This window comes from Vibrio sp. B172a (assembly GCF_030248355.1).
Lineage (GTDB): Bacteria > Pseudomonadota > Gammaproteobacteria > Enterobacterales > Vibrionaceae > Vibrio > Vibrio owensii.
On record NZ_JAHGAC010000011.1, the window covers coordinates 57,672 to 115,342 of the forward strand.

Here is a 57,671-nt window from a genome sequence, read left to right on the forward strand (position 1 = left end):
TTGGCGTGAGCAACGTGGTGAGCTTTTTCAAGCAGTGAAAATGGAAAAGAACATGATGGGCTTGATGCTTGGCCTGATTGTTGGCGTTGCGGCGTTTAACATCATTTCTGCTTTGATCATGGTGGTGATGGAGAAGCAATCAGAAGTCGCGATTCTCAAAACCCAAGGGATGAAGCAATCTCAAGTGATGGCGATTTTCATGGTGCAAGGTGCAAGTAGCGGTGTGATTGGCGCGATTGTTGGCGGTGCTGTCGGTGTGGCTTTATCGCTCAACCTCAATGCGATTTTGGAAGCCGCAGGCGTTGCCTTGTTTAGCTTCGGTGGTCATCTGCCAATCGTGATTGATTCATTCCAAATCTTATTAGTGGTAGTGCTGGCGATTGCTCTGAGTCTAGCTGCAACTGTTTACCCGTCTTACCGAGCATCTTCTGTTAAACCTGCTGAGGCACTTCGCTATGAATAAACTATTAGAATGTCGTGATATTCGTAAAGTCTACCGAGAAGGCTCGCTAGATACTGAAGTGCTGAAAGGCGTGAGTTTTGATATCGACAAAGGGGAGTTGGTTTCAATTGTTGGCTCATCAGGCTCAGGTAAAAGTACGTTACTTCATATTCTTGGCGCATTGGATGATGCGACCGAAGGTGAGGTCGATTTTCTAGGTCAGGATTTGTCCGCGTTAAGCTCGAATAAGCAAGCCGCATTACGTAATAAACACCTTGGCTTTGTGTATCAGTTCCACCATTTGCTGGCTGACTTCACTGCGGTAGAGAACGTGGCAATGCCTTTGTTGATCGGCGGAACAAAGGTCTCTGAAGCGAAAGAAGCAGCACAAGCATTACTAGAAAAAGTGGGTTTAGGTCATCGCATGGATCACCGCCCATCCGAACTGTCTGGTGGTGAGCGCCAACGTGTTGCCATCGCAAGAGCACTGGTGAATAAACCTGATCTGGTATTAGCAGATGAACCAACGGGTAACCTCGACCACAACACGGCACTGGCAATTTATGATTTGATGCGTGAGTTAAACCAAGAGTCGAATATTGCCTTTTTGGTCGTGACTCATGATAACGAGTTAGCGGCGAAAATGGACCGTCAAATGCATATGCAAGATGGCTTGCTGGTGGATCGCTTTATCACTGAAACAGCGGTTGCGGAGGGCTAATTTTGTTTTCATCTTTAGCATTGATGATCGGCGGCCGTTTCAGTCGCGCTAAAAAGCGTAACAAGATGGTGTCGTTCATTTCACTTTCTTCAACCATCGGTATTGCTGTCGGCGTCGCAGTGATCATCATTGGCCTTTCTGCTATGAATGGTTTCGAGCGTGAGTTGCAATCGCGCGTGCTGTCGGTTATTCCGCACGGTGAATTGGAAGGGGTGAATGGCCCGCTGCACAATTACACCAAAACCATGAATCAAGCGCTAAACCACGAACACGTTGTTGCGGCAGCACCTTATGTTCGGTTTACGGGTTTGGCCGAAAAAGGCTCCAAGTTAAAAGCGATAGAGGTTCGCGGTGTCGACCCTGCTTTTGAACAGGCCGTCTCGAGCATGTCTGAATTCATTGACCCAGAAGCTTGGCAAAACTTCTATCCAGGTCAAAAACAAGTGATTTTGGGTCGTGGTGTTGCGAACGAACTGAACGTCGATGTAGGTGACTACATTACGTTGATGATTCCACAAACAGGCAGCACCAATAAAGTTCAAGCACCGAAGCGTGTTCGAGTTAAGGTCGCGGGCTTTTTAACACTAAATGGTCAAATCGATCATTCGCTCGCTTTGGTCCCACTGAAGGATGCTCAAGCGTATGCGCGCTTGGGTGATGGCGTTACCGGGATCTCTCTTAAAACCGATGATGTGCTGAACGCCCCTTCGATTGTGAGAGAAGTAGGTAATCTGATTGATGTGTATGTGTATCTAAAAAGCTGGCAACAACAGTTTGGCTTCTTGTATCGCGATATCCAGTTAGTCCGCACCATTATGTACTTGGTAATGGTACTAGTGATTGGTGTAGCGAGCTTTAATATTGTTTCGACACTAATGATGGCGGTAAAAGACCGCGCGGCAGAAATCGCGATTCTTCGAACCATGGGTGCGAAAGACGGGCTGATTAAGCGCATTTTCGTTTGGCAAGGTGTGTTCTCAGGGGTATTCGGCAGTATTGCTGGCAGTATTGTCGGTGTGTTTGTCGCATTAAACTTAACACCAATCATCAAAGCCTTAGAGAGCTTGATAGGGCACCAGTTCTTATCAGGGGACATTTACTTTGTCGACTTCCTGCCATCACAACTGCATTGGCCAGATGTTGCTTTGGTATCAAGCACGGCGATTATTTTGAGCTTGCTTGCGACTTGGTACCCAGCTTCTAGAGCTGCGAAGCTTAATCCCGCTGCAGTTTTGAGCTCGAAATAACAAGCCAAATAAACGAAACACAAAAAATAAAGGACCGAATTTCGGTCCTTTATTTTTAAGTCTGTACTGGCTCAGTATTTTTCATACCTAGGCTACATCTTCTTTCATTTCAAACGTTAACTCTTTTCCAATCAACGCGCTGTAACCTGCCATTTTTTCAATAAGTACTTATCGTATTTTGCGTTTTTGCCAGCTTCTCACTACTGAATATCGCCAGAGTCCACGAATACCGAAGTAGCCAATGATTGCCGAAGCAACACCACAAATCGCGCAGCCTAACAAGAACGGAGGCCCAATGGTGTTCATTTGCTGCATGATGAATTCCCACGACAACTCAAAGTGGAAAGGTTGTGGTGGTACATGCATCACGAGTGCGCCAAGTTTGTACGCAAAGTAGAACAACACTGGCATGGTGATTGGGTTACTGATCCAAACAAGGGCAACAGAGAGAGGCAAGTTTACGCCAAGCATGATGGCAAGACCTGCAGCCATGATCATCTGACTCGGAAGCGGAACAAACGCCATAAAAAGACCAACAGCAAAAGCACCAGACGCAGAGCGACGATTTAGACACCACAGGTTTGGGTTGTATAAAACGTTGCCGAAGACCTTCAGTGCTTTTTGGCGTTTGATCATTTCATGATCTGGCATGAAGCGTTTAATCAGCTTTCTAGGCATAGGACGACATGACTCTCTTAGAAAAAAGTTTGACCTTGGCGTTATTTGTAGCAAGCGTTATTTCGTCTGCGTGGTGGCCGACGATGCCAGATTGGCGATGGTTGCTGCTGGGAATAATTGCCATTGGCTCGATAATCAAATTACGGCGTGGCTTATTGAGCATAGGCGCAATTTGGGGCTTTATGGTTGTCATTATCCACGGCAATGTTATGGAGCATCAAAGACAAGCCCTGTTTCAAGCAGGGGTGAATATTACCATAAATGGTAAAGTTGACAGCCCTTTTACGCAAATAAGTCACGGATATGAAGGAATTGCGCGGATTGATCAGGTTAATTCTCAAAAGCTGTTACCTTTTCTTAAACCAAAAATCCGATTGATAACCGCATTCCCTCTGACTGTTAACAGCGAATTCACCACTCAAGTCACGATGAAACCCATTTTTGGTCTGAAGAATGAAGCTGGGTATGATGCAGAGAAACAAGCCGCTGGAAAAGGTATTGTTGCAAGAGCGGTAGTCATTTCTGATGCGACGTGGGTAATTCGCACACAAACTTCTATTCGTCAGCAAATCATCGCGACCACCAAAGAACATATCTCAGAGCTTGAACATTTTCCTTTGATCAGTGCGCTTGCTTTTAGTGACCGCTCATTGCTTACTCAATCAGATTGGGATGCTCTGAGAGATAGCGGCTTACTGCATTTGGTCTCGATATCGGGTTTGCACATAGGCATGGCTTTTGCGTTTGGAATGAGTGTCGGCTTTGCTGTTAGGTATGGGCTGCCCAGCTACGTCTTCCTCCCGCCATTATTTGGACTTATCACTGCTCTAACTTATGCGTGGTTAGCCAACTTCTCTTTACCTACCACTCGTGCGTTTTCTGTCTGCGCCATTTACTTGCTGTTGAAATTTAGCTTGGTTTATTGGAGCCCATGGCGTGTGCTTCTACTTGCGGTCTCAATACAGCTTTGCTTAGAGCCGTTTGCACCTCTAAATATAAGCTTCTGGTTGTCTTACCTTTCCGTTGTTGCGGTATTGTTTGCGGTTAATGTCGTACAACAGGCTCAAGGGCATTGGATTGCTAAGTTAACAGCACTACTGAAAGTACAGTTAGTACTTACTATGTTGATTGTTCCCATCAGTGGTGTGTTTTTCTCAGGAACCAGTTTGTCTTCCATCGTTTATAACCTCATTTTTATTCCTTGGTTTGGTTTCATTGTCGTTCCTTTGATGTTTATCGCGCTCATTGCTACTCCTTTGTTTGACGATATCGCTGCTCTGCTTTGGCAATGTTTAGATTGGGTGCTTTTGCCCCTTAGTTGGTCATTGCAGTTCGCTGAAGGCAGTTGGTATTCAATGAGTCTTGAGATGACGCTACTGGTTATTGCGATAACTTGCGCTTCCATCGGGACGAGATTTCTAACCGAAGGCGTGATGGCTATTTTGCTGCTTGTTATTGTTTCTGCTGCACTGTTTCATGAACGTCAATTTGGACGTTGGCGTATCGATGTGTTGGATGTAGGGCATGGTCTGGCCGTTTTGATAGAGAAGGAGGGGGAGGTTCTTCTTTATGATACTGGGAAAGCGTGGAACACGGGCAGTATCGCTCAACAGGTTGTTTCGCCCGTTTTGCATCGCAGAGGCTTTCGTTCCATCGATGTATTGATTGTGAGTCATGCAGACTCAGACCACGCTGGTGGTCGAGACTACATAGAGCAACATTTTTCGCCAAAAACAAAATTCAGCAGTCAGCAATACTTTAATTACCAGCGATGTATTGCAGGAGAGCAATGGACTTGGCAGGCGCTTAAATTTGAAGTGTTGTGGCCGCCTAAGCAGGTAAACCGTGCTTACAATCCTCATTCGTGTGTTATTCGAGTCGTCGATACAGAATCTGATTTTAAATTGCTTCTAACGGGAGACATCGAAGCCATCAGCGAGTGGATATTAGTTCGTGAACCCGAAAAGCTAGAGAGTGATGTGATGCTTGTGCCTCATCATGGCAGCAAAAGTTCATCCAACCCTAAGTTTGTGAAAGCAGTTTCTCCCCAACTTGCCATCGCGTCTTTAGCTAAAGCCAATCAGTGGGGAATGCCTGCAGACAAGGTCATTCATGCTTATGAGAATGCAAACGCACACTGGCTGGATACGGGAGCAAGCGGTCAAGTGTCGGTGTTCATAGATCAAGACAATTGGCATTTTGAAACCAAACGTAGTGAGACAATTGAGCCTTGGTATAGGCAGATGCTGCGTAAGGGAGTAGAATAAGAGTCTTAATGTAAGAAAATAAAGCACTTCTATGTCGATAAATACTGATGAAACGACCTGGCAGACGTTTAAGCGTCTATGGCAATTTATTCGCCTTTATAAGTCAGGCATTATCGTTGCCGTCATTGCGTTAGTCATTAATGCACTTTCAGATACCTATATGATTTCGTTGCTAAAACCGCTTCTTGATGAAGGTTTTGGTAATGCGGAATCTGATTTTCTACGCACGCTTCCACTGATTGTTTTCGCCATGATGTTTATTCGTGGTGTGAGCGGATTTGTTTCCACATACTGTTTAAGCTGGGTATCCGGCAACGTGGTAATGCAAATTCGTAGAATGGTGTTCAACCACTTTATGCACATGCCTGTGTCTTACTTTGACAAAGAAAAAACAGGTAACTTGCTATCCCGTATTACTTACGATTCAGAACAAGTCTCTGCAGCAACTAGCCAAGCGCTGGTGAGCATTGTACGTGAAGGTGCGAGCATCATCGGTCTCCTTGTGCTGATGTTCTACAACAGCTGGCAGCTCTCTCTAGTACTATTTGCTGTTGCACCAGTGGTGGCATGGGGCATTGGTATCGTTTCTAAGCGATTCCGTAAGATTTCGAAGAACATGCAGACCATGATGGGGAATGTGACGGCTTCTGCTGAGCAAATGCTGAAAGGTCACAAAGTCGTACTAAGCTACGGCGGTCAAGATATCGAAGGCAAACGCTTCGAAAAAGTCAGCAACCAAATGCGTCAACAAAGCATGAAGTTGGTGACAGCTCAAGCCGCAGCAAACCCAATCATTCAAATGATCGCGTCTATTGCGATTGTTGTTGTGCTTTACCTAGCAAGTATCGACTCAATCAAAGATCAATTAACGCCGGGTACATTTACCGTTGTGTTCTCTGCAATGTTTGGTTTGATGCGTCCGCTTAAAGCGCTGACCAACGTAACGTCACAATTCCAACGTGGTATGGCAGCAAGCCAAACCTTGTTCGCACTGGTAGATCTAGAGCCAGAGAAGAACGAAGGTAAGTTCACTGTAGAACGTGCAAATGGTGATGTTGCAGTGAAAGAAGTCAGCTTTACCTACGAAGGTGCAGAGAAACCAGCACTTGAGAACGTGAGCTTTGATATTCCAAAAGGCAAGACGGTTGCGTTGGTTGGGCGTTCAGGTTCAGGTAAGAGTACCATCGCGAACTTATTCAACCGCTTCTACGACGTGAGCAGCGGTTCGATTACGCTTGATGGTCACGATATTCGCGATTACGAGCTGAAAAACTTACGTGAGCAGTTCGCGCTTGTATCGCAAAACGTGCACTTGTTTAACGATACGATTGCAAACAACATTGCTTACGCGACAGAAGATCAATACACACGTGAAGACATCGAACGTGCCGCTAAACTTGCTCACGTCACTGAGTTCGTTAGCAAGATGGAAGACGGCCTTGATACGATGATTGGTGAGAATGGTGCGAGTCTATCTGGCGGTCAACGTCAACGTGTCGCCATTGCTCGTGCACTTCTTCGCGATGCCCCTGTTTTGGTCCTTGATGAAGCGACATCAGCTCTGGATACGGAATCTGAGCGTGCTATTCAATCGGCGCTGGATGAACTGCAAAAAGACAAGACGGTACTGGTGATTGCACACCGACTATCGACTATCGAGAATGCAGATGAAATTCTAGTGGTAGATGAGGGCTCGATCGTTGAACGTGGTAACCACGCGGAGCTGATTGCCAAGAAAGACGGTGCGTACGCTCAACTTCATCGAATTCAATTTGGTGCCTAAGAACTGTGGTTGAAAAAATCTGGTTCGAAAACCATCCTCTCAAATACCTGCTGTGGCCGCTTTTGTGGCCACTGAGCTTGTTGTTTGGTGCGATCAGTAAGTCTAAGCGTCAACAATATCAATCAGGTAAAAAACAAGCTTACAAAGCGCCAGTGCCTGTAGTTGTAGTGGGTAACATCACGGCTGGGGGAAATGGTAAAACACCTGTTGTTGTTTGGCTGGTGGAACAATTACAGCAGCTTGGCTACAAACCAGGCGTTGTGTCTCGTGGTTATGGGGCGAAAGCGCCGCAGTATCCGCTTGTTTTGGATGACAATACACCAGCGAAACACTGTGGTGACGAGCCGAAACTGATTTATCGTCGTACTGGTGCGCCTGTCGCTGTAGATCCGGTTCGTTCCAATGCGGTGAAAGCATTGCTTGAAACTGGCGTTGACATCATTATTACTGACGATGGCCTCCAGCATTACGCTCTAGAGCGAGATATCGAGTTTGTTATCGTTGATGGTAATCGCCGCTTTGGCAATGAAAGCCTTATTCCACTTGGCCCGCTACGTGAAGGGGTAGAGCGTCTTGCTGAAGTCGATTTTATCATCACTAATGGTGGTCAAGCTCAGCATGGCGAAATGCCAATGTCTTTAGCGCCATCAAAGGCGATAAACCTGAAGACTAAGCAACAGGTCGAGGTTGGTGAATTACGTGATCTCGTTGCGTTTGCGGGGATTGGGCATCCACCACGATTTTTTAATACACTTAACACAATGAATGCGGATGTCAAAGTGACGAAAGGCTTTGCCGATCATCAAGACTTTGACCAGCAAGAATTACACGCATTGGCTCAACAAGGGGCGAATGTGATTATGACAGAAAAGGATGCCGTCAAATGCGACAGTTATGCGCAAGACAATTGGTGGTATCTGCCCGTTTCTGCACAGTTTGAATCAAACGATGCAGAGCGAATTTTAAATCGAATAAAAGAGGTTAAAGCGACTTATGGATCACCGTCTGCTTGAGATTGTAGCTTGCCCTGTGTGCAAAGGTAAGCTGACGTACGATAAAGATAATCAAGAGTTGATCTGCAAACTGGATCGCCTTGCTTACCCAATCAAAGAGGGTATTCCTGTTCTGCTTGAGCCAGAAGCACGAACTATGAGCATGGACGAGGGACGCTAATGTCTTTTACGGTTGTCATTCCTGCGCGTTACGCGTCAAGCCGCTTACCGGGTAAACCGTTGGCAGACATTGGTGGTAAACCAATGATCCAATGGGTTTATGAGCAAGCGTTACAAGCGGGCGCTGAAGACGTGATTATCGCAACTGACGATGAGCGCGTATCGGCGGCGGCAGAGCAGTTTGGTGGCAAGGTTTGTATGACCTCGCCAAACCACGAGTCTGGCACTGAGCGACTAGCAGAAGTGGTAGAAAAAATGGCAATCCCTGCAGACCACATCGTGGTGAACGTTCAGGGTGATGAACCATTGATTCCGCCGTCTATTATTCGCCAAGTTGCTTACAACCTAGCAGGTTGCGATGCACCAATGGCAACGCTTGCGGTTGAGATTGAATCGGAAGAAGAAGTCTTCAACCCGAATGCGGTGAAAGTGGTTGCGGACGAGCGTGGTTACGCTATGTACTTTAGTCGTGCGACGATCCCTTGGGATCGTGACAACTTTGCCAAGCAAGGCAAAACCATTGCTCACCCATTGATGCGCCACATCGGTATCTACGCTTACCGTGCTGGCTTCATCAACACTTATGTGAATTGGCAGCCAAGCGCACTTGAGCAAATCGAGTGTCTGGAGCAACTTCGCGTGCTTTGGTACGGTGAAAAGATTCATGTTGAAGTGGCAAAAGAAGCGCCAGCAGCAGGTGTGGATACACCAGAAGATTTAGAAGCAGTACGAGCCATTGTCGCTAGCCAAGCACAATAAGTGAGCATTGATTTTAGAATTAGAAAGGCTCCTCATTGAGGAGCCTTTTTGTATTTGCGATAGGTTAGATGCTGTATCGGCTAGATATTGGTGTCGTACTGATTGCGTTTTGGACATGTTGAGAGAATCTCTCTGTGGCCGGTGTCTTTCACTTCTTCAAGAATCACATCAAAACCCCATAAGCGGTAAACGTGTTTCAAGACTTCTTCATAACTGTTATCCAAAGGAATGCGATTATGAGGAACATACTGAAGCGTTAGAGAGCGGTCGCCTCGTACATCCACGTTAAAGACTTGAATGTTCGGCTCTAGATTCGCCAAGTTATACTGCGCTGCTAACGTTTCACGAATGCGTCGGTAACCCATTTCATCATGAATGGCTGCAACTTCGACGAAGTTCTTACGATCATCATCGTTAATAGCAAACAACTTGAAATCACGCATGAGCTTCGGTGACAAGTATTGGCTTATAAAGCTCTCATCTTTGAAGTTATGCATGGCAAAGTGAACCGCATCTAGCCAGTCTGTTCCTGCTAACTCAGGGAACCACTCTTTGTCCTCATCGGTTGGCTCTTCACAGATGCGTTTGATGTCACGGAACATCGCAAAGCCAAGCGCATACGGGTTAATGCCGCTAAAGTAAGGGCTGTTGTAAGGCGGTTGTGCAACCACGCTTGTGTGACTGTGCAGAAACTCGAGAATGAATTTTTCAGACACTAAACCTTCATCGTAAAGGTGATTAAGGATGGTGTAGTGCCAGAAGGTTGCCCAACCTTCGTTCATGACTTGAGTTTGCTTCTGTGGATAGAAGTACTGGCTTACCTTACGCACGATACGCACAATCTCGCGCTGCCATGGCTCAAGCAGAGGAGCATGTTTTTCAAAGAAGTAGAGCAGGTTCTCTTGTGGTTCGCTCGGGAAGCGCACTTTGATGTCTTCTTCTTTGGTTTTCGATTGTGGAACGGTTCGCCAAAGCTCATTCACTTGCGATTGCAGATAAGCTTCACGCTCTTCCTGACGGGCTTTCTCCTCATTGATGGAAATCTTCTCAGGGCGCTTGTAACGGTCCACGCCGAAGTTCATTAAAGCATGGCAAGAGTCGAGTAGTTGTTCGACTTCATGTACGCCATAACGCTCCTCACACTCAGCAATGTAGTTCTTCGCAAACAAGAGGTAGTCAATGATCGAGCTGGCGTCGGTCCAAGTTTGGAACAGATAATTGCCCTTGAAGAACGAGTTATGTCCATAACAAGCGTGAGCAATAACCAGCGCTTGCATGGTGATGGTGTTCTCTTCCATCAGGTAAGCGATACATGGGTTTGAGTTGATCACGATTTCGTAAGCCAAGCCCATTTGACCATGCTTATAGTTCTGCTCCGTTTGGATGAACTTTTTACCAAATGACCAGTGATTGTAGTTGATGGGCATACCGATGCTTGAGTATGCATCCATCATTTGCTCTGAGGTGATGACCTCAATTTGGTTAGGGTAGGTGTCGAGACGATAATGCTCCGCCACACGCTTGATTTCTTTGTGGTAACGCTCCAGCAATTCGAATGTCCAATCTGGACCATCTGGAAGCATATTTTCTCTGCGCTTCTTCGAGGCTTCCCCCGAAAGGTTTGTCGTTGCGGTATTCATCGCTAGCCTCCTTTACGCCGTTTCTTTTTGGAATAGTTCACGGAAGACTGGGAAGATATCCTCCACGGAGCGGATGTTCTTCATGGCGAAGTTTGGAAACGATTCGCTCAGTTTCTCATACTCGTGCCACAGTGTTTGGTGTGAGCGACGCGTGATCTCAATGTATGAATAGTACTGGCAGTTAGGCAGTAACTTATTGACGAGTAACTCACGACAGCGAGGCGAGTCGTCAGCCCAGTTATCACCATCGGATGCCTGTGCAGCGTAGATGTTCCATTGACCCACAGGGTAACGGTCTTGGACTATTTCGTTCATCAACTTCAGCGCGCTCGAAACAATCGTGCCGCCCGTTTCTTGCGAATAGAAAAACTCATGTTCGTCGACTTCTTTCGCTTGGGTATGGTGACGAATGAAGACCACTTCCACGTTCTCGTAGGTACGCGTTAAGAACAGATAAAGCAGTACATAGAAGCGTTTTGCAATGTCTTTGGTGGCTTGGTCCATAGAACCAGAGACATCCATCAGACAAAACATGACTGCTTGGCTTGAAGGCACTGGGCGCTTCTCATAGTTCTTGAAACGTAAATCGAAAGTATCAATAAAGGGTACGCTTCCAATTTTCTTGCGTAGCTCTTCTATTTCCTTCTTCAGACGATTTTCTTCGAGCTGTTGAGCGGGCTCGATGTTTTTGATGCGAGTAAGTTCATCCTCTAACTCGTTTAGCAGACGTTTCTTACCTGCTGTCATTGCGGTGCGTCGTGCCAAAGATTGTTGTAGCGAACGAACGACAGCAATGTTGGATGGAATACCTGCGGTTTGATACCCCGCACGGTGAGTTTTCCACTCTGTGATTTTGGCAATTTGGTTCTTCTCAAGATTCGGTAACTCTAAATCTTCAAACAAGATATCGAGGTACTCATCTTTTGAAATTTGGAAAACGAACTCGTCTTGGCCTTCACCGTCAGGGCTCGCATTGCCTTCACCAGCACCTCCGCCTTGGCCGCCACCTTTCGGGCGTTCGATCTTATCACCAGTGATAAATTGGTCGTTGCCAGGATGCACGCGGTCACGCACGCCCCCTTTACCCTGATGAAACATAGGTTCGTTGATGTCTTTGTGCGGTATAGCGACGTCTTCGCCCGTTTCCGTGTTCGTGATCGAGCGTCGATTCACTGCGTCAGCTACCGACTCTTTAATCTGCTCTTTATGGCGTTTCAAGAAGCGCTGTCGATTAACAGCGCTCTTGTTCTTGCCATTGAGCCTTCGGTCTATAAATTGCGCCATGAAATAGCCCTCTTCATGTTTCACAAGCGACCTAACTCAAACTGGTTAGGATGACTTACGTACTCGTAGGTACCACTCAGAAAGTAGGCGAACCTGTTTCTCGGTATAGCCTTTTTCCATCATGCGAGCGACAAAGTCGTCGTGTTTCTTCTGATCTTCAGAAGAGGTTTTCGCATTGAACGAGATAACCGGAAGTAGCTCTTCGGTATTGGAGAACATTTTCTTCTCGATTACCGTGCGCAGTTTTTCGTAGCTGGTCCAAACTGGGTTCTGACCATTGTTATTGGCTTTCGCACGAAGCACAAAGTTGACGATTTCGTTTCGGAAATCTTTCGGGTTAGAGATGCCTGCTGTTTTCTCGATCTTCTCTAGCTCAGCGTTGAGAGAAGCGCGGTCGAACAGTTGGCCTGTTTCTGGGTCACGATACTCTTGGTCTTGAATCCAGAAGTCTGCGTATGTGACGTAGCGGTCGAAGATGTTTTGACCGTACTCAGAGTAAGACTCTAGGTAAGCAGTCTGAACTTCTTTACCAATGAACTCGACATAGCGAGGCACTAGGTAACCTTTCAAGAACTCAAGGTATTTTTCTGCCACTTCAGAAGGGAACTGTTCACGTTCCACTTGCTGTTCAATCACATAGAATAGGTGAACTGGGTTTGCAGCCACTTCGGTTTGGTCGAAGTTGAATACGCGAGACAGGATCTTGAACGCAAAACGTGTTGATAGGCCGTTCATGCCTTCATCAACGCCAGCGTAATCGCGGTACTCTTGGTAACTCTTCGCTTTCGGATCGGTGTCTTTCAGGGTTTCACCGTCATACACTCGCATCTTCGAGAAAATGGACGAGTTTTCAGGCTCTTTGAGTCGTGAAAGAATACTGAATTGAGCCAGAGTTTCGAGTGTGCTTGGTGAACAAGGCGCTTTAGACAGCTCACTGTTTTCAAGCAGTTTCTGGTAAATCTTCACTTCTTCCGATACGCGCAAACAGTATGGGACTTTCACGATGTATACACGGTCCAAGAACGCTTCGTTGTTCTTGTTGTTACGGAAGGTTTGCCACTCGGATTCGTTCGAGTGAGCTAAAATCATACCGTCAAATGGAATCGCCGATAGACCTTCAGTACCGTTAAAGTTACCTTCTTGAGTTGCCGTTAAGAGTGGGTGTAGCACCTTGATTGGCGCTTTAAACATCTCAACGAATTCCATCAAGCCTTGGTTAGCTTTACACAGTGCACCAGAGTAGCTGTAGGCATCTGGGTCGTCTTGTGAGAAATGCTCAAGTTGGCGGATATCGACTTTACCAACCAGCGATGAAATATCTTGGTTGTTTTCATCACCTGGTTCAGTTTTTGCGATACCTACTTGGTCGAGGATAGATGGGCGAACTTTCAGCACTTTAAATTTGGTAATATCACCACCAAACTCGTGCAGACGCTTCGCAGCCCAAGGTGACATGATCGAGCGTAAGTAACGATGTTCAATGCCGTACTCTTTCTTCAAGATCTCACCGTCTTCTGTCGGATTGAACAGACAGAATGGATGGTCGTTTACTGGGCTTCGTTCACCGTTTGCGCTCAATACATAAACGGGCATTTTTTCCATCAATGCTTTTAGCTTCTCGGCAAGCGATGATTTACCACCACCCACAGGGCCGAGTAAGTACAGAATTTGTTTGCGCTCTTCCAAACCTTGCGCAGCATGCTTGAGATAAGAAACAATCTGTTCGATCGCATCTTCCATGCCATAGAAGTCTTTGAAGGTTTCATATCGTGAGATAACTCGGTTTGAGAAGATGCGGCTCAATCTTGGGTCTTGAGCAGTATCAATGACTTCCGGCTCTCCGATAGCCATCAGTAGTCGTTCTGCCGCGTTGGCATAAGCGCTTTTGTCATCCTTACACAGGGCCAAAAACTCCTGTAACGACATCTCTTCATCTTTTGCAGCTTCATATCTTGATTGATAGTGGTCGAAAATACTCATGTCGCTTTCCCCTTTAACTAGTCAGTCTACCGACGAACGTTGACGCAGGCTTATCCATCCTTGATATGCCCTTCGTTGTATGAACTTATACGTCCTGTTATCTCGTTTGGTTTGTACTGAATGCAAGCTAGACAACACCAAAGACTTTGCTTTATGGACATTTTTTCACTGCAACGGAGAACGATGGATAGGTACCTTTCAATCACTCCCTTTCTCATTCTAAGCCTAGTCGGGGATTTCCAATTTTGCTTAACAATTATGAATTTATTGCAAAAGTGACATTTGAATCACTGTTTGAAGAGATAAAAATTTGTGCTGTGAATAGGAGGTTGAGAAATCAGATATTTGGCTTTGAATCACGGGAATGAGTGATTCGTACGTAAGTAGGGAGAAAGATAGGCAAAAGTGCGTTGGTAGGAATGAGGTTAATTGTGACAGGGCAAAAGAAAAAAGGAGAGCCTTTGCTCTCCTTTTCAAATACTTGCTGTGTTATGCACTAAAGATTTGCGCTAACTCGTTCGCACATAGATGGTACTGACGAGGGCAGTTGCGCCACGTTTTTAGCATGCGACGGTATTTCTCTAGCGTTGGCATTTGGCTGTTGAAGTGGTGGTCTGCTTTATCAAATTGAGGGTAAAGACCTTCTGAATCCACCAGGAAGCGCACGTAATGCACTTGCTGTGCTTCTGTTGCGATGTCGAAGCCAAGGAACTGAAGGCGACGCTGATCAACTTTACTACGCTCTTCATCATCCAGCATTTTGTTGGATTCTTGCATAGCATGGTACATCTCCATGATGTCGATAATTTCACGACATTCTGTTTCAGTGATGCAGCCAAAATCTTTGTTCAACTCGCGCATTTGCAGCTCGTAACCACGTTCTACAATGGTTTGTAGACGCTTGTATTTTGCCGAGTTGCTAGGGTCAAGTTGAGACATTAGGTTGTACTGGTTTGATAGGATCAAACGTTGAGCGTTTGACATTTCCATGATGACCTCACTAAATAATCTAATACATTTTTAATGTGCTTAGGTTAACGTTTCGGACGAAGGTGAAACATGATCTCAACACATATTTAATATGAAAAATGGCAAGAATTGTCGAATTTAGCCAGTTTACAAACACCGTGTTAATGGGTGATGACAGCTTATTTATGGTAGTGATTGTATATATAGTCTCGGTCTGAAAATACTCGCAGCCATTCTGGTTTGAATACGGTCAATACGGCTAGGGACATCCCATTAAGTAGGCCTTCAGGGAAGGCGAGTAGCGGAACGAAAACAAAGTAATTGTGTTGGATAGTTTGCCAGTCGTAGTGACCCACAGAAAGATGATAAAACGAGTTGATGAGTAAATGCAGGCTACCGGTGAGTGCTCCATTGAAGAACCCGGCCACAAAAATGAAAACAAAAATATTACGTGGAAGGTAACGGTAGCTGAGCAAAAAAATCAAATAGCTGATGAGTATTGGCACTAGTGCAGAAAGCACCCATGCTGAAGGCAACATAGACAGTGGAATACCATGCAGCAAATGGTTGACGAGCATGGCTGGGATACTAAGTAGAAACGCGATTCGCCAGCCATACATCATGGTCAGTGTTGTTAACGCAAGAAAGTGAATCTGAAGACCATCTTTCACACCAGCCTGCGCAGACCACAAAATACAGAGCAGAAAGAGTGTGGCGAAGACCAAATGTTGGAAAGGTTTCTCTTGTGCCATCTTTGGCCATACGACTTTGCGCCAATCTGGCAAGCAATAAGCGATAAAAACCCAACCAACAATGATGATCGAGACAAAATTAAACCAATCCATGTGTACTATCCCAACTCTGATTCCTGCGAGTTTACTTCTTGTTTCCTACCTTGATATACGTCCGATACGGCTTTAACAGGGCATCGAAAGTGGTAGTTTGTTTGGTGTAATTGGCAATGTGTAGACAAAAAAAATACCAACGAGCTGCTGGTATCTTCAAAATATTCAATAGCCTAGCGAGGCTTAGTATTTCACATTTGAGTGGTATTGAGAAAGGATCGATTGGATTTCGTCCATTGTCTCTTTTGACGGAGGGTTAACGCCATCAAGCGGGTACTCAAGACCCAGCGCTTCCCACTTGTGTGCACCAAGTTTGTGGTAAGGAAGAAGCTCTACCTTCTCGATGTTGTCCATATCTTTGATGAACTCACCAAGCATGTGTGCAGCTTCTGGTTCATCAGTGTAACCAGGTACTACCACGTAACGAATCCAAGTCTTTTGACCAATCTTATGCAGGTAACGAGCAAAGTCTAAAACACGGCGGTTAGACACACCAATGAAGTCTTGGTGAATTTCGTCTTTCATGTGTTTTAAGTCAAGCATGACTAGGTCAGTCGCATCCAACACTTCATCGATCACGTCAGTGTGTTTACGGATGTAGCCGTTGGTGTCTAGGCAAGTGTGAATGCCTTCCACTTGAGCAGCGCGGAAGAAGTCACGAACGAACTCAGGTTGAAGCATTGCTTCGCCGCCAGAACACGTTACACCGCCGCCAGATGCATTCATAAAGTGACGGTAAGTTTTTGCTTCTGCAATAATCTCTTCAACCGTAACTTCTTTGCCATCATGCGTGTCCCAAGTATCACGGTTATGGCAATACTTACAACGCATTAGGCAACCTTGCAAGAAGACGATAAAACGGATACCAGGTCCGTCTACGGTACCACATGACTCAAATGAGTGAATACGACCAGTTGTTGACATCTTTTGCTCTCATTTTTTAATAAATTCTGACCGTTATTTTATTACAAATTGCAGGGTTAAAACAGTCTAAGAGGGCTTTCGTTGGTGAGATAGTGAGCAAAGAAAGCGGCGAATGAAAACTCACACGCCGCATAGGGGCATTTAATTAGAAGAAGGCGAAGAAAGAAAGAGAGCCAGTGCCGTAAACATCGGTTTGTGCTTCTTTATAGTCCGGTGTTTTTACTGTGAAGGTTAAGCTTGCGCCATAATTTTGGTTGTACCAAGTCGCACCAGCAACCGCACTTGCTTGCCAGTTTTGTAGCGTCACATCGTATTGGTCTGATGGTTCAGGAAGACCAGAACGATCGCCTTCGATAGTGATGTCGTTAAAGCGGTAACGCCCCTCGAATCCGGTAAACAAGAACCAACTCGAAGTGCTTTTAGCCAGCATACTCGCGTGGAATGGACTCTCGACGCTGATGTTTGCCGCGCCAATACTGTTTGCTAAGTTGGTACCCCAACGGAACATCACGCCTTGTGAAACGTCACTACGGAAGTTACCTGCGTTGATGTCGTTTACGTTGGTGATTTCCCACTGTGTACTTTCGCCTTCGCTGCGCATCAGTTTGTTGAATGCACGGTAACCTACGCTGAATGCGATCTCATCATCAATTTGGTAGTCCCAGCCTTGAGGATCGGTTGAACCCGTAATGCTATGAACTAATTCCTGTGCTTTTTCTGACAGCGAGCTCTCACCAGTCGCACCGATGGTGAAGTTGTAACGTACTGCTTGGTCAGGCGTCAGTGAGATATAGTTGATTTCGGTATGAAGGTAGCCGGCATAAGGGCGGTCGTTAACAAGAGGGTAGTCGGCTTCAATGTCACTAGGTGTGTACATCTTGTGGCCCAGTACCAACTCAATTTTATCTACGTTGCTTTGGCCGTTACCGTTTAAGGTAAACCATTTCCACTCAGAGTCTTCACGCAATTTGTCGGTTGCGTAAGAAAGGAAAATACCGTTGGTGTAATCTTGGTCTACGCCGAAGATGCCATCGTTATCTAAAGTGAAAGAGACTGTGGATTTTGTGGTTGCAAGTGCCGCTGGAGACACCAAGGCAAGGACGATTAATTTACTAAGTTTCATATAGGATGTTTGCAAGCTTTTTGCGCATCATACGGAAGATCGAGAACAAAATCTTAGGCAATGTCACAACTTTAGTTCAAGACACAAAAAAAGGCCGACGCTTTACAGCATCGGCCTCTGTTCTATCACTCAAAGTGCTAATTCAATCAGTCTTATAGAGACTCAGTGAATGTGCGTGCGATTACGTCAGCTTGTTGCTCTGCAGTTAGAGAGTTGAAGCGTACAGCGTAACCAGATACACGGATTGTTAGCTGAGGGTATTTCTCTGGGTGCTTAACAGCGTCTTCTAGAGTTTCGCGGTTAAGAACGTTCACGTTTAGGTGTTGACCACCTTCAACGCCAGCTTCGTGGTGGAAGTAACCATCCATTAGACCAGCAAGGTTAGCACGTTGTGAACCTTCATCTTTACCTAGAGCGTTAGGTACGATAGAGAACGTGTAAGAGATACCATCTTTAGCGTGAGCAAACGGTAGTTTACCTACAGACGTTAGAGACGCTACAGCACCTTTTTCGTCACGGCCGTGCATTGGGTTAGCACCTGGTGCGAAAGGAGCACCTGCGCGACGACCGTCAGGTGTGTTACCAGTCTTCTTACCGTATACCACGTTTGAAGTGATAGTTAGGATAGACTGAGTAGGGATTGCGTCACGGTAAGTCTTAAGCTGACGAATCTTGTTCATGAATACTTCAACAAGTTCACAAGCGATGTCATCTACGCGAGCATCGTTGTTACCGAATTTAGGGTAGTCGCCTTCGATTTCGAAGTCGATTGCTACGCCATCTTCGTCACGAACTGGTTTAACTTTCGCGAATTTGATTGCAGATAGTGAGTCAGCTGCAACAGATAGACCAGCGATACCACAAGCCATAGTACGACGAACGTCACGGTCATGTAGAGCCATTAGTGCAGCTTCGTAGCTGTACTTGTCGTGCATGAAGTGGATGCTGTTTAGTGCAGTCACGTACTGCTTAGCTAGCCAATCCATGAAGTGGTCTAGTTTGCCCCATACATCGTCGAAGTCTAGAACTTCGTCAGTGATCTTAGGCATTTGAGGACCAACTTGGATCTTCAGTTTCTCATCCACACCGCCGTTGATAACGTATAGAAGAGTCTTAGCTAGGTTAGCGCGAGCGCCGAAGAACTGCATGTGTTTACCAATGATCATTGGAGATACACAACATGCGATTGCGTAGTCATCAGACTCGAAGTCTGGACGCATTAGGTCATCGTTCTCGTACTGGATTGATGAAGTATCGATAGATACTTTCGCACAGAACTTCTTGAAGCCTTCAGGTAGTTGCTCAGACCAAAGAACAGTGATGTTTGGCTCTGGAGAAGGACCCATTGTGTATAGAGAGTTTAGGAAACGGAAGTTTGAACGCGTAACTAGCGTACGACCGTCAAGGCCCATACCACCCATAGACTCTGTTGCCCAGATTGGGTCGCCAGAGAATAGATCATCGTACTCAGGAGTACGTAGGAAACGAACCATACGTAGTTTCATTACGAAGTGGTCGATCATTTCCTGTGCGTCAACTTCAGTGATCTTACCTTCAGCGATATCACGCTCGATGTAGATATCTAGGAAAGTAGAAGTACGACCTAGAGACATAGCTGCGCCGTTTTGAGATTTAACAGCTGCTAGGTAACCGAAGTAAGTCCACTGGATAGCTTCTTGTGCAGTTTCAGCTGGACGAGAGATGTCACAGCCGTATTTCGCAGCCATAACTTTCATTTGACCAAGTGCACGGTGCTGCTCAGCGATCTCTTCGCGAAGCTGCATAGTCATCTGTAGATCTTCACCGTTCTCAAAACGCTCTTGTAGAGACTTGAATTGAGCTAGCTTGTCTTGCATTAGACGGTCGATACCGTATAGAGCAACACGACGGTAGTCACCGATGATACGACCACGGCCGTAAGCATCTGGAAGACCAGTTAGAACGCCTGATTTACGACATGCTAGGATATCTGGAGTGTAGATATCGAATACGCCAGCGTTGTGCGTTTTACGGTATTCTGTGAAGATTTTCTTAACTTGTGGATCAAGCTCGCGATCGTAAGCTTTGCAAGAACCTTCAACCATACGGATACCACCGTTAGGGATGATTGCACGCTTAAGAGGAGCTTCAGTTTGTAGACCTACGATAGTTTCTAGGTCTTTTTCGATGTAGCCTGCATCGTGAGCAGTGATGGTAGAGATAACTGAAGTATCGAAATCAACAGGAGCGTGAGTCGCGTTCTCTTGTTTGATACCTTCCATTACCTTAGCCCAAAGCTTGTTAGTCGCTTCAGTACCTTCAGAAACTAGGAAAGATTCGTCGCCTTCGTACGGAGTGTAGTTCTTCTGAATGAAATCACGAACGTTTACTTCGTTTTGCCAGTCGCCTGCAGCAAAACCTTCCCAAGCTTTAGCAAATTGCTCTGCCATGACATACCTACCTTTGTAGTAGAAAAAAATACGTACTGGTTCGCCGTTGAGCCAGCTATCTCCACTTTCAAATGGAGAACAGTACACTCTTAATGAATAACAATATTTATAGTCTTAAATAAGAAAGTTTGGTTCATAAAACTATAAATATTGTCACTGCTAACAATGTGGGTTCTTCCCAACCACAATTCAAGGCTACACTAAAAAAATTTTGCAAACCTTAAACTAAATCAATAAATACTAAAAAAACTCAATAAAAATTGGGTAGCGACAAGCGCTACCCACACAATTTTTGAACGAATGTCATTATAGCCAAGCTTTAATGCCATATTGTCCTTCTAGCATACCTACTGCAAGCATAGCGACTAAACAGATAACAAGTACACCTACAGGGATCACAATCTTGTCTACAAATGATAGGCGAGATGCACGCTCTTTATCACCAATTAGACCGTTGTTGTCTAGAAGCATCGTTAGTGCCCAAGCTAGAACTGGGTTAACAACTGCTGAACCAAAGATACAGATACCTGCTGCTTGAGAGTCTTTCGAGTCTTTCACCATTTGCATACCCGCTTCAAGTAGAGGTAGAGATACACCTACAAGAAGAGCAACACGCATTACTGGTGGCCATACCGCGATGTCCATTGGGAAACCAAGGATTGCGATGATCATTACTAGAAGACCTAGAAGGATAGCACCACCAGGGATAGGGCGCTTCGCGATCGCTGCTGGGATCATGTACGTACCCCAAGATGAAGTGATGTTACCACCACCCACTGCTGTACCTACCATCTGACGGATAGAACACATAGTCATTGTGTCATCCACGTCCATTAGTACTTTTTCAGTCTTTCTAGGGTAGTTCAGTTCTTGGAAGATACGGTGACCAAGGAAGTCAGGAGACCACATCGCTACTGCTAGGATTGCAAACGGTAGTGATGCGATGAAGTGCTCCATGTTAGGAAGACCTAGCATCCAACCTTCTTCTGTGCTGCCCCACCAGTAAACTGGGTTTAGGTTAGGAAGACCTGTTTCAGTTACGAATTTAATATCGAAACCTGCACCTAGTACAAGCGCGATTGCAAGGCCTGTGAAAGCACATACTGGAATTGCTAGCCAACGCTTGTTCACTTTTGCAAGGAACGCGTACAGCGCGATAGTCACTGCAAGTACGATAAGACCAACGTAACCCATGCTGCCCGCTTCAACAGTAGAAGATTGTAGACCAACCGCCCATTCTTGAATCGAAGTAATTTGGCTCATTGTACCTGTTAAGCCCAAGAAGATAAGCAAGCCGCCGGCTGTACCTTCTGAGGTGAGGTTCACCAGTTTGGAGCCGCCTTTCAAGGCACTGAGTAGAAGGCCGAATACACCGATTAGAATTGCCAATGCAAGAGGGTGGGCACCAGCTAGAGCGATGGTACCAATAAGAGGGATCATTGGACCGTGGTTACCTGCAAGGTTGGCTTTAGGGTTAACAAAACCAGAAGCAAGTACACAGAAAAGGAGTGCAGGGATAAGCATTTCTACACGAGCAACTTCGATAGCAAAATCTTTGCCTAAGTTAACGTGGTCCCATGCAGCAGTAAGACCTTCAGCCCAAGACATCATTACCGCAGAGTACATTGCGATAATACCGATAGTACCAGCAAGTGCTGGAACAAGGTCTTCAAGCTCAAAGCGGAAGTCACGACCTGGTAAGTTCAAACCATAGCGACGTGGCTTCATGATCTGTAGTTCGTGGTCTAGGTAGTCTGAACGGCTTGCGAACTCAGATGATGGACGGTGAAGCTCGCGGTAGCTTTTAGTCTCGATATCCGAATCAGAGTGCGCTTTATTCACTGCGTCTGACATAGATTCCTCATATATTTAAAAGTTATGAATTCTAAATTGAATTGTGTTTTTCCGCTTCCTGCGGCACTTCCTATGCTAGCTATTATTAGATTTTGTTGCACGAACAACTCGTGCCTAAGCATAGCTAATAACTTGTTGTGTTGAGGCACAAAAAATTCCTCATCATTGGGGCGGAGTCTAGCAAGATAGCCCTTTGGGGTGATTGATTTAGATCACTTTAAGAATAGATGTGAAAGAAAACTACAGAAAGTGTCTGGCATGCGAACAACATGGTTATTTCGTGTGTAATTCGATTACACAAGTTGCATAAAATTAGACTTTGTTTTGCAGAAATAGTGCTCAATAATATTTATTGATGTCATTCATAGGTTGTATAAAAAGCTGGCTTCATTCTTGCTTGGTACCGAGTAGAGACGATTTTTTGGCTAATCATTGCCGCTCAGTTTAGGAAGAAGACATGAAACAGCTTAAAGTACTGCCGCTAGTGGCAATTATTTCGGGATTAATGGTCGGTTGTGGCGGCGGTGGCGGCGGTGGTTCAACTCCCCCACCAAAGTATACATGGCAGATGGTTAATTTATACTCAGCGGAGCGTGCGGATGTTGGTGCCGGTTGTGTTATCTATGACGTACAAGAAGGACAGACGGACAGAGTTATAGCTGCGAAAGTAGCAAACGCCGGTTTTAAAGTTCTTTACCACAACGCTGACGGCTCGGTTATTTCTGAGGACACAATTGATGCGATACCGTCGAACGGTAAAGTTACTATTGATTCCGGTAAAGTTCCGACTGATGGATATGTTTCAGTCGAAGAGCTTGATGGCACTATTGGTGGGACTCAAGACGTTTACATGTTTTCTGTTCAAAAAAACTTTCTAAGAAATCTGGTTATCAATGTAAGACAATCACAAAGCTCTTCCAATTCATGTTTCAAGGGGGAGCAAAACGATGTTGAAGTGTCTGAGGATGCTGCAATAACCGTTGCTCAAAGCAGCGCTTCGACTAGTTACTATCAGAGTAGTTTTATCAATTCTGCAGTCGCAGGACATGAAGTTGCGTCGAACATCCCAGTACGTGCTCCACTAAAAACTAATGAAAAAGTTCTAGTTACAGCATTTGACTCGTACTCTTCAGGTAAACCCGGGGATTTGAAATATTTTGTTTTTGCCGACGGTTCCTCTATTTACGATATTTCGAACCCTCCGAGTAGCGTTCCTAGCATCTTCATGGAAACGGCAGACCGAAGTGATGTTAACTTCAACGTAAGCGGAATTAGCATTAATAGTGATAGTTCAATTGTTGTTGGTTTCAATAGTGAGCTTTATCAATGGCAGCCTATTTTTGACTCAACCAGTTTGTTGTCGTATACCAGCTCAAACTTAAGTGCCAATGGTTGGTCCGTGGAATTAAGTGGTATTGTTGATTCAGGAGATTGGAAATATTATTCATTAAATCCGTATGATGGAAATGATATTGCCATTGACGCGCCTATTGTGAGCAGTTTTGGGTCGTCGTCGATTTCATCCAGCTGTAATAGTGCTAGTTATTGCTTGAGCGGTAATGGTTTTGGACCTGAGGACTACGATATTCAACGAACTCACTTACGTTCAACAACAACTAATAGTAGCCGAAACTTCTACCAAACGATTTTTGCTAAGCCTGATCGCAATCAGGTTATGATGGAGAGCTCCGAAGAAGTATTAATGCCAGACAATAGTAGAGACCGACTAGAAGTAAGTATTGCTTCATTAGATCCTAGTGATAGCAACTCAGTTATGTACTTCTTAGAGAATAGTTTAGACATTCAAAGTGTTATTACCACATCTGTTCCTGACTTTGCTGATGTAAATGGTTCAGTATCTAACGCTAGTGATATTAAAAAGCGTTGGTTAAAGTTGATGTCGGAAAATGTGACTATCGTAGAAAATGGTAAAAATTAAGATCTTTTAAGTTGTTAAAAAAAGCCCCTCGCTTGAGGGGCTTTTTTATGTCAATTATTCAACAATAAAAGAATATAACGCTAAATATTGCATATTCATTTGATTGTTGTATCTATCTATTCGAATTATTTAGGTTAATAATTTGTTGCAACTTCTCTGGTGTGGTGATAGTTTGTTCCAATTCAAAGAGGGCGGAGTCCCTTATTGCAGTGATTAAAACACAGGGAGTAAGGCGCAATGAATGACGTACCAGCGCTAGATATCAAAGACCTGCACAAAACATTTGGACAGAATGAAGTTCTTAAAGGCATTTCACTTGCCGCTCATAAAGGAGATGTTATCTCCATCATTGGCTCTTCCGGTTCTGGTAAGAGTACCTTCCTAAGATGTATCAACCTTCTTGAAACCCCAAGTGCCGGCGAAATTTGGGTAAACGGCGAGCTTATCCAAATGAAAAATAACCGAGCTGGGGAATCCGTTCCTGCCAACGAAAAGCAAGTACAGCGTATTCGCTCTCGTTTAGCCATGGTATTTCAAGGCTTTAACCTTTGGTCACATCTAACCGTTCTAGAAAACGTGATTGAAGCACCGGTTCATGTTCTTGGCGTGCCGAAAGCACAAGCGATTGAAAACGCAGAGCTGCTTTTGAAAAAAGTTGGGCTATATGAGCGCAAAGATTACTACCCAGGGCATCTTTCTGGAGGCCAGCAACAACGTGCCGCTATTGCTCGTGCTCTTGCAGTAGACCCTGAAGTGATGTTGTTCGATGAGCCAACCTCCGCACTCGATCCTGAGCTAGTTGGTGAAGTTTTGGGGGTAATGCGAGACTTGGCAGATGAGGGCCGAACCATGTTGGTTGTGACGCATGAAATGGCTTTTGCGCGTGACGTATCTAACCATGTGATGTTTTTGCATCAAGGCTTAGTGGAAGAACAGGGAGATCCAGCTAAGCTATTTACAAACCCAGATTCGGAACGATTACAGCAATTTATCTCATCAATCTACTAATATTTCTTGGGTGGCAGTCTTTTGCCACCTATTAAGCACAACAATCAAAACCAAATAAAAGCAATCACAGGAGTATGGAAATGAAAAAGTGGTTATTAGCAGCAACGCTTGCTGCGACGGCAGTGTCTGGTATGGCTCAAGCGAAAGAATGGAAAACCGTTCGCTTTGGTATTGAGGGCGCTTACCCTCCGTTTAGCTGGACAGAAACCGATGGCTCAATCAAAGGCTTTGACGTAGACATGGCAAATGCACTTTGTGAAGAGATGCAAGTGAAGTGTCAGATCGTTGCTCAGGATTGGGATGGCATCATTCCTTCTCTACTTGCCCGTAAATACGATGCGATCATCGCGGCAATGTCGATCACTGAAGAACGTAAAAAGAAAGTCGACTTCACTGGTAAGTACGCTCAAATTCCAAACAAATTCATCGCTAAGAAAGGCGCAGGTTTAGATTTTGATAATCTGAAAGATGTAAAAGTTGGTGTTCAACGTGCGACGACACACGACAAGTACTTGACGGATAACTACGGTGACGATGTCGAAATCGTTCGCTACGGTTCATTCGACGAAGCGTATCTAGACCTGGCTAACGGTCGTATTGCTGCTGTATTGGGTGATGCGTCGGCACTAGAAGAAGGCGTACTAAACAAAGCAGGCGGCGAAGCGTATGAGTTTGTTGGTCCTTCTTTAACTGACCCTAAATGGTTTGGTGAAGGTATGGGGATTGCCGTTCGTAAACAAGATAAAGATTTGACGAAAAAGCTAGACGCAGCGATTAACGCGCTACGTGAAAAAGGTGTTTACCAAGAAATCGCTGGTAAATACTTCAACTACGATGTTTACGGCGACTAAGCCGTAGCTAAGCGACCGTTAGCTTGTTCCTAGAAGTCGCTAACGGTCGATTTTTGAGTTTTAGGGATTAGGAACTCACCTATGCTGGATCTACAAGGATATGAAGCCTCGATTTTAAAAGGGGCGCTAGTAACCATCGAAGTCGCCGTACTTTCTCTGATTTTAGCCGTTGTTCTTGGCATGCTTGGCGCCTTAGCAAAGCTTGCACCTTACAAGTGGGCGAGAGCAATCGCGACGTTATACACTACCATCATTCGCGGTATCCCAGATTTGGTTCTGATGATGTTGATCTTCTTTGGTGGTCAAATTCTGTTAAACAACAGCCTTTACTCTATCAATGAGACGCTCAATGAATGGTTTACCTCAAGTAACCCTGATCATGAGTGGACGTCTTACTTGCCAGATTACATTGATGTCAGCCCGTTTATTGCCGGTGTATTGACCATTGGCTTTATCTTTGGCGCTTATATGGCGGAGACATTCCGCGGAGCAATCATGGCGGTAGACAAAGGCGAGTTGGAGGCGGCAAAAGCTTATGGCATGAGCCCTGTAATGTCTTTTCGAAGAATTCTCTTACCACAAATGATTCGTCATGCCTTACCCGGCTTTGGTAATAACTGGTTAGTGTTGCTCAAGACGACGGCTTTGGTTTCTATCATCGGTTTAGAAGACATGGTTCGTATGAGCTCATTGGCAGCAGGTACAACCAAAATGCCGTTTACCTTCTATATGGCAGTCGCGATCATCTTTTTGTTCTTTACCAGCGTTTCGACCGGTTTGCTTAAGCTGGTGGAACGTAAATTCAGTATTCACGCGAGGTAAGCCATGGATTTTTCATTGATAATTGAAAGTTTCCCGGTCTACCTAGATGGATTGTGGACGACAGTATGGTTAGTTGCTTTAGCGCTTGTGATTGGTCTATGTGTATCAATTCCATTAGCTATCGCACGTAACAGCACGAATTACGCGCTAAGTTTGCCGTCATGGGCGTTTATTTACTTTTTCCGCGGGACGCCATTGCTGGTGCAGCTTTATCTCATTTACTACGGTATGGACCAATTCTTCCCAGTGAAAGACACGCTTTGGGAGCATGCTTGGTTCTGTGCCTTGGTGGCTTTTGTTCTTAACACTTCGGCTTACACGGCGGAAATCATTCGTGGTGCGATCAATGGTTTGCCAAAGGGCGAAGTAGAAGCCGCAAAAGCATACGGCATGAGCAAGTTTATGACTTACCGTCGTATCATCTTGCCAAGTGCGCTTCGCAGAGCGTTACCTGCTTATTCGAACGAAGTCATCTTTATGCTTCACGGCAGTGCGGTTGCAGGTATCATCACCATCATGGACCTAACTGGTGCCGCACGATTGGTGAACTCAAGATACTACGCTCCGTTTGAGTCCTTCTTGACGGCAGGCCTGTTCTATATGGCGTTGACATTTATTATTCTTTGGTGCTTTAAAATTGCCGAGAAACGTTTCTTGGCGTATCTAAGACCATTGAGCTAGTACATGCCTATTGTTCGGATACGTAAAAGAAAGAGCGCCAATTGGCGCTCTTTTTAGGTAGATGAAGGGCGAGTGAGTTTACCTATACAAATTGGAAATCACCGTCAAAGGCTGCGTCGGTATAAATGACGACTTCTTTACCACCTTTGGTAAAGGTGTAGGCTGTTAATACATCTGAGCCTGATAGGCCTAAGGAATCAATCATGCCTTGGTCTAGCTTGTAATCTGATGACGCCATAAGGTCCGCCACCGTCATAGTAACACCATCATCGGGATCGCCTTGAGTATCGCTTTCTAGGCTCCAACCATTGCTTTCATCGAGCTTGATATCTTCTACACCAAGTGCAAAGAATTCTGATTGGCCATCGTCTTTACTCTTGGTGTTATCGCTCGCTCCACCTTGGTGGTAGGCTTTGCCTAGAGTTAGGGTTACAGAGTCACTATCACTATTGGTACCAATGACAGCTTCAATGCCTTTAATATTGTCTCCGCCTTTAGACATGTCGATATCGATAGGGCCATCTTTATCGTTGGCGACAAGAACGTCGAATCCTTTACCTCCTCGGATTAACGTATCGTCCGCGTCGTAAGCAATAGTATCGTTGCCTTTGCCACCACGAACTTCGTCAGCACCACTACCGCCAATGATCACGTCATCGCCTTTGCCGCCTTTAAGTACATCGACACCGGCACCGCCATCTAGCCAGTCGTCACCTCGGCCACCTTTCAGTAGTTCCGGTTCCGCAACTGTTGTGACATTATGCTCAACATCATTAAAGTCGTTATCATTACCTGATAAGTCAGTATTGTCGTTCCATTGGAACAAGGATGTTCCTTCACCGTTCGGAGATACTTGCGCATGAATAGGTAGACCCAGTTCGAACGCTACTTCATTAAGAGTCTGTAGATTTAGATCGAAGTCAGTTAGTTCGACAACGCCATCAACAATACCTTTATCTGCACCGTCTGGAACAATGAAGAAGCCCAGCTTACAGGCTTCGCCGCCCATCATTTCTTTTGAAATAGAAGTCGATGAGCTTTCGACGTTCTTAACGTCAGACCACAAGATGCCTACATTTACTACATCCCCATTGGAATCTGCAGTATAGAACCCAAGAGAATTGTTGAATCCAGCGTCTGATCCTATGAGTTCGACATCAAAAGTGCCATTAAACTCGCTGATGTCATACATGCCGTTTTCTGGCGTAGGCAAGGTTTCTTGGTTATCACCACCAAGTAGAACATCATCACCGCGTCCACCGTGTAGCTTATCTGTACCATCACCAGTGAGACCAACCGCTTCTACCGATGTAACGAAGAAATCACTCGCGTCCTGCCCATTGCCTTTGTCAAATTCAGGTCCAACAGCAGAAAACTGAATTTCATCAAAAGCTTTGAAGCCCGTGTCTTCAGGTGTTATTTCTAAGTAGCCGCTGTGGTTGTTGCCATCTTTCAAATCAGCAGCCGTGAAGTCTCCTTCAGCGACAAGAATACCTTCTCGGTAAGCTGCCCAATGACCAGTTTCATCAACGCCATCATTACCTTCATCGAGGTAGAGATTCGAAATGCCCACTTTGACTGCCATCGTATGTTCTTCTAGACATACAGACAGAATCTCTGACCCTATTGTGTCTGGTCCAGCACCGTCACTGTCGATGTACGAGTAGCCGATCTGTGAGTTAACACCGCTTTCCGAGTTGCCTTTTACACCGTATCCGGTTTCACCGTTTGCAGCCCCTTTGGTGACAAGCATGCCCTCTGAACCATCAGGATTGTAAGCTGTCGCGTTATCAAGCCCCAAACCGTCACCCTCTGGTGCCTCAGCGGAGTCTAAATCTAACTCAAACTTACCAGACTGCTCATTGAAAGAAAGGGCATCAAAATTGTCACCAATGAGTACGTCTGCGCCTTTGTTACCTCGGATTAAGTCATCACCGGGTTTCGAGCTTTCATCGATATTGTCTCCGTCTCTAGGAGTGCCATCACCAATCAATACATCGTTAGCTTGGTATTGGTGAAGAGCGACATTATCGAGTAGGGAACCAAGAGAATCTTCGTTACCATCGGCCATAAATGAAATGGTATGTTCGCCAGCGCCTAGATCTAGATCTAGATTGACCGTTTCCCAGCCATAGTTGTTGTATGTTCCGACAACTTCGCCATCAATGAGAACCTTCAGACCGTTTGTGTCTGCATTAGAGGTGCGGTTGGTGTGATCAAATGAGAGTTTGAATGTGCCTGCGGTATCAACCGTGAAGGTTTGACTGACGGTTGAGTTGGTTACGGTATTATCACCATCTTTATGAGAATCAAGCTCTAATACGTTTTCTCTTGCTGGATCTTTGTTAGGCCCATAGCCACCATCGTTTTGGATTTCGATTAAACCTTCGGTTGCTTCCCAACCACCATAGTTAGAGTAGGTTTGCCAGCCGCCATGATCGACAACAGGAGTATCGCCTACGCCATCATCAAAATCACCATTGGCTAGTAAGTTATTGTCATCCGTTTTAGCTCGACGATCACCATAAATAATGTCGTTGTTACCACCGCCTTCGACATAGTCGTTACCAGAGCCAGCAACAATGATGTCATCGACACACCCCACATGCTCTACATCCTTATCACGAGCCAAGTCGATGTTGGGATTTACGCCAGCTTCGTCTTTTGCATCAATACTGTGGTTCCATGATTCGATAACATCGTTACCGTCTCCGGATTTAATCGCTTCAGATCCTCGGCCTCCGGCAATAAAATCATCACCATCGCCTGTCTTAACGATATCGTCACCTTTACCAGCGCGAACTTCTAGATCCGCGCCTGAATTGTCTTCAAGGTGATTATCTACATCCCTTGACACTCCATCTTGAGTTGGCCCGTCTACTAGATTGCCAACTTTTGCATTGGTGTCTGTTACAGAAACTTCTTCCGCCATTGCTTTGTCCTCATATATCGCAAGATACATAGAGGCAGCTCAGCCATCTCAATACCATTTGAGATCTGTAGCTTTCCGTCCCCACCTCGCAGTGGGTTTGGCTTTATCATCCTTTTGTTTATCAATTAAATTAGCCAGTAACGTCGAGGGATTATGATTTTTTGAATAAGTCTTACATCTCTCGCATCGCTTTATATGAAGCGACGGCGAGAGGGTTGAGCAAATAGTCCAACGGGGTTTGATCTTCTATTAGGATCATGACCTCTGCGGGCATTCCGGGGTACAAAGAGATCGACTCTCCGAGTTGATTTAACATGTCGGCATCGAGTGACACTCGCGCTAGATAAGCGGACGAACCTGTTGCTTGATCGCTAATCCGGTCGGCAGAAACGTGAATCAGCTTACCCTCAATTGGCGGTGTTTTCCGAAAACTAAAGGCGGTAAGGCGTACTTGTGTTGCCTGACCAATATGAAGGACTTCGATATCTTCTGGTTTTACAAGTGCCTCCACAATGAGCTCATCTTCTTGTGGCACGATTTCCATTAATGTGTCGCCAGGGGCGATAATCGCATGCTCACCCACAACATTCAGCCCAACAACGACTCCACCTTGGGGAGCTCTGATCTCGACGCGTTCCAAGACATCACTCGCATTCACCATCGCTTCTCGAGTTTCGTTTAGTTTACGTTCAAGCTCTTGAACCTCTTCACCGAGTGTTTTTGCGTAGTTAAAATCTGCGTTTGCTAGCTCCATTTTTGCCTCGGCAACAAAGCCTTTGGCTCGACCTATCTGAGCGCTAAGATCAGCAATTTGGCCTTCTAATTGCGAATGCTCACGTTGCAAATCTAAGTACCGAGACTTAGATGTGTTGCCCGATGTCAGCAGCTTTTTGTGCATGGCAACTTGCTCAGAAAGATAGCGAATACTCTCTTTTCCTGCTTGGTAGCGTTTTTGTAAACCCACCATATCGAGGCGAGCTTGCTCTATCTTCTCAATTAAAATATTGCTCTCACCAACGCGCAGTGAGCGTCGTTTTTCATATAAAGCTTGTTGTGTGCGAATGATGGATTGAATATCGGCGGAGTCACTTCGAGAGAGCAAACGACTATCGAATTGAATTTCAGGATGATCGGCAAGTTCTGATTGCAAGCGATTTAAACGTGCCAAATCGCTCTGCCATTGTGCTCTCAGTCGGTTTAGGTTGGCCTGAGCTTGCGTCGCACTTAACGTTATGAGCAAATCATCTTTGGTTACCCAATCCCCATCTTTGACGTGCACTTTCTCAATAATTCCGCCTTCTAAGTGTTGGACTGGTTTTCGCTTGGATTCCACAATCACCACTCCAGGGGCAATAGCGGCCGAGCTAAGAGGAGAGAGGCTAGCCCAGGTAATGAATCCACCCACCATGATAAATAGAACCAGCATCGAGATGAGAACCACGGGTTTGGTAGTGAAAGAGAGCTTACGTCCATCTTCGAATTCAATGCCGGAGCGTTGTAATGTCGTTTTACTCATTCGAAGCCTCCGACTTTGGTTGTGTTCGAGAACGTTCATCCATCATGGATCGTAAAACTTTGCTTGCTTCACCCGCTTTGGTGATTTGACCTTGGTTGAGTTCTACTACCCAATCGACATGGCGTAGTAGGTGAGGTTGGTGCGTAATCATGACGACGGATGTGCCTTCTTCGCGGCAAGAAGCCAATAATGAAGTGAGGTATTCTTCTCCCTCTTTGTCCATGTGTGAATTGGGCTCGTCTAAGACCAACAACTTGGGTTTGAAACAAATAGCTCTTGCCAGAGCGAGTTTTTGTGCTTGCCCGCCAGATAGTTGGTGGCCGCCATCTCCGATGATGGTCTCGTAACTATTCGGTAATTGAAGAATGGTTTCATGGACACCAGCGCGCATAGCTGCTCTGATGATCTGCGAGTCGGTTACTTCAATATCGAAGTGAGCGATATTCTCTTTAACGGAGCCTTGTAAGAACTGGATGTTTTGCGGCAGGTAACCGACCGTGTGTTTGAACTGGTCTCGATCCCAGTGGGTAACGTCTAAACCATCAATGCACACTTTGCCCGAGGTTGGTTTATGTATGCCAGTAACGAGTTTACATAAGCTGGTTTTTCCTGAACCACTGGCCCCAATGATTGCAACACGATTTCCTGCCTCTAACCTGAGTTTGAGCTGTTTAAGAACAGGTTCACCTTTATGGTGCTCTGGCGACCAAACCACTTGATCAAAACGAAGCTCTCCTGAAACTTCTGGTAACGTGATTCGTTCAGGCTCTGTTTGACTTTTGTTGACGACTTGCTTGATGCGATCGGCTGCAGCTAGTCCTGTTTTCCAGCCTTGAAATCCGGCGGTCAGTTGTTCAATCGGCTGAAGCGCGCGAGCCATTAGAATCGAGCCTGCGATCATGCCACCTGCACTCATTGCGTTCTCGATAACCAGAAAAGCCCCCGTGCCCATAATGCCAATTTGCAGGGTCATGCGAACGAGTTTCGCCAGCGAAGTTAGGTTGATAGATGCTAGGTCAATTTTGTTTCTGAACCAAAGTTTCTCAGCTAGTACCGATTGAAACTTATCAAACGTTCCTTTGTAAGATTGTTGAGAAAGCAGGGTTTCTTGTTTGTTGAACAACTCATCGACTTTTCTGTTTGTGGCTATTTGAGTCGCATAAGTCGCTTCAAAAGATTTCTTCTTGGCATAGAAGGAGACTAGCGCAATAAACAGCACGCAAATTACAGCAATCAAACCGACTAACCCAATGATAGGATGGAGCATGAACATGACGAGTAAAAAAAGGGGAGTCCAAGGAAGGTCGAAGGCAACAAAAAAGCTCGGAGAGGTGAGGAGCGAGCGGATCTCGTTAATATCATTAAAAACATAGCGAGCTTTTGCTTCTGACCTCGTCCCACAAATCTGATAGAGCCACTGTGAACTTTCTGATTCGAACTGAAGTGCTTTTCGTTGGGTGTACTTTTGTCTCAGAGTGTCGAGTAAGGCCTGTGAGATGAGTAAGAAAAGCGCGATTGCTGTGAGTAGGAACAGCGTGTCTGTACTTCTGCTCGATAACACGCGGTCGAAAAGTTGGAGGCTGTATATTGGAACCACTAACATTAGCGCATTAATCGCCGCGCTGACTAATGTCATGGGACCTAATGCTTTAAATGTAAAAGGTGACAAGCTGTTCCAACTATTTTGAACCATACTTCCCTCTCTCCATGAACTAAAGAAGTAGTAATCAGTATAGAAAGTGAAAGCTTAAGAAGTGCCTCAAAAGTGAGACGCGGAGGGAAAGCGAGGTTTCGTTTTTGAGAGAGGAAGAGTAGAGCTAATCGCTGCGAAAATGTGCTGCGATTAGCTCTTGTCATTATCTATTTGAAAGTAGACCAAATAGGGGCGTGATCTGACGGTTTTTCGATCCCACGTAGTTCGTAATCAATATCTGATTCGATACATTTCTTTGCTAACGATGGCGTTGCTAAAATCACATCAATACGAAGGCCGCGGTTGTCATCGAAGCCGCGAGAGCGGTAATCAAACCACGAGAAACGATCGTCGACTTCTGGGTGCAAGTTACGGAAAGTATCTTCGAAGCCCCAATCTAGAAGGGTTTGCAACCATTCGCGCTCTTCTGGTTGGAATGAACATTTGCCTGTTTTCAACCAGCGTTTACGGTTTGGTTCACCAATGCCGATATCTGCGTCAATTGGACTGATGTTAATGTCGCCCATGACAATCAATTGTTCATCGTTAGAGTGGTGATCGTTCAAATAAGTCATCAAATCTTTGTAGAACTGACGTTTGTATGGGTACTTGGTTTCGTGAGCAATGTTGTCACCTTGAGGGAAGTAACCATTTAGAACCGTTACCTTCTCTCCGTTCTCATCTTCAAACGTCGCCATGATCATACGCTTTTGATGTTCTTCATTGTCGGTTGGGAAACCTTTTTGAACGCTGATTGGCTCTTGTTTACATAGCATTGCCACGCCGTAGTGCGCTTTTTGGCCGTGAAAGTAAACTTTGTAACCCATCGCTTCGACATCTTCGATTGGAAAAGCTTCGTCGTGTACTTTGATTTCTTGAAGGCCAATTACGTCTGGCTGGTGCTTGTCGATAAGCGCTTGTAGTTGATGCAGACGCGCACGAAGTCCATTGATGTTAAAGCTAATTACTTTCATTTTTTATCCTTCTGAGAGGGCGTGTTTGAGTATGATGTTACCATCGCAAAGGTGAGCTGAAAACGGTTCTCATGTAATCAAATTGAGTTTAAAGAATTGTTAAATATGTAATTGCTATTGTGCCTGCGTATGGTTTAATGAGTCTCAAAAATGAGTTTGCTTGAATAAGGATGTTGTATGCGAACCCTATCTGTGCAGTGGAAAATCACGTTACTTTCCGGGCTTTGCCTGCTTGTTACTTCTTTATCTTTAATAGGCTTTTCAGTTTACAACGCGCTCAGCAACCAAAAATTGTTGCAACAAGAGAGCAGTGCGTCTGTTGTTGAAAAGTCGGAACAACTTTTACAAACCCGTGCGCTATTAAATGCGACGGAAGTGTCTGAGTACCTCAACGAAGCGACATATAGAGCCGAAATGTTGGCTGCGAACGCGTTATTCTTCAAATCTAACTCAGAGGAGAATTTTGGTGCGAGTGAAGATCTTCGGTCTGCTTTGAATGAAATGATTCGACAGGCAGTTTTGCGTTTTGATGCGATACAAGCTGCGTACTTGGTGTTTAATCCGGACATGCTAGATAGTGAAGACTCAAACTACAAAAGTGCCGACTATGTAGGTTCTAATGAAGCGGGTCGATTCGCAACTTATTGGTCAAAGGCAAACAACGGCGAAAATGTACTCGCCAAGACACTCAGTGAGAAAGTGCTGAATCAGAATGAGAACGCTGAACGTTTTTATTGCCCTATTTCTTCTGGCCAAACGTGTATTGCTTCACCTCGATTGAACAGCAATGACACTGGCAGTTTCCTCACGACTTCCATTTCTATTCCTTTAATCGTGGAAAGCGTTCCTATCGGCTTCTTAGGGATCGAACTTCGTTTGGATCAGTTGGCGAAGATTGCGACCAATTCTGACCAAAGTTTGTTTGCAGGAGCTGGAAACGTATCAATGATCAGCCTTGATGGCACGTTACTCGCGTCGGATGATTCAGCGAATACCATTGGTCAACCTTTTGTTAGTTCAAACCTGTCCAACGATAAGCTAACCGATTTCTTGTTTGGGGGAGAAGCGGCAGTGGAATGGAACGCTTCAGGTGAGTGGATGACGGTTTTCTCTCCTATTCAAGTTGCCAACCAGACTTGGGGGGTGACCTTTGAAATGCCGCGTTCCGCCGTATTGGCTGATGCAGACATGCTAGATACCTTGATCACGACGAACATGGAAGAGGGCATCATCATCGAGGTTAGTGTCGGTGTTGTTCTAGTGCTAATTGGGTTAGCCACGACAGCGTTATTGGCAAAAACCATTGTAAGGCCAATTCGAGAGGTCGTACTTCGCTTGGAAGACATTGCAACGGGAGAAGGGGATCTAACCCAACGTTTGGATGTGAAATCACAGGATGAAATTGGCCAGTTATCAAACGCATTTAACCAATTTTTAGCGCGATTACAGAGCACGATAAAAGAAGTGGTGGACACGTCACGGCAAATGGCGGACAAAACCGAACATGCGAAGCTGGTGGTTGCGGCGACAAGAAGCAGCAGTGATGCACAATTCAAAGAAGTTGATCTCGTTGCCACTGCCGCTGAAGAGATGACGCAAACCGCGGCGCTGGTGGTGCAAAATGCGGAGGTTGCGGTGCATGCAGCTTCAGCAGCGAGCAAATCAGCCGAGAAAGGGCAGCAAGTGATTCAAGCGTCTGAGCAACAAATGCAAGCGCTTCTTTCTACTATGATGAAAGCGGTTCCTGTGGTGGAAGAGTTGGCAAATAACAATGCGAGCATTACAGAAATTCTGACAGTTATTGAGGGCATCTCTGAGCAAACTAATTTATTAGCGCTTAATGCTGCTATCGAAGCCGCAAGAGCTGGTGAGCAAGGTCGTGGTTTTGCCGTGGTTGCGGATGAGGTTCGAAATTTAGCAAGTCGTACTCAAAGCTCTGTAGGGGAAATTCGAGATGTGATCGCTAGTGTACAAACTGGCACTCAGGCGGTAGTGGGAGCTATTACAGAGGGTAACCAAAAAGCACAATCTTCAGCTGAACAAGTCAATATGGCAGTAGAAGAGTTGCAAAGTATTTTTGAGTCTATTGCTGCGATCAATGACATGAACAGTCAGATCGTCAGAGCGGCCGAAGAGCAGCAATCGGTATCAAATGAAGTGAATCAAAGTGTGGCGAATATCCGAGATCTTAGCAGCGAGATCCTCAATCAAGCTCAATCATCAGAGAGTGCTGGTTCAGAGATGGAATCGTTATCTGACCAACAACAAGCGTTGATGGCGCAGTTCAAAGTCTAATGACTTTTGAGCCACTCTTGTCCGCGTAATACAAAAGGGGAGCATTGATGCTCCCCTTTATTGTGTTTAAGTGTTTGTTTATAGATAACGCTTTATTCAGCTTTGAGCTTATTTTCCAGATCGCTTTGCACAATCTTAATCGCTTTCAACGCGGTTTCTGGATCGATCTCATTGGTTTCTAGTAAGTAAATCAAATCCACAGCAAGTTTGATCTCTGCTGGTGCGTCATCTAAAGGAGAGTTTTGCTGTTCTGACATTACTGGTTCTTTTCCCTATGAGTAATTTGGTTTTCTAACTTCAGCAAAGCGGCTTCACAACGTTCTAGTCGTTGTTCTGTTGCCAACAGTACTTTTTGCGCTTCTGCGCGCGCAAAGCTCGGAGCCATCTCTACCGCTCTTTGCTTCTCTAATACCATTTCACGTAGGCGGCGCGCCCATTCTTGGTGCTGCGCCAACTCTTGATACAATACGTTGATCGGCTTTCTAAAGTGACTGCTGTGCTTGATTTCACCCTTGCGAATCTTCGTAGTGGATATCTCACGTTGAATCGCTGTGATTTGTGCCAATAGCCTTTCAGTTAAATACTCTGCACGTAAAGCGGTAAGTTTGCCTTCGTTTTGCTCACGTATGATTGCATCAAGTGTGGCTTTGGCTTCTTTTACACATGGCGTCAGTAAACGTGAGCGACAGTGAAATAAACGTTCATCAAATAGGTGGACATGGTGTTCACCGCGTTGACGATCAAGCATCGCGGCTTGCTTCGACATCTGCTCTAAGTTTTCAGAAAGTTGCTTAATGTTCATGTTAATCCCACAAACCACGCATCATAAGCAAGCTTAATTGCTAGCACGCTCACGACCGTTACAAACACAGGGCGAATAAATTTAGAGCCAAATCGAATCGCAGAATGGGCTCCGACAAAGGCTCCTGCCATTAAACAAACCCCCATGGTTAAGCCTAGCACCCAGTTGATATGACCTAAAACAGCAAAAGTGATAAGAGAAGTGAAGTTGCTGGTGAAGTTCATGGCTTTGGCTAAGCCCGACGCCAATAAGATGTTGAGTCGATAAAGAGCCATCGAGCTTACTGTCCAAAACGCCCCTGTCCCGGGGCCAGCCAGTCCATCATAGAAGCCGATGGTGAAACCTTGCATGTATTGCTTTTTGTTTAGCATTGGGCAGGGTTCAGGTGTAGGGCTCTGATGCGTTGACTGAGGCGTTTTGTGGAACACTGTGTACATTGCAGCAGCAAGAATAATCAGAGGTAATACTTTTTCTAACCACTGTGTGCTGATGGCATCGACAAACAATGTTCCTAGTGTTGCGCCAATTAGGGTTGCAACAAATGCTCTCCCCCAACATTGAGGTTTAAATAGGCGCTTTTTGTAGTAGGTAAATGCCGCAGTAGAAGACGCAAAAGAGGCTGCAAGCTTATTTGTGCCCAATGCAATATGCGGTGGAAGCCCTAACGACAACAGTGCAGGCACGGTTAGCATGCCACCGCCGCCGGCTACGGCATCAATGAATCCAGCAACAAAAGCGACTAGCGCCAACACCAACAACATGGTTGGCTCAATCATTTCCATAAATAGTTATTCTTCTAATATTCGATCTTGCGTTTAAACGGAGGAAGCGAATCAATTAATGATTGCCCGTAGCGTTTTGTTACCAAACGTCTATCAAGGATGGTCACTCTACCAGAATCCCGCTCTTTGCGCAGTAAACGACCGACACTTTGGATGAGCTTTTTACTCGCATCTGGCACAGTAATCTGCATAAACGGATTGCCACCTTTTTTCTCAATGTATTCTGAATGCGCTTGCTCTACTGGAGAGGTTGGCACACCAAATGGAATCTTGGTGATGACAAGGTTTTCTAGCAGTTCTCCTGGCAAATCAAGGCCTTCAGAGAAACTTCCCGTACCAAAAAGAACGCTGGTTTTTTGTTGATCTACGAGCTTTTTATGTTTTTTTAGAATTTCTGCGCGTGAACTTTCGCCTTGTACCTGCAGTGCCCAGCCTCGTTTGATGAAATCTGAGCTTAATGCATCCGCTACTTGGTTCATTTGCCAATAAGAGGAGAATAATACCAAGTTCGCTTTGTTGTCTTCTAAATACTTAGGCAAAATTTCAATAAGATATTCGGTAAACTGCGGCGCTTGGGGTTCGTACTTCATTGCAGGGATTAAAAGCTCTGCTTGATTCTGATAGTCAAACGGAGAAGCCAAAGCCAAAAATTGAGTGCCAGACTCCGGTTTTGCATCGACCCCAACTTGGTGGCAGAAGTAGGTGAACGAGTTTAGCGCGCGCATCGTCGCTGAAACTAACACTGCTCCAATGCATCGGCTCCAGATTTGTTGGTCGAGTTGCCATCCAATTTCTAGCGGTGAAACACTAACAATGTAATCGCCTTCTCGATCTGGGTGTTTCTCTAACCATCGAGCTAAAGGTGCACCTTTGTCACGAGTAGGCTCTGCCATTAGGTTCCATACTTGCGCTAGGTTTTCCAAGCGCTGAATGTAAAAGCCTAATTCAGCTAAAGCAGGCTCCGCTAGTCTTGACGATAATTCACCATCTTTAACGCGTTCAGCAATCAAATCGGCGATCTTAGCCACACTTTGATTCGCTTTCTTACTCAGTTGTTTTAGATCTTTAGACTGGTTTTCTAACCAAGTTGGCAGCTCGCCATGTTCAAAACGATAAACGTTCTCTTCAAACTGCGCAGGGTCAAACTGTTTAGTTAATTGGTTTAACGCAGGGATCAGTTCCTGTACCGACTCTTGTAGATCATTACGGAATCGACCAACACGTTTTTCATCGGTTAATGAAGAAAACTTAGTAATGGATTGGTTGAGCTTTTCAAGCCATGCCGCAGCCCCTTTCAAGCTTGCTGAAGCTGAAGCATGGTCTCGCGCGACATGAGGCAGGTGATGTGCCTCATCAAATACGTAAATCGTGTTTTCAGGTTCTGGGAGAATGACTCCGCCACCTAAATCGGCATCCGCCATAACCAATGAGTGATTCGCAATGATGACATCATTTTTATCTAGCTCTGCACGGGCCTTTTGGAAAGGGCAGTTGCGGTGAGCGGGCAAGCTATTGTTACAGCTGTGCTTATCGCTGACTATCAACTGCCAAATATGGTCATCAATCGGTTTTGGCCATGAGTCTCTGTCTCCATCCCATTTACCTTGAGCAAGAGAACGGTACATGGTTTCCAGAAGCTCGATGTCTTTCTTCTTTGGTTTAGTCTCGAACATGGCGAGTTGGCCACCATCAACGCCGCTCGCTGTTGCAAGTTTCTCTGCGCAGCAGTAGCGCTGACGACCTTTCGCCAGAATAAAGGAGAACTCTCGATCCGTAATTCGGCGGAAAAGAGGGAGGTCTTTATTCACTAACTGTTCTTGCAATGCCACGGTGGCCGTTGAAATCACCACTTTGCGATTGTTGTAAACCGCCACAGGAATCGCGGCCATCAGATAAGAGAGTGATTTACCGATGCCAGTACCTGCTTCGGCAACCAGCATACGATTTGATTTGTGGTATTGCCCGCATAGCGTTTTAGCGATCTCGGCGACGAGGTAGTTTTGTGCTCGTCTCGGAACAAAGTTATCCAGTTGAGCTTGCAAGTTTTGATAACTGGTTCGAATCGATTTTTGGATGTTACTGGTTAGCATACGGGCCTCAAATGCGTTGGTGGCGCATAGTAGCACACATCACTGGTTCTACAGTAGTTCACAAAACGGAATGCTTTTGTGCGGAATGTAGATCTTGTTCACAAAAAAATATTGAACCTAAACTAAATGAAAATAATTTCATTAGGTGAAAAATATAAAACTTCAAAAATGCCATTCTAGTAGTTTTTTATTCTAATTAATCTCTATTTAATACAATTGAATGGTGTTTTCTATTTGTTATTAATGAATCACTAAATTACGAAAAATCAAGTTGCTAGTTTAGAACTTCATCGAATAATTTAAATATAAAATCTCAAGTGTATGTATTTAAAGGTTATTTTTATTTTTTGATGTTGTGGTTTAGAAAATTTGACAGGCAGAATAATCTTTTGCACTCTAGTGCCCAGATTTTGCAGACCAATCATTGTTACGTTTCGATAACAAGCGGTTTCAAAAATATAAAAAAAGGGAATCGGACAAGGATATCCCGAACTAAGAAAAGGCAGTGGATTAATTATGAAAAAGACTCTATTAGCACTAGCAGTTGCTGCAACAGCAACTACTGTGAATGCAGCTGAAGTATTCAAATCTGACGAAGGTTCTGTAGATTTCTACGGTCAGCTACGTCCAACTCTTCTATTCCTAGACAGCACAGACCACACTGCAGAGCTAAACACTAGCTCTTCTCGTATGGGTGTAAACGGTGTTTACGTTGTAAACGATAGCCTAAAAGTTCTAGGTGAAGTTGAAATCGGTGTAGCTCTAGGTGATAACTACGGCGCTGGTGCTGATTCAAGTGAGCGTACTGACGACACTGTATTCGTTCGTCGCCACATCTTCGGTTTCGACATGGGTGAAATGGGTACTATCCGCTTCGGTAAAGAAGGTACTTTCGCTGATGACGTTTACGGCGCTGACTACTCATACTTCTTCGGTGGTTCTGCACTTCTTTACGGACACGAGTGGAACAACGATTCTCAAATTAAATACGCATTCGAAAACGATGCTTTCTGGCTAAAAGCGGGTTACGCTCTAGGCGAGAAAGACAAGAACGAAGAAGTTCGTGAAGTATTCGTAGGTAAGTCTTTCGGCGACCTATCAATGCACGCTGGTATCCTTTCTTCTGTAAACAAAATTGCAGTAAACAAGGTTGCTCACGACTCAGAAAACCTATCTTTCGAAGTAACTGGTGAATACGCTCTAGGTGAGCACACTCTAGGTGCAACATACTACTACAACGAAGACGAGAACAAGATCTCAGACGAGACTGTTGATTCTCACGGTATCTCTCTAGCAGGTATGTTTGCAGTAGCTCCTAAGACAACTCTTTACTCTGGTTACGAGCTAGTAATGTCTTCTTCTGACCAAGCTGGTACTGTAGACGGTGATGATTCACGTTTCTACGCTGGTGTTGAGTACAAGTTCTCTAAATGGGCTCGCGTATTCGTTGAAGGCGCATACGTATTTGAAGAAACTTCAACTGACAACGTGAAGACAGACAGCAAAACTGACTTCGGTGTTGGTGCACGTTTCTACTGGTAATCAAAACCCAGTTTGATATTGTAAGACCCAGCTATATGCTGGGTCTTTTACTATTGGAGATAAGGATTTAATTTCTATGCAGTTATCATTAAAAGTGGCAATCACACTTTCTGTTCTAGCCAGTACAAACTTATATGCTGCAACGACCTTGGTGGTTCCTGAAGACGTAAAACTACTTGCGGTAAATATGGAGAAGCCAAAGTTGGAGGGTGGTTTGTTTTCCGATGAGAAAACAATAGAGATTCCTGACGGTACAAACCAAATTGTCTTCAAATACCAACCAGAATTTGAAATTGGCGATGATATCAAAGGGGTTTATGGCGACGCTATTATTGCTAAGTTCGATGTGAAGAATGAAGAACTAAAATTCGAGCTGCCAGAATTCAAAACTTACCGCCAAGCACAAACAAACATTTCCCCTCTAGAATGGCAATTGCTTGATTCTAAAGGTCAGCCTATCGATCTTGTTGAAGACGTTCTTGAGTCCGATGGCGTTCAAATTGGTCGTAACTACGCTCAGGAAGCTCGTAACTATAATATTGCTGGTGGGGTAGCTGGAGTTGCTGTGACAGTTGTGACAGTAAACCAACACAGCCAAGCGGTTACTGGCGTCGAGCCTAAAGTAGTTGCTAAAACTGACGCACAGTCATCAACAGCACAAGACAGCCAAATGGTTGATCTACTTAAGACGATGTACCAAAAAGCGACACCACAAGAAAAAGAAACCTTTAAGAAGTGGGTTGCTCAACAATAATCGTTATTAGTGACGACAAAAACTAAAAAAGCAGGCCTAGACCTGCTTTTTATATTTTTTGAGGTGAGCATCTTTTGATGTTTAAAACGAGAGTTTGATTTCTCGCCACTCTCCCGGCTTTAAATCGTCAAGCACAATACCGCCCATCGAGTAGCGAACCAAACGCAGTGTTGGGAAGCCGATGTGTGCGGTCATGCGCCTTACCTGACGGTTTCTCCCCTCTATAATAGTGATTGCCAACCAAGTTGTTGGAATGTTAGCTCGAAAGCGAACTGGTGGGGTTCTATCCCAGATCTCTGGCTCTGGCATTACTTCGACTTTTGCAGGTAATGTCATGCCATCTTTCAACTCAACGCCTTTACGTAGCTTCTCTAAGTCTTCTTCAGTCGGAGCACCGTCAACCTGTACCCAGTAAGTCTTCGGTGACTTTGATTGGGGCTGCGTTAACTTTGCCTGCAAGATGCCATCATTTGTTAGCACCATTAGACCTTCGCTGTCTCTATCTAATCGACCTGCTGCGTATACGTCTTTTACTGGGATGTAGTCAGCAAGCGTTTTACGGCCATCGCCATCGGTAAATTGGCTTAACGTGTCATAAGGCTTATTAAAAATGATCACTTTACGATCTTCTGGTGCAATGCGAGGCTTAGTTGGCTTTGAAGAGCGAGTAGGGCGACTAGGTCGATTTTTCGCCTGGCCATTTGAATGGTTTGGCTTACCGGAGCGTTTAAAATGGCTTGGTTTTGATTGGTTACTACGGCGACCTTTTTCATGACCCGTGCGAGATGACATGTTAACTACCTTGCAAAAATGTAAATGAACTGTGTTTGAAAGTTTTATGTTTTCTTTTAATCGGCTATCATTTGCGCGCCTAAAACTAACAAAAGCGCACAGAATAATAGACTATTTCGTGTTATTTGTTTAATGATATAGCCAAGTTGCTTTTAGTACGGTGTTTTTGCAAAAGAACCACATGAAAGCAAACTTGGCACAAAGTGCACTCATGGATAGAGAGCCTAAGAGCTCCAAACTATAAAAAAGAGTGCAAACCGCATGTCGCGTTGGTGAGGAGGAATGCACTACTAACGTTAAGCAATGCGTAAATTCAACGAACTCAGTTGCTGAGTTGTTCAGCTTAGTTGAGTAAAAAATAGGGAAATTTCATGCCTACAGAAAAACCTACAATTATCTACACCATCACTGATGAAGCCCCGGCGTTAGCAACCTATTCACTACTACCAATCATTCAATCGTTTACTGCATCGTCTGGCATTAATGTAGATACACGTGATATTTCGTTAGCGGGTCGAATCATCGCTAACTTCCCAGAGCATTTAAAAGAAGACCAGCGTATCGGTGACGCGCTAACAGAGTTGGGTGAATTGGCTAAGACGCCTGAAGCGAACATCATCAAGCTTCCTAATATTTCAGCGTCAATCCCGCAGCTAAAAGCAGCAATCAAAGAGCTACAAGCAAAAGGTTACGAGCTACCAAACTACCCAGAAGAGCCAAGCACTTACGAAGAAGAAGCGATCAAAGCGACTTACGACAAAATCAAAGGTAGTGCGGTTAACCCAGTTCTGCGTGAAGGTAACTCAGACCGTCGTGCACCACTTTCAGTGAAAAACTACGCGAAGAAAAATCCACACTCAATGGGCGCGTGGTCGGCAGATTCTCAATCTCATGTTTCAAGCATGGCCGACAATGATTTCTTCGGTAGTGAAAAATCGACAACCGTATCTGGTGCAACCGACGTTAAAATCGAATTCGCTGCGGCAGATGGTTCAGTGAAAGAGCTTAAAGCGGCATTCCCTCTACAAGACAAAGAAGTGATCGATTGTTCAGTAATGAACAAGAAGGCGCTAGTTGAGTTCTTCGAGCAAGAAATTGCAGAAGCAAAACAACAAGACGTACTGCTTTCTCTACATATGAAAGCGACCATGATGAAGGTATCGGACCCAGTTATCTTCGGTCACGCCGTTAAGGTTTACTACAAAGACGTATTTGCGAAATACGGTAAGCTGTTTGAAGAGCTAGGCGTTGACGTAAACAACGGTATCGGTGATGTATATGCGAAGATTGAAGCGCTACCTGCAGAACAAAAAGCAGAAATCGAAGCAGCTATTCTTGCGGTATACGAAACACAGCCAGCACTAGCTATGGTTGATTCAGATCGCGGTATTACTAACCTACATGTACCAAGTGACATCATCGTTGATGCTTCGATGCCGGCAATGCTACGTGCTTCTGGCCAAATGTGGGGACCTGATGGCAAGCAGAAAGATACCAAAGCAATGATCCCAGATCGCAGCTATGCAGGTATTTACCAAGCTGTTATCGACTTCTGTAAAGAACATGGTGCATTTGATCCAACAACAATGGGTAGTGTGCCAAACGTGGGTCTAATGGCTCAAAAAGCGGAAGAGTACGGTTCACACGACAAGACGTTCATCCTAGATAAAGCGGGTACTGTACGTGTTGTAGATGCTTCTGGTGCGGTGCTTCTAGAGCAAGCAGTAGAAGAAGGCGATATCTTCCGTATGTGTCAGGTGAAAGACGCGCCAATCCAAGATTGGGTGAAACTTGCGGTTACTCGTGCTCGTGCGACAGGCGCTCCAGCCGTATTCTGGCTAGATGAAGCTCGTGCTCATGACGCAGAACTGATCAAGAAAGTTAACGCATACTTACCAGAGCATGATACTTCAGGCTTAGAGATTAAGATTCTTGCACCAATCGATGCATGTAAGTTCTCTCTAGAGCGTATTAAAGAAGGTCTAGATACCATTTCAGTTACTGGTAACGTACTTCGTGACTACCTAACTGACTTGTTCCCAATCCTAGAACTTGGTACTTCTGCGAAGATGCTATCTATTGTTCCACTAATGAACGGTGGCGGTCTATTTGAGACGGGTGCAGGTGGTTCAGCACCTAAACACGTTCAACAGGTAGAAAAAGAAAACCACCTACGTTGGGATTCTTTGGGTGAGTTCCTTGCACTAGCGGCATCGCTTGAGCACCTAAGCACCGTTGCTGGCAATGCAAAAGCACAAGTGCTTGCTGACGCACTTGATAAAGCAACAGGTGAGTTCTTAGACAACAACAAGTCGCCATCGCGAAAAGTTGGTGAATTGGATAACCGCGGCAGTCATTATTACCTAGCATCTTACTGGGCAAAAGCGTTAGCAGAGCAAGCGGTAGATGCTGACCTAGCGGCTGAATTTGTACCAGTGGCAAAAGCATTGGCAGAGCAAGAAGAGGCGATCGTTTCTGAACTGAACTCTGCACAAGGTGTGAAAGGCGAGCTAGGTGGTTACTACTCACTGGATGATGCGCTAGCGTCTACATTGATGCGCCCAAGTGCGACGTTGAACACCATTATTAACAAGTAATATAGATGGTTCTCGCGCTACTTCAGTGGCGCGAATCTGAAACTGATAAAAACAATAAACCCGCTCTTTGGCGGGTTTATTTTTCTCTTTATAAAAGCAGAGCTATGCCGTGCTTCTACAAGAGCAAATGTTTTGTCTTTCCGACAGCGCTCTAGTTATTTGGCTTGGCCTTCTACTGGCACGACGCTACTTGCGTGTGAACCTTTTGGACCTTTTTCAACCTCGTATGAGACTTGTTGGCCTGCTTTCAGTGTACGATAACCGTCCATTTGGATAGTTGAGTAGTGGGCGAAAATATCTCCTTCTTCTTCATCTGAACAGATAAACCCAAATCCTTTGGCATTGTTAAACCACTTTACTGTACCTGTAGCCATGCTTTTACATCCCTCATGCATTTTTTACTGATGTTGTTACTTCACCCAAGCTATACCTTTAACTTGGTCTCATTGTTAGCCGTTACTATTTTTGCGATTGCTAACACACGTCGAGTGAGCATATCCATATTCACCAGAATGTTAGAAAACCAACAAACCCAGAATGAGGATTTATGCATCAACACTTTCCACTGTAGTCAATGAATCTCGACAGTCAATAGTGAAAGTCAACAATCAGAAACATATTTGAAAACAAATCACTTTTGAGATTAACATTTTTGCAAACTGTTTCTGGCGCATGCGATGGCTTTTAGTCAAAAGGACTGCAAGGGTTTGATATCAAGGGAAGGGATACTAACCAAATTGCCTATATTAGAAGATTCTACTAAATGAATAAAAAGTGATGTTTTCGTGATATTTAGCTCTTTTTCCTCTGTAAGTGTGATCTTGGTGGGTTTGATGATTGTAATAACAAGGGGGAAACAGAGAGCATTTAAATTGATAGTTCTAACAGCAAAAAAATCGGTTCTAAGTGATAAAAATCTTTTATTTGCGCGCCTGACAGAGGTGCATTAGTCTCTATGTAAGGAAGCAAAATTTATCTATCAAATTCGAATTAGGTGCCACATCTCACTACACCGCATGGCATGCTTATGGTAGATTGTTTTTATAGGTCGAAAACATCAACCCTTTGATACGATATCTTTGAATTGCCATGAGTAAAAATTTTGAATGGGTGACTCCAGACTCTGATCTTCTGGAGCGCGAAAGTACAAAAGTTCAGCCACCAAAGCTATACAACGTTGTACTCAACAATGATGACTATACACCTATGGATTTCGTCATAGAGGTGCTTGAGCGATTTTTTTCACATGATATTGATAAAGCAACGCAAATCATGCTCAAGATCCACTATGAAGGAAAGGCAATTTGTGGCACTTACAGTGCAGAAATTGCTGAAACAAAAGTAGCGCAAGTGACGATGTACTCAAGGGAAAATGAGCATCCGCTACTATGTACTATGGAGCAAGCGTAATAAGAAGACTTGCTCGAGCAACCAAAGTTGTTCTTTCGGGAGGTACTTATGCTAAATAAAGAACTAGAGTCAAGCCTTAACGGTGCATTCGCTCGTGCACGTGACAAACGCCACGAGTTCATGACTGTCGAACACCTCCTACTTGCATTGTTGGAAAATGATGCAGCTAAGGAAGCCCTTCTAGCCTGCAAAGCGGACCTTGATGCTTTGCGTAACGAACTCGATATTTTTATCGACCAAACAACGCCGCTCATTCCTGAAAGCGATGAGACGCGCGAAACCCAGCCGACATTGAGTTTCCAGCGTGTATTACAACGCGCCGTCTTCCATGTCCAGTCGTCTGGTCGCAGTGAAGTGACTGGGGCAAATGTCCTTGTTGCGATTTTCAGCGAGCAAGAATCTCACGCTGCTTACCTACTCAAGAAGAACGATATCTCTCGTTTGGACATCGTTAACTTTATCTCTCACGGCATTACTAAAGCTTCTGGCTCAAATGAAGACTCTTCTTCATCAGACTCTTTCGGCTCAGAAGCGCCAGAAGAAACCAATCCAGAAGAACGTTTGGAAAGCTTTGCAACCAATCTAAACCAAGTTGCGAAAGCAGGTAACATCGACCCACTTATTGGCCGAGACAAAGAACTAGAGCGTACAATCCAAGTACTTTGCCGTCGCCGTAAAAATAACCCATTGCTTGTGGGTGAAGCGGGCGTTGGTAAAACCGCAATCGCTGAGGGTCTAGCGTGGAGAATCGTTGAAGGACAAGTGCCTGAAGTGATTCAAAACAGCGTGATTTACTCACTGGACATTGGCTCACTACTTGCAGGTACTAAATACCGTGGTGACTTCGAGAAGCGTTTCAAATCGGTTCTTAAGCAGCTTGAGAAAGAAGAAGACGCAATCCTGTTTATCGATGAGATTCATACTATTATCGGCGCAGGTGCAGCTTCTGGTGGTCAAGTCGATGCGGCAAACCTGATCAAGCCTTTACTAAGTAGCGGTAAGTTGCGCTGTATTGGTTCGACAACGTACCAAGAGTACAGCAACATCTTTGAGAAAGAGCGCGCTCTATCTCGCCGTTTCCAAAAAATTGATGTAGTAGAACCGTCTCTCGACGATACGACTAAGATCTTGATTGGTCTGAAACCTAAGTACGAAGCTCACCACGAAGTGCGTTACACCAATAAAGCGTTGCGTGCGGCAGTAGAGCTATCGGCGAAATACATCAATGAGCGTCACTTGCCAGATAAAGCAATCGACGTTATTGATGAAGCGGGTGCGCGTAGCCGCTTAGCACCAGCAAGTCGTCGTAAGAAAACCGTCGGTGTTGCTGACATCGAAGCGATGGTCGCTAAGATGGCACGTATTCCAGAGAAATCAGTGTCATCTTCAGACAAAGACATTCTGAAGAACCTTGATGACAAGATGAAGATGCTGGTCTTCGGTCAAGACAATGCGATCGACGCGCTGTCAGAGGCAATCAAACTGTCTCGTGCAGGCCTAGGTGTAGATAACAAGCCTGTTGGTTCATTCCTGTTTGCTGGCCCTACAGGGGTAGGTAAAACAGAGGTGACTGTTCAGCTTTCGAAACTACTTGGCATTGAGCTTCTTCGTTTCGATATGTCTGAGTACGGTGAGCGCCATTCGGTAAGCCGTTTGATTGGTGCGCCTCCAGGTTATGTTGGTTACGATCAAGGTGGCTTACTAACTGACGCCGTGCTGAAACACCCGCACTCAGTGGTTCTGCTTGATGAAATCGAGAAAGCACACCCAGATATCTTTAACTTGCTACTGCAAGTGATGGATAACGGTACGCTGACGGACAACAATGGACGCAAAGCCGACTTCCGAAATGTGATCCTTGTGATGACAACCAACGCAGGTGTTGCTGAGACTGAGAAGAAATCGATCGGTCTTATCCAACAAGATAATAGTCATGATGCGATGGCGGAAATCAAGAAGGTATTCACACCAGAATTCCGTAACCGTCTAGACAATATCATTTGGTTCAACAGCCTAGATGAAGCGGTGATCCACCAAGTGGTTGATAAGTTCATCGTGGAACTACAAGTTCAACTGGACGCTCGTGGCGTATCAATGGAAGTATCACAAGATGCGCGTCATTGGTTAGCTCACAAAGGCTACGACAAAGCGATGGGTGCACGTCCTATGGGACGAGTTATTCAAGAGCAGCTCAAGAAACCTTTGGCGAATGAACTTCTGTTCGGCTCATTGGTGGATGGTGGCACTGTGAAAGTAACGCTAGTGAAAGACGAACTTAAGTTCGAATACCTAAGCGAGAAAGAAGCAGCACTTCACTAATTCTTTGTTGAAATCTACTTTAAAAGCGTGCGCCTAGGCGTGCGCTTTTTTGTGTCTGCAAGAATGGAACAAGTCTGGTGAGTGTATTGAAACGGCCAAAAGCAAGCTTGGTATTGAGAGCAAAAGACAGGCAATAAAAAACGAAGCCATAAGCTTCGTTTTTTATTGCATTCGAAAATCAGAGATTAACGAGCACGGAAGACGATGCGGCCTTTAGATAGGTCGTATGGAGTCATCTCTACAGTTACTTTATCACCAGTAAGAATACGGATGTAGTTCTTACGCATCTTGCCAGAGATGTGTGCAGTCACAACGTGACCGTTTTCAAGTTCAACGCGGAACATAGTGTTTGGTAGAGTGTCAAGCACAGTGCCTTGCATCTCAATTACGTCTTCTTTAGCCATTTAATCCTCTTTAGAAATTAGGCGGTATTAGCGCGCTTATTTTGCCGCTAAACAGTAATTATGTAAAGTTGGGGCGTATTCTACCCTTGCCAACGCTGATTTACTAGCCTTTGGTGTCGTTGAAAGCGAGTTTTGTAGTTCATCGCTGGACATTCATCGATCTGATAGCCCAAATATAGCCAATGTTTGCTGTTCTGTTGACAATATTCAAGTTGGAAAAGAACCCCTAAGGTCCCAAGAGACAAAGGATAATCGGGATCAAAGAAGGTATAAAAAGCACTCGCACTGTTATCCATGATATCCGTAACCGCAACTGCGAGAAGTCGATCATTTTCATCATAGACATGCAGAAATCCGGTTGTTAACCATGTTGTTTGAGCAAATCGAGCGAACTCATCCTCACGAGGAGGATACATGGTGCCATTTTTGTGCCGTGCAGTTATGTATCTGCTGTAAAGCTGGAACCAATCTTGGTCTAGCTCTGGCTTGAGCGTCCAACGCAGAGAGTTGGCTTTATTCAACAGACGCTTTTGACTCTTGGATGGACGAAAGTCTGGCACCGCAATGCGGATTGGCTGACATGCATTGCAGTGTTCACAATGAGGTTTATAGATGGTGTCGCCACTGCGACGAAAACCATTCGCCATCAATACTTGATAGTTTTGTTCTGTGTGCAAGTTGGCATCGAGAGCCACAGCCACTCGCTCTTCGCGCTCCGGCAAGTAGCTGCATGGATGGTTATTGGTCAAGCCGATACGGATGTGTTGGAGATCTGTGCTCATGATACCGCGTCCTGCAAAATCTGTGGTTCAAACGTGCCCAAATCGGTGTTCTTACCTCTTAAAGATAGTAGTTTTTGTACGAAGTCGTCACGTTCAAGTTCAAATGCGCCGAGTGAAGCTAGGTGTGGGTTCATTACCTGACAATCGATTAATTGACCGTGGTTTGACGCCAAATGGTCGCAGAGATACCACAATGCAATCTTAGATGCGTTGTCTTTAAGGCTAAACATCGACTCACCACAAAAAAGTTGCCCAACACTGATGCCGTATAAACCGCCAACGAGTTGATCCTCGTGCCATACTTCTACTGAGTGGCAGTGACCGCGTTTGGCGAGTTCAATATAGGATGTTTGCATATCCTCATTGAGCCAAGTTTCTTCTGCAGGACGAGTTGAAGAACATAATTGAATTACGCGTTCGGTTGCATTGTTTAGCGTTACTTTATACTGTTGTTTACGCTGAAACTTTTTTAGGCTTTTTGAAGGCTTAAATGATAAAGGATCAAAAACGGCTCTTGGAGAAGGACTCCACCAAAGAATGGGCTCACCAGGGCCATACCATGGAAAAATACCTTGGTGATAGCCGTTAAGAATGCGTTCTGGGTTGAGATCCCCACCAAAGGCCAGCAAACCGTTTGGGTCGCTCAGAGCTTCGTACGGCGATGGAAACGAATGCGAGTCATCAAGTTCAGTTAAATAGATTGTCATAAAGAAAACTTTACCAACATCAGAGCCTATAGGAGCTTATTATGAGCGGAGTAAGACTTAATATAAAACGATGGGCATGGATCATACTGTTTTTGCCATTTTTCGCCAATGCAGCCTATGAAAGAAATGTAGCAAAACCTGTAAATCAAGTGGTGTATGGCAAAGTCGATTCTGTGCGATACATTACGCAACAAGAAGTGAAACAGTCACAAAGCAATGGCTGGGAAACACTACTGGGTGCGACGATCGGCGGTTTAGTGGGTAACCAATTTGGTGGTGGTACAGGTAAAGAAGTAGCGACCGCAGTTGGGGCGCTCGCTGGCGCAGCCGTAGTGAGAAACCGTAGCAACTACGAATACACGGTGGAATACAAGCTTGTTGAACTTTTGGTTAAAGTCGATGGCAACAAACTTATTAACGTAATTCAAGACGTTGACAATAGCATGCTGTTTAAGCGTGGAGACGATGTTCGCATCCTCTATTTTGATGACGGCGTTCGAGTGGATATCGCTTACTAAGCCAACGTTTGCACAGTAAAATCTAAGCTGACTAATTATTCAAAAATTAGCAAGGATTTACTCTGGTTTTGTGATGGTTTTTTCGTTAGTCTGAATCCACGAAGAATTGTTTAGCTCTCATAAAACGTGAAGTGAGAGCACAAAGGATTATCAACTTTTAATGGAAAGCCTAACGTTACAACCCATCAATAAAATTCACGGGGAAGTGAACCTTCCTGGATCAAAAAGCGTTTCCAACCGAGCTCTATTGCTTGCTGCTTTAGCAAAAGGCACCACTCGTTTGACAAACCTTCTCGACAGCGATGACATTCGTCATATGTTGAACGCACTGACAAAGCTTGGCGTTCAATATCAATTGTCTGAAGATAAAACCGAGTGTGTCGTTGAAGGTCTCGGTCGTCCATTTTCTGTCTCTGAGCCTGTAGAGCTATTTTTAGGTAATGCCGGCACCGCAATGCGTCCACTCGCTGCTGCACTGTGCTTAGGTGAAGGTGAATACGTGTTGACTGGCGAACCTCGTATGAAAGAGCGTCCGATCGGTCACCTAGTGACAGCCCTTCAAGCGGCTGGTGCAGACGTTACTTACCTAGAAAACGAAAACTACCCACCACTGAAAATCGTTGGTACTGGTCTTAAATCTGGTTCTGTATCGATTGATGGTTCGATTTCTAGCCAATTCTTAACGGCATTTTTAATGTCAGCGCCTTTGGCTGAGGGTGAAATTCGCATCAATATTGAAGGCGAATTGGTTTCAAAGCCTTACATCGATATCACTTTGCATATCATGAAGCAGTTTGGTGTAGAAGTGGTCAATAACGACTACCAAGAGTTTGTTATCCCTGCAGGCCAGAATTACATTGCTCCGGGTGATTTCTTGGTCGAAGGTGATGCGTCTTCAGCTTCTTACTTCTTGGCGGCGGCGGCCATCAAAGGTGGTGAAGTGAAAGTCACAGGTATTGGTAAAAATAGTATTCAGGGTGATATCCAATTCGCTGATGCACTTGAGAAAATGGGTGCAGAAATCGAATGGGGCGATGACTACGTGATTTCACGTGTTGGTCAGTTGAAAGGTATCGACATGGATTACAACCATATTCCAGATGCGGCAATGACCATCGCAACGACAGCCCTGTTTGCAGAAGGCACAACAGCGATTCGTAATGTGTACAACTGGCGAGTGAAAGAAACTGACCGTCTGTCTGCAATGGCAACTGAGCTTCGTAAAGTCGGAGCAGAAGTGGAAGAGGGTGAGGATTACATCATCGTTAAGCCTGTACCACAGCTTACGCACGCTGCGATTGATACTTATGATGATCACCGTATGGCGATGTGTTTCTCTCTGGTGGCGTTAAGCGATACACCTGTGACGATTAACGATCCTAAGTGTACGTCCAAGACCTTCCCAGATTACTTCGATAAACTGAAAGCATTGAGCTGTTAATTCAGTTTATTGAAGCGAAAAAGCCAGAGTTGAGACTCTGGCTTTTTTATTGAATTTTGAAGCGCTTATTTGTTCAGCGTGAACTCTTTTGACAGGTGGTGCGCAAGGTACTTAAACATATTGAATACGGCTGTAGTATTGGTGGTCGGCAGACCTTTTTCATCTAAGAAGTACTCGCCTTTAAATACCAATACATCGTCTTTTTCTACTACGCTCGTTGCACGCATACCTTCGATGTAGTCATCGTGTTCTTGGATGATTTGGTTAGCGATCAAAAGAAGGTCGAACTCTTCAATGTGTTTTCTATCAGACATAACGTTCTCGTCATTCAATAAATCTTAAGTGGCAGCAGTATACCCACAAACATCATGGGTTTGCATACCTAAATCTCTGATTACGTGTTTTAGCAGTATTGTTCCAAGAGGTTTTACTTCTTTATATAGAAGCAACATGGTAAGTGATTCTTATATGCAAATCGTCGCTATCTCAGCGTCGTAATCTAAGGTTAGGCTCTGATCGTGAAAGAAAAAATATTTTGTGATGAGAGACAAAATTTATTGAATTCGACTAGCGGGAGGAATCTTTGCCTGCTTAGTATATGCCGCTCAAGACCTTTTGCAGAACCCTGCCTCGTCAAATTAGAAAGGCGATGAATTGTCAACCAATCGGATCTGAATTTCAAAAAAGCAGTTGATCTTCTTTTCATCTCGCACAATAGTAAAAAAAGAAGCAATGAAATAGAACATTATGCGGGTACCTTCCTTAGGGGGCAGTTACCCGCATTATTATGAAGGACGTTAGAGTCAGTTATGGGTAAATCGCTCGTTATAGTGGAGTCACCAGCCAAGGCTAAGACGATAAATAAATACCTTGGTAAAGACTTTATTGTTAAGTCTAGTGTTGGTCACGTGCGTGATCTGCCTACGGCCGGTCAAAGCACTGGTGAGAAAAAAGCCGCTGCCATTTCTACTAAAGGAATGAGCCCGGAAGAGAAAGCGCGTGTCAAAAAAGAAAAAGACCGTAAAGCGCTAATCAAAAAAATGGGGATTAACCCATATCATGACTGGGATGCGAATTACCAAATCCTTCCTGGCAAAGAAAAAGTTGTTAGTGAACTGCAAAAATTAGCCAAAGACGCTGATTTCGTTTATCTCGCAACCGATTTGGACCGCGAGGGAGAAGCTATCGCATGGCACCTTCGTGAGATCATCGGTGGCGATGAAGAGCGATACAAACGTGTAGTTTTTAACGAGATTACTAAGAATGCAATCCAACAAGCTTTCCAGACGCCTGGTGAGCTGAATATGGATGGTGTTAACGCACAGCAAGCACGTCGATTCATGGACCGCGTAGTAGGTTTCATGGTTTCTCCATTGCTATGGAAGAAAGTGGCACGTGGCTTGTCTGCGGGTCGTGTACAGTCAGTAGCGGTAAAACTATTGGTTGAGCGTGAGCGTGAAATCAACGCTTTCATTCCAGAAGAATTCTGGGACATCAACGCAAATACACATACCAAAGATAAGACAGCATTCAAACTGCTTGTTGCGCAAAAAGATGGCGTTGCGTTTAAGCCTGTCAACGAGACAGAGACCAAAGCAGCGCTTTCGGTACTGGAAAAAGCAAGCTACGAAGTTTGTAAGCGTGAAGATCGCCCAACGAAGAGTAAGCCGTCTGCTCCATACATTACCTCAACACTTCAGCAAGCGGCGAGTACTCGCCTAGGCTACGGCGTTAAGAAGACCATGATGCTGGCTCAGCGTCTGTATGAAGCGGGTTACATCACGTATATGCGTACTGACTCAACCAATTTGAGTGCAGAAGCGGTAGATGCAGTTCGTGGCTTCATCGGTTCAGAGTATGGCGATAAATACCTTCCTGCTAACCCGTTAAGATACGGTAGCAAAGAAGGCGCACAAGAAGCGCACGAAGCGATTCGTCCTTCCGATGTAGCAGTGAAAGCAGAAGACTTACAAGGTGTTGATGCTGACGCTCACAAGCTCTACTCATTGATTTGGAATCAATTCGTTGCGTGTCAAATGACACCAGCAGAATACGATTCAACCACTATCAGCGTTAAAGCTGCGGAATACACGCTGAAAGCGAAAGGTCGTATCCTTAAGTTTGATGGTTGGACTCGCGTACAACGCCCAATGGGTAAAAACGAAGACACGATTCTTCCAGCAGTTCAGTTGGGCGATAAGCTAGACCTAGAATCGCTTGAGCCTAAGCAGCACTTTACTAAGCCACCTGCGCGCTTTACAGAGGCGGCATTGGTTAAAGAACTTGAGAAGCGTGGCATTGGCCGTCCTTCTACATACGCATCGATCATCTCTACGATCCAAGATCGTGGCTACGTGAAAGTAGATCAGCGTCGTTTCTACGCAGAGAAGATGGGTGAGATTGTTACTGACCGTCTCGATGACAGCTTTAACGATCTAATGAACTACGACTTCACGGCTCGTATGGAGCAGAAGCTTGACCAAATCGCCGAAGGTGACGTGATGTGGAAAGATGTCCTAGACAACTTCTTCACTGACTTTACGGGCGATCTTGAGAAAGCGGAACAAGACGAAAACGAAGGCGGCATGAAACTGAATCACATTGTGATGACAGATATTGAGTGTCCAACTTGTGGTCGTCCAATGGGTATTCGTACAGCGTCTACTGGTGTGTTCCTTGGCTGTTCTGGTTACGCATTGCCACCTAAAGAGCGTTGTAAGACAACCATCAACCTAGGTGACGAAGAAGGCATCATCAACGTTCTAGAAGAAGACGTGGAAACCGCGGCACTGCGTGCTAAGAAGCGTTGTCCTATCTGTGAAACAGCGATGGATGCATACCTGATTGACGATAAACGCAAGATGCACGTTTGTGGTAACAACCCGAACTGTGAAGGCTACATCGTTGAGTATGGCGAGTTCAAAGTGAAAGGCTACGATGGCCCAGTTGTTGAGTGTGACAAGTGTGGCTCTGACATGGTTCTTAAGAACGGTCGCTTCGGTAAATACATGGATTGTACGAGTGAAACGTGTAAGAACACTCGTAAGATTCTGAAGAATGGCGAAGTTGCGCCACCGAAGGAAGACCCAGTTCATTTCCCTGAACTACCATGTGAAAACTCAGACGCTTACTTTGTTCTTCGTGATGGTGCTTCTGGCCTATTCATGGCGGCAAGCAACTTCCCTAAATCACGTGAGACGCGTGCGCCGTTGGTTTCTGAACTGGCTCGATTTGAAGAGCGTCTTCCAGAGAAGTTCAAATACCTAACGACAGCACCAGCGGCGGATCCAGATGGTCGCCCAGCAGTGGTTCGTTTTAGCCGTAAGAGCAAAGAGAACTACGTGCGTACTGAAGATGATGGCAAACCAAGTGGTTGGACTGCGCTATTCATTGACGGTAAGTGGGAAATCACAGACAAGCGCAAGAAACCGAAAGCTTAAGTGATAAATTAGAACGAATAAGGCAGCGAATACGCTGCCTTATTTTTTGCTTGTTATTCTATAAAACATTCACATCGCCAATTGTTTCCATTCAAATTTTCTCCATTCTGTTTTCATAGAACGGTCATAGTTTCATCGTATCCTGTCGCAAAACTGCGCTTGTGTAGTTAATCGGTTTGTAAATTGTTTTCACAATGTAATCGTTTGCGTCTCATAGTGTGACCAAGATACCGTATTGAGTAAGCAACATCTGTATACAACACGGAATGGCATATTTTAAATTGTAATTTAGTTCCAGTTCGATAACTTATTACACAAATAATGCAACTGTATGCGGTTATTTAGCACCAAAAATAAAAACAACGAAGGTGCGTGCGTACGAGGATGTGCAATAGCTTTTTTAGTTCGCGCTGTGAGGGTTCAAAGAAACTTATCAGTGCGGATGCAATAATGTATTCGCTTG

At 44.9% G+C, this 57,671-nt stretch carries 46 protein-coding genes and 1 riboswitch (1 of these 47 only partly in view); of the genes, 22 read left to right on the plus strand and 24 right to left on the minus strand.

Annotation, left to right across the window (positions count from 1 at the left end; translation table 11 throughout):
* The 3 genes in view from lolC to lolE are tightly spaced (at most 2 nt apart) and all read left to right on the plus strand, a layout consistent with a single transcriptional unit that may run on beyond the window.
* On the plus strand, positions 1 to 463 hold the 3' portion of the coding sequence (gene lolC, locus KIT90_RS13530) for a lipoprotein-releasing ABC transporter permease subunit LolC (RefSeq protein WP_285377088.1). 746 nt of this gene lie to the left of the window's left edge; 463 of the gene's 1,209 nt are visible here — the last part of the coding sequence; its start codon lies off the left edge, out of view; its stop codon occupies positions 461 to 463.
* Entirely contained in the window at positions 456 to 1,163 is a 708-nt protein-coding gene (gene lolD / locus KIT90_RS13535) for a lipoprotein-releasing ABC transporter ATP-binding protein LolD (protein WP_005437497.1), read from the plus strand. Before lolC ends, lolD begins: the two co-directional genes overlap by 8 nt.
* A 2-nt stretch (positions 1,164 to 1,165) precedes the next feature.
* Positions 1,166 to 2,410 (plus strand): lipoprotein-releasing ABC transporter permease subunit LolE, encoded by a 1,245-nt coding sequence (gene lolE, locus KIT90_RS13540; protein ID WP_285377090.1) that lies wholly within the window; start codon positions 1,166 to 1,168, stop codon positions 2,408 to 2,410.
* 168 nt (positions 2,411 to 2,578) lie between these two features.
* On the opposite strand, the gene KIT90_RS13545 is transcribed toward lolE, so the two are convergent.
* Positions 2,579 to 3,088 carry a DUF2062 domain-containing protein gene (locus KIT90_RS13545; protein WP_009707126.1) on the minus strand — a complete coding sequence of 170 codons (510 nt, stop codon included), beginning with the start codon at positions 3,086 to 3,088 and terminating at the stop codon, positions 2,579 to 2,581.
* A gap of 8 nt (positions 3,089 to 3,096) precedes the next feature.
* On the opposite strand from KIT90_RS13545, the gene KIT90_RS13550 reads away from it, so the two are divergent.
* The 5 genes from KIT90_RS13550 to kdsB are packed head-to-tail and all read left to right on the plus strand — an operon-like array spanning position 3,097 to position 9,069.
* Entirely contained in the window at positions 3,097 to 5,355 is a 2,259-nt protein-coding gene (locus tag KIT90_RS13550; RefSeq protein WP_285377091.1) for a DNA internalization-related competence protein ComEC/Rec2, read from the plus strand.
* A gap of 31 nt (positions 5,356 to 5,386) precedes the next feature.
* Positions 5,387 to 7,138 (plus strand): lipid A ABC transporter ATP-binding protein/permease MsbA, encoded by a 1,752-nt coding sequence (msbA, locus tag KIT90_RS13555; protein ID WP_285377093.1) that lies wholly within the window; start codon positions 5,387 to 5,389, stop codon positions 7,136 to 7,138.
* Between the two features lie 5 nt (positions 7,139 to 7,143).
* Positions 7,144 to 8,151: a tetraacyldisaccharide 4'-kinase gene (lpxK, locus tag KIT90_RS13560; protein ID WP_285377094.1), complete on the plus strand. Its 1,008-nt coding sequence runs from the start codon at positions 7,144 to 7,146 to the stop codon at positions 8,149 to 8,151.
* On the plus strand, positions 8,132 to 8,311 hold the full coding sequence (locus KIT90_RS13565) for a Trm112 family protein (protein ID WP_005378451.1): 180 nt from the start codon (positions 8,132 to 8,134) through the stop codon (positions 8,309 to 8,311). The genes lpxK and KIT90_RS13565 overlap by 20 nt, the downstream gene beginning before the upstream one ends.
* Entirely contained in the window at positions 8,311 to 9,069 is a 759-nt protein-coding gene (kdsB, locus tag KIT90_RS13570; RefSeq protein ID WP_285377095.1) for a 3-deoxy-manno-octulosonate cytidylyltransferase, read from the plus strand. Before KIT90_RS13565 ends, kdsB begins: the two co-directional genes overlap by 1 nt.
* A gap of 80 nt (positions 9,070 to 9,149) precedes the next feature.
* On the opposite strand, the gene KIT90_RS13575 is transcribed toward kdsB, so the two are convergent.
* From KIT90_RS13575 to KIT90_RS13615, 9 genes are all read right to left on the minus strand, one after another.
* Positions 9,150 to 10,709 (minus strand): SpoVR family protein, encoded by a 1,560-nt coding sequence (locus tag KIT90_RS13575; protein ID WP_005437485.1) that lies wholly within the window; start codon positions 10,707 to 10,709, stop codon positions 9,150 to 9,152.
* A gap of 12 nt (positions 10,710 to 10,721) precedes the next feature.
* Positions 10,722 to 11,993 carry a YeaH/YhbH family protein gene (locus tag KIT90_RS13580; protein WP_285377096.1) on the minus strand — a complete coding sequence of 424 codons (1,272 nt, stop codon included), beginning with the start codon at positions 11,991 to 11,993 and terminating at the stop codon, positions 10,722 to 10,724.
* A 45-nt stretch (positions 11,994 to 12,038) separates the two neighbouring features.
* Positions 12,039 to 13,973: a PrkA family serine protein kinase gene (locus KIT90_RS13585; protein WP_005437480.1), complete on the minus strand. Its 1,935-nt coding sequence runs from the start codon at positions 13,971 to 13,973 to the stop codon at positions 12,039 to 12,041.
* 489 nt (positions 13,974 to 14,462) lie between these two features.
* Entirely contained in the window at positions 14,463 to 14,963 is a 501-nt protein-coding gene (locus KIT90_RS13590) for a YfbU family protein (protein ID WP_033005555.1), read from the minus strand.
* A 158-nt stretch (positions 14,964 to 15,121) separates the two neighbouring features.
* On the minus strand, positions 15,122 to 15,787 hold the full coding sequence (locus KIT90_RS13595) for an energy-coupling factor ABC transporter permease (protein ID WP_122067891.1): 666 nt from the start codon (positions 15,785 to 15,787) through the stop codon (positions 15,122 to 15,124).
* 183 nt (positions 15,788 to 15,970) lie between these two features.
* Positions 15,971 to 16,711 carry a pyruvate formate lyase 1-activating protein gene (gene pflA / locus KIT90_RS13600; protein WP_038896291.1) on the minus strand — a complete coding sequence of 247 codons (741 nt, stop codon included), beginning with the start codon at positions 16,709 to 16,711 and terminating at the stop codon, positions 15,971 to 15,973.
* Between the two features lie 145 nt (positions 16,712 to 16,856).
* Positions 16,857 to 17,834 (minus strand): lipid A deacylase LpxR family protein, encoded by a 978-nt coding sequence (locus KIT90_RS13605; protein WP_005437468.1) that lies wholly within the window; start codon positions 17,832 to 17,834, stop codon positions 16,857 to 16,859.
* Between the two features lie 152 nt (positions 17,835 to 17,986).
* On the minus strand, positions 17,987 to 20,263 hold the full coding sequence (gene pflB / locus KIT90_RS13610; protein ID WP_009707116.1) for a formate C-acetyltransferase: 2,277 nt from the start codon (positions 20,261 to 20,263) through the stop codon (positions 17,987 to 17,989).
* 306 nt (positions 20,264 to 20,569) lie between these two features.
* Positions 20,570 to 22,117, minus strand: a complete 1,548-nt coding sequence (locus KIT90_RS13615) for a DUF3360 family protein (protein WP_005437465.1) — start codon at positions 22,115 to 22,117, stop codon at positions 20,570 to 20,572.
* 457 nt (positions 22,118 to 22,574) lie between these two features.
* On the opposite strand from KIT90_RS13615, the gene KIT90_RS13620 reads away from it, so the two are divergent.
* From KIT90_RS13620 to KIT90_RS13640, 5 genes are all read left to right on the plus strand, one after another.
* The gene (locus KIT90_RS13620) at positions 22,575 to 24,056 is read left to right on the plus strand and encodes a flagellar sheath protein A (protein WP_285377099.1); all 1,482 of its coding nucleotides are present in this window, start codon (positions 22,575 to 22,577) and stop codon (positions 24,054 to 24,056) included.
* Between the two features lie 237 nt (positions 24,057 to 24,293).
* A complete protein-coding gene (locus KIT90_RS13625; RefSeq protein WP_285377101.1) occupies positions 24,294 to 25,064 on the plus strand; it encodes an ABC transporter ATP-binding protein in 771 nt (256 codons plus the stop codon).
* Positions 25,065 to 25,144: 80 nt separating this feature from the next.
* Positions 25,145 to 25,915: an ABC transporter substrate-binding protein gene (locus KIT90_RS13630; protein ID WP_009707114.1), complete on the plus strand. Its 771-nt coding sequence runs from the start codon at positions 25,145 to 25,147 to the stop codon at positions 25,913 to 25,915.
* Positions 25,916 to 25,996: 81 nt separating this feature from the next.
* Entirely contained in the window at positions 25,997 to 26,737 is a 741-nt protein-coding gene (locus tag KIT90_RS13635) for an ABC transporter permease (protein ID WP_005437461.1), read from the plus strand.
* A 3-nt stretch (positions 26,738 to 26,740) separates the two neighbouring features.
* On the plus strand, positions 26,741 to 27,418 hold the full coding sequence (locus KIT90_RS13640; RefSeq protein ID WP_005437460.1) for an ABC transporter permease: 678 nt from the start codon (positions 26,741 to 26,743) through the stop codon (positions 27,416 to 27,418).
* A gap of 82 nt (positions 27,419 to 27,500) precedes the next feature.
* Here KIT90_RS13640 and KIT90_RS13645 read toward each other — a convergent pair whose 3' ends face one another.
* From KIT90_RS13645 to xthA, 4 genes are all read right to left on the minus strand, one after another.
* Positions 27,501 to 30,350 (minus strand): calcium-binding protein, encoded by a 2,850-nt coding sequence (locus tag KIT90_RS13645; protein ID WP_285377104.1) that lies wholly within the window; start codon positions 30,348 to 30,350, stop codon positions 27,501 to 27,503.
* A gap of 30 nt (positions 30,351 to 30,380) precedes the next feature.
* Positions 30,381 to 30,462, minus strand: a riboswitch (cyclic di-GMP riboswitch).
* A gap of 60 nt (positions 30,463 to 30,522) precedes the next feature.
* Positions 30,523 to 31,866 carry an HlyD family type I secretion periplasmic adaptor subunit gene (locus KIT90_RS13650; protein WP_285377106.1) on the minus strand — a complete coding sequence of 448 codons (1,344 nt, stop codon included), beginning with the start codon at positions 31,864 to 31,866 and terminating at the stop codon, positions 30,523 to 30,525.
* Positions 31,859 to 33,559 carry a type I secretion system permease/ATPase gene (locus KIT90_RS13655; protein ID WP_306310054.1) on the minus strand — a complete coding sequence of 567 codons (1,701 nt, stop codon included), beginning with the start codon at positions 33,557 to 33,559 and terminating at the stop codon, positions 31,859 to 31,861. The genes KIT90_RS13650 and KIT90_RS13655 overlap by 8 nt, the downstream gene beginning before the upstream one ends.
* A gap of 167 nt (positions 33,560 to 33,726) precedes the next feature.
* On the minus strand, positions 33,727 to 34,533 hold the full coding sequence (xthA, locus tag KIT90_RS13660; RefSeq protein ID WP_020195019.1) for an exodeoxyribonuclease III: 807 nt from the start codon (positions 34,531 to 34,533) through the stop codon (positions 33,727 to 33,729).
* A 177-nt stretch (positions 34,534 to 34,710) separates the two neighbouring features.
* Here xthA and KIT90_RS13665 point away from each other — a divergent pair, with 177 nt between their 5' ends.
* Positions 34,711 to 36,828: a methyl-accepting chemotaxis protein gene (locus KIT90_RS13665; protein ID WP_285377110.1), complete on the plus strand. Its 2,118-nt coding sequence runs from the start codon at positions 34,711 to 34,713 to the stop codon at positions 36,826 to 36,828.
* A gap of 92 nt (positions 36,829 to 36,920) precedes the next feature.
* Here the strand turns inward: KIT90_RS13665 and rsmS are convergent, their stop codons facing one another.
* Genes rsmS through dinG form a run of 4 tightly spaced genes read right to left on the minus strand, consistent with a single transcriptional unit; the run spans position 36,921 to position 40,502 of the window.
* Complete coding sequence (gene rsmS, locus KIT90_RS13670) at positions 36,921 to 37,085, minus strand: pleiotropic regulatory protein RsmS (protein WP_009707110.1); 165 nt, start codon at positions 37,083 to 37,085, stop codon at positions 36,921 to 36,923.
* Positions 37,085 to 37,630, minus strand: a complete 546-nt coding sequence (locus KIT90_RS13675; protein WP_285377111.1) for a primosomal replication protein — start codon at positions 37,628 to 37,630, stop codon at positions 37,085 to 37,087. Before KIT90_RS13675 ends, rsmS begins: the two co-directional genes overlap by 1 nt.
* Positions 37,627 to 38,412, minus strand: a complete 786-nt coding sequence (locus tag KIT90_RS13680) for a TSUP family transporter (protein ID WP_005437454.1) — start codon at positions 38,410 to 38,412, stop codon at positions 37,627 to 37,629. The genes KIT90_RS13675 and KIT90_RS13680 overlap by 4 nt, the downstream gene beginning before the upstream one ends.
* Before the next feature lie 14 nt (positions 38,413 to 38,426).
* Complete coding sequence (dinG, locus tag KIT90_RS13685; RefSeq protein WP_038896301.1) at positions 38,427 to 40,502, minus strand: ATP-dependent DNA helicase DinG; 2,076 nt, start codon at positions 40,500 to 40,502, stop codon at positions 38,427 to 38,429.
* A 516-nt stretch (positions 40,503 to 41,018) separates the two neighbouring features.
* On the opposite strand from dinG, the gene KIT90_RS13690 reads away from it, so the two are divergent.
* Together KIT90_RS13690 and KIT90_RS13695 are read left to right on the plus strand one after the other, a co-directional pair.
* Positions 41,019 to 42,044: a porin gene (locus tag KIT90_RS13690; protein WP_020195015.1), complete on the plus strand. Its 1,026-nt coding sequence runs from the start codon at positions 41,019 to 41,021 to the stop codon at positions 42,042 to 42,044.
* A gap of 76 nt (positions 42,045 to 42,120) precedes the next feature.
* Positions 42,121 to 42,798, plus strand: coding sequence for a DUF2057 family protein (locus KIT90_RS13695; protein ID WP_285377113.1), 678 nt, complete (start codon positions 42,121 to 42,123; stop codon positions 42,796 to 42,798).
* 81 nt (positions 42,799 to 42,879) lie between these two features.
* Here KIT90_RS13695 and KIT90_RS13700 read toward each other — a convergent pair whose 3' ends face one another.
* Complete coding sequence (locus tag KIT90_RS13700) at positions 42,880 to 43,590, minus strand: pseudouridine synthase (protein WP_038896304.1); 711 nt, start codon at positions 43,588 to 43,590, stop codon at positions 42,880 to 42,882.
* A gap of 371 nt (positions 43,591 to 43,961) precedes the next feature.
* Between KIT90_RS13700 and KIT90_RS13705 the strand changes: the two genes are divergently transcribed.
* Complete coding sequence (locus KIT90_RS13705) at positions 43,962 to 46,187, plus strand: NADP-dependent isocitrate dehydrogenase (RefSeq protein WP_285377115.1); 2,226 nt, start codon at positions 43,962 to 43,964, stop codon at positions 46,185 to 46,187.
* A gap of 155 nt (positions 46,188 to 46,342) precedes the next feature.
* Here the strand turns inward: KIT90_RS13705 and cspD are convergent, their stop codons facing one another.
* Positions 46,343 to 46,561: a cold shock domain-containing protein CspD gene (gene cspD / locus KIT90_RS13710; protein WP_005437446.1), complete on the minus strand. Its 219-nt coding sequence runs from the start codon at positions 46,559 to 46,561 to the stop codon at positions 46,343 to 46,345.
* A gap of 715 nt (positions 46,562 to 47,276) precedes the next feature.
* Here cspD and clpS point away from each other — a divergent pair.
* The gene (gene clpS / locus KIT90_RS13715; protein WP_005427554.1) at positions 47,277 to 47,597 is read left to right on the plus strand and encodes an ATP-dependent Clp protease adapter ClpS; all 321 of its coding nucleotides are present in this window, start codon (positions 47,277 to 47,279) and stop codon (positions 47,595 to 47,597) included.
* Positions 47,598 to 47,645: 48 nt separating this feature from the next.
* Positions 47,646 to 49,916: an ATP-dependent Clp protease ATP-binding subunit ClpA gene (gene clpA / locus KIT90_RS13720; RefSeq protein ID WP_005437445.1), complete on the plus strand. Its 2,271-nt coding sequence runs from the start codon at positions 47,646 to 47,648 to the stop codon at positions 49,914 to 49,916.
* A 185-nt stretch (positions 49,917 to 50,101) separates the two neighbouring features.
* On the opposite strand, the gene infA is transcribed toward clpA, so the two are convergent.
* From infA to aat, 3 genes are all read right to left on the minus strand, one after another.
* Complete coding sequence (gene infA, locus KIT90_RS13725; RefSeq protein WP_001040192.1) at positions 50,102 to 50,320, minus strand: translation initiation factor IF-1; 219 nt, start codon at positions 50,318 to 50,320, stop codon at positions 50,102 to 50,104.
* An 80-nt stretch (positions 50,321 to 50,400) separates the two neighbouring features.
* Positions 50,401 to 51,102, minus strand: coding sequence for an arginyltransferase (locus KIT90_RS13730; protein WP_285377117.1), 702 nt, complete (start codon positions 51,100 to 51,102; stop codon positions 50,401 to 50,403).
* Entirely contained in the window at positions 51,099 to 51,809 is a 711-nt protein-coding gene (gene aat, locus KIT90_RS13735) for a leucyl/phenylalanyl-tRNA--protein transferase (RefSeq protein ID WP_038896307.1), read from the minus strand. Before aat ends, KIT90_RS13730 begins: the two co-directional genes overlap by 4 nt.
* Positions 51,810 to 51,850: 41 nt before the next feature.
* Between aat and KIT90_RS13740 the strand changes: the two genes are divergently transcribed.
* Together KIT90_RS13740 and aroA are read left to right on the plus strand one after the other, a co-directional pair.
* The gene (locus KIT90_RS13740; RefSeq protein WP_020195009.1) at positions 51,851 to 52,327 is read left to right on the plus strand and encodes a glycine zipper 2TM domain-containing protein; all 477 of its coding nucleotides are present in this window, start codon (positions 51,851 to 51,853) and stop codon (positions 52,325 to 52,327) included.
* Between the two features lie 160 nt (positions 52,328 to 52,487).
* Complete coding sequence (gene aroA / locus KIT90_RS13745) at positions 52,488 to 53,768, plus strand: 3-phosphoshikimate 1-carboxyvinyltransferase (RefSeq protein WP_285377120.1); 1,281 nt, start codon at positions 52,488 to 52,490, stop codon at positions 53,766 to 53,768.
* 65 nt (positions 53,769 to 53,833) lie between these two features.
* Here the strand turns inward: aroA and KIT90_RS13750 are convergent, their stop codons facing one another.
* Complete coding sequence (locus tag KIT90_RS13750) at positions 53,834 to 54,082, minus strand: YciN family protein (RefSeq protein WP_005441647.1); 249 nt, start codon at positions 54,080 to 54,082, stop codon at positions 53,834 to 53,836.
* A 495-nt stretch (positions 54,083 to 54,577) separates the two neighbouring features.
* Between KIT90_RS13750 and topA the strand changes: the two genes are divergently transcribed.
* Entirely contained in the window at positions 54,578 to 57,208 is a 2,631-nt protein-coding gene (topA, locus tag KIT90_RS13755; protein WP_038896310.1) for a type I DNA topoisomerase, read from the plus strand.
* The last annotated feature ends 463 nt before the right edge of the window (positions 57,209 to 57,671 follow it).

Bases quoted from the DNA above. Each gene is read 5' to 3' on its own strand.
- KIT90_RS13635 (WP_005437461.1), top strand. From the start codon at position 25,997: ATGCTGGATCTACAAGGATATGAAGCCTCGATTTTAAAAGGGGCGCTA.
- infA (WP_001040192.1), bottom strand. From the start codon at position 50,320: ATGGCTAAAGAAGACGTAATTGAGATGCAAGGCACTGTGCTTGACACT.
- KIT90_RS13625 (WP_285377101.1), top strand. From the start codon at position 24,294: ATGAATGACGTACCAGCGCTAGATATCAAAGACCTGCACAAAACATTT.
- topA (WP_038896310.1), top strand. From the start codon at position 54,578: ATGGGTAAATCGCTCGTTATAGTGGAGTCACCAGCCAAGGCTAAGACG.
- KIT90_RS13585 (WP_005437480.1), bottom strand. From the start codon at position 13,973: ATGAGTATTTTCGACCACTATCAATCAAGATATGAAGCTGCAAAAGAT.
- kdsB (WP_285377095.1), top strand. From the start codon at position 8,311: ATGTCTTTTACGGTTGTCATTCCTGCGCGTTACGCGTCAAGCCGCTTA.
- KIT90_RS13580 (WP_285377096.1), bottom strand. From the start codon at position 11,993: ATGGCGCAATTTATAGACCGAAGGCTCAATGGCAAGAACAAGAGCGCT.
- lolD (WP_005437497.1), top strand. From the start codon at position 456: ATGAATAAACTATTAGAATGTCGTGATATTCGTAAAGTCTACCGAGAA.
- KIT90_RS13605 (WP_005437468.1), bottom strand. From the start codon at position 17,834: ATGAAACTTAGTAAATTAATCGTCCTTGCCTTGGTGTCTCCAGCGGCA.
- KIT90_RS13630 (WP_009707114.1), top strand. From the start codon at position 25,145: ATGAAAAAGTGGTTATTAGCAGCAACGCTTGCTGCGACGGCAGTGTCT.
- KIT90_RS13700 (WP_038896304.1), bottom strand. From the start codon at position 43,590: ATGTCATCTCGCACGGGTCATGAAAAAGGTCGCCGTAGTAACCAATCA.
- KIT90_RS13595 (WP_122067891.1), bottom strand. From the start codon at position 15,787: ATGGATTGGTTTAATTTTGTCTCGATCATCATTGTTGGTTGGGTTTTT.
- KIT90_RS13705 (WP_285377115.1), top strand. From the start codon at position 43,962: ATGCCTACAGAAAAACCTACAATTATCTACACCATCACTGATGAAGCC.
- KIT90_RS13680 (WP_005437454.1), bottom strand. From the start codon at position 38,412: ATGGAAATGATTGAGCCAACCATGTTGTTGGTGTTGGCGCTAGTCGCT.
- clpS (WP_005427554.1), top strand. From the start codon at position 47,277: ATGAGTAAAAATTTTGAATGGGTGACTCCAGACTCTGATCTTCTGGAG.
- KIT90_RS13550 (WP_285377091.1), top strand. From the start codon at position 3,097: ATGACTCTCTTAGAAAAAAGTTTGACCTTGGCGTTATTTGTAGCAAGC.
- KIT90_RS13665 (WP_285377110.1), top strand. From the start codon at position 34,711: ATGCGAACCCTATCTGTGCAGTGGAAAATCACGTTACTTTCCGGGCTT.
- clpA (WP_005437445.1), top strand. From the start codon at position 47,646: ATGCTAAATAAAGAACTAGAGTCAAGCCTTAACGGTGCATTCGCTCGT.
- KIT90_RS13750 (WP_005441647.1), bottom strand. From the start codon at position 54,082: ATGTCTGATAGAAAACACATTGAAGAGTTCGACCTTCTTTTGATCGCT.
- KIT90_RS13650 (WP_285377106.1), bottom strand. From the start codon at position 31,866: ATGAGTAAAACGACATTACAACGCTCCGGCATTGAATTCGAAGATGGA.
- pflB (WP_009707116.1), bottom strand. From the start codon at position 20,263: ATGGCAGAGCAATTTGCTAAAGCTTGGGAAGGTTTTGCTGCAGGCGAC.
- KIT90_RS13575 (WP_005437485.1), bottom strand. From the start codon at position 10,709: ATGAATACCGCAACGACAAACCTTTCGGGGGAAGCCTCGAAGAAGCGC.
- dinG (WP_038896301.1), bottom strand. From the start codon at position 40,502: ATGCTAACCAGTAACATCCAAAAATCGATTCGAACCAGTTATCAAAAC.
- aroA (WP_285377120.1), top strand. From the start codon at position 52,488: ATGGAAAGCCTAACGTTACAACCCATCAATAAAATTCACGGGGAAGTG.
- pflA (WP_038896291.1), bottom strand. From the start codon at position 16,711: ATGTCAACAACTGGTCGTATTCACTCATTTGAGTCATGTGGTACCGTA.
- KIT90_RS13690 (WP_020195015.1), top strand. From the start codon at position 41,019: ATGAAAAAGACTCTATTAGCACTAGCAGTTGCTGCAACAGCAACTACT.
- aat (WP_038896307.1), bottom strand. From the start codon at position 51,809: ATGACAATCTATTTAACTGAACTTGATGACTCGCATTCGTTTCCATCG.
- KIT90_RS13740 (WP_020195009.1), top strand. From the start codon at position 51,851: ATGAGCGGAGTAAGACTTAATATAAAACGATGGGCATGGATCATACTG.
- KIT90_RS13565 (WP_005378451.1), top strand. From the start codon at position 8,132: ATGGATCACCGTCTGCTTGAGATTGTAGCTTGCCCTGTGTGCAAAGGT.
- KIT90_RS13615 (WP_005437465.1), bottom strand. From the start codon at position 22,117: ATGTCAGACGCAGTGAATAAAGCGCACTCTGATTCGGATATCGAGACT.
- KIT90_RS13655 (WP_306310054.1), bottom strand. From the start codon at position 33,559: ATGGTTCAAAATAGTTGGAACAGCTTGTCACCTTTTACATTTAAAGCA.
- KIT90_RS13730 (WP_285377117.1), bottom strand. From the start codon at position 51,102: ATGAGCACAGATCTCCAACACATCCGTATCGGCTTGACCAATAACCAT.
- KIT90_RS13675 (WP_285377111.1), bottom strand. From the start codon at position 37,630: ATGAACATTAAGCAACTTTCTGAAAACTTAGAGCAGATGTCGAAGCAA.
- xthA (WP_020195019.1), bottom strand. From the start codon at position 34,533: ATGAAAGTAATTAGCTTTAACATCAATGGACTTCGTGCGCGTCTGCAT.
- KIT90_RS13545 (WP_009707126.1), bottom strand. From the start codon at position 3,088: ATGCCTAGAAAGCTGATTAAACGCTTCATGCCAGATCATGAAATGATC.
- KIT90_RS13620 (WP_285377099.1), top strand. From the start codon at position 22,575: ATGAAACAGCTTAAAGTACTGCCGCTAGTGGCAATTATTTCGGGATTA.
- KIT90_RS13645 (WP_285377104.1), bottom strand. From the start codon at position 30,350: ATGGCGGAAGAAGTTTCTGTAACAGACACCAATGCAAAAGTTGGCAAT.
- KIT90_RS13590 (WP_033005555.1), bottom strand. From the start codon at position 14,963: ATGGAAATGTCAAACGCTCAACGTTTGATCCTATCAAACCAGTACAAC.
- rsmS (WP_009707110.1), bottom strand. From the start codon at position 37,085: ATGTCAGAACAGCAAAACTCTCCTTTAGATGACGCACCAGCAGAGATC.
- KIT90_RS13640 (WP_005437460.1), top strand. From the start codon at position 26,741: ATGGATTTTTCATTGATAATTGAAAGTTTCCCGGTCTACCTAGATGGA.
- msbA (WP_285377093.1), top strand. From the start codon at position 5,387: ATGTCGATAAATACTGATGAAACGACCTGGCAGACGTTTAAGCGTCTA.
- cspD (WP_005437446.1), bottom strand. From the start codon at position 46,561: ATGGCTACAGGTACAGTAAAGTGGTTTAACAATGCCAAAGGATTTGGG.
- KIT90_RS13695 (WP_285377113.1), top strand. From the start codon at position 42,121: ATGCAGTTATCATTAAAAGTGGCAATCACACTTTCTGTTCTAGCCAGT.